Genomic DNA, 49,783 nt, shown 5'->3' with positions numbered 1-49,783 from the left:
CGCGCGGCGGCGGGGCCGGCGTCCGGATCGGCCTGGTGGATGGCGGGGTGGCGGCGCACCCCAGCCTGGGCCCCGTGGAGCAGCGGGGCTTTGCGCCCGGCGGCCTGAAGGTCAGCGCCCACGGCACCGCGGTGGCCTCCCTGATGGTTGGCCGTGGACGGGCGTTCAGGGGCGCCGCGCCCGGCGCGCGGCTGCTGGTGGCCGACGTCTACGGCGGATCGCCCACTGGAGGCTCGGCGGCGATCATCGCCCAGGCCCTGGCCTGGATGGCCCGGAGCAAGGTCGCCGTGATCAATGTCAGCCTGGTGGGGCCGCCCAACCGCACCCTGCAGGCGGCCGTAGCCGCCCTGGTGGCGCGCGGGCACCTGGTGGTGGCCGCCGTCGGCAATGACGGGCCCGCCGCCCCGCCGCTCTATCCCGCGGCCTATCCCGGCGTGGTGTCGGTCACCGGAGTGGACGCGCGGCGCAGGGTGCTGCCCGAAGCCGGGCGCGGGGGTCACGTGGACTTCGCGGCCCCCGGCGCCGACATGGCCGCCGCTTCGAGCCAGGGAGGCTATGTGGCCCTGCGCGGCACCTCCTTCGCCGCGCCCCTCGTGGCCGGCCGCCTGGCCCTGGAGCTCGCCAGCCCTGACAGGGCGGCCGCGGCGCGCGCGATGGCCGGCCTGGCCCGGCAGGCGACCGACCTTGGGGCCCGCGGCCCCGATCCGACCTACGGCAAGGGCCTCGTGGCGTTCGACCTGCGGACCTCTCCCACCGCCGTCGGCGCCGGCCGGGCCCTGCTCGCGGGCGAGTGATCGGAAAAATCAAAAGACCTGGGATGAAAAGTACGGGTCGCAGCGTTGGACCTCTCATGAGACGCAACTGCGGCTCGAAGACATTGGGAGAACGACATGCGTAGAACCACGATGATCGCGGCCGCGGCCGCAAGTGCTCTTCTCGCCCTTGGCACGGGCGCCCACGCTCAGCTGGTCGGCGGCGCCCTTGGCGGCGGCGGCGGTCTGGGAGGCATGGTCGGCGGGATCGGCGGCGGCGTGACCGGCTCGGGTTCGCTCGGCGGCTCCGTGGACGCCAGCGGGGCCGGTTCAATGGTTCGCGGCGCTTCAGGATACGTCCGCGATACGGCCAGCGCTTCGGCCGACTATGCCCGCGACACCGCCGCCCAGACCGCTCGAGAAGCGCGCGCTCAGGCCCGCGCCGCCAAGCGCGCCGCGGCCCAAGCGGCCCGGTCCACCAGCGCCTCGGCTGACGCCGACGCCTCCGCCAACGCCAACGCCTCCCGCGACGGGGCGGACGCCTCGGTCGGCGTCAACGCATCTGCTCAGGGTTCCGTCTCGCGCCCCCGCTGAGGCTTCCCTTGGAGCGGACGCTGCAGACCTGGGCGTGCCTGGAGAGGCCTGCGTGAGCCGCGCCGGGTCTGACAGTGGAAAGGCCGCCGGGCGCCCCCGGCGGCCTTTCGCATGTCCGCGCAGAGGTTCCCCGATTACCTGCCAGGTCATGGAGCCTGAGCGAACTGAGCGCTATCGTGGGGTCATGACCAGAACAGCTTCGGCCGTGGGCGACCACCTTCGCGACTGGCGCCAACGCCGCCGGATGAGCCAGCTCGACCTTGCCTTGGAGGCGGAGATCTCGACCCGCCATCTCAGCTTCGTGGAGACCGGCCGCGCCCAGCCCAGCCGCGACATGCTGCTGCGCCTGGCCGATCAGCTGGAGATACCGCTGCGGGAGCGCAATGTGATCCTGGTGGCCGCGGGGTTCGCGCCGGTCTTCCCGCAGCGGTCCCTGGACGATCCCGAACTGGCCGCAGCGCGCCGCGCCGTGGAGCTGATCCTCACTGCGCATGAGCCGTTTCCAGCCCTGGCCGTGGACCGTCAGTGGAACCTGGTCAGCGCCAACCGCATGGTTGGGCCGCTGCTTCAGGGGATCGACGCTGACCTTCTGACGCCGCCGCTGAATGTCATCAGGCTGAGCCTGCATCCGCGCGGCCTGGCGCGACGCACGGCCAATCTGCACGAGTGGCGGGCCCATATCCTGGAGCGGCTTCGGCGTGAGGTGGAACTGACCGCCGACGCGGGGCTGGCGGCGCTGCTGACCGAGGTCAGGGCCTATCCGATCCCGGGCGGCCGGGCGCCGCGCAAGCCGTCGGACGAATTCGCCGGCGTGGCGATCCCGTTCCAGCTGAACACGGAGGATAGGGGGGTTCTGTCGTTCCTGTCGGCGACCACGGTGTTTGGCACCCCGGTGGACGTGACCCTGTCGGAACTGACCTTGGAGACCTTCTTCCCGGCCGACGCCGCGACGGCCCGGGCTCTTCGAGCCATGGCCGCCGGGCTGGACGGGTCGGGCTAGTTGCGCGGGGTGGTGGCCGCCCCGGCGATGCCGCCGATGGCCGCGCCGGCGAGCGCGCCCTTGGCGTCGCCGCTGACGACGGCGCCGACGGCCGCGCCGCCCAGGGCGCCGGTGGCCGCTCGTTCCGTAGTGGTGGTGCCGCAGGCCGACAGGGTCATGGCGATGACGGCGGCCGGGGCGAGCATGAGAATCTTACGCATGGGTTCTTCTCCTTCAGTTCGGGAAAGAGAACCCGCAGGTCGCGAGTCTTGTTCCGGACCTAGAAGGACACGCAGGCGCGCTGGGTGACCATCATCACGCTGTCCTGGTGGAACCGCTCAACATAGGCTTGCCGAACCTCCCCCAGTTTGCGGCGGTTCTCGCCATTGGCGGCGGGCAGAACCAGGACGACCACCTTGGCCGCCTCGCGGATCAGCTTGTTCTCCGGGCCGGTCCATTGTCCGCCCCCGTCCAGGACGGTGAGGCCCTCCGGAAAGCGCGGGGTCAGGATCTCGTCGGTGAACTTGCGGAATTCAACGTCGGAGACGCCGGGCTTGTCGCCGATGTTCTGGCCAAAGAACAGCTGGGCGGTGCGCATGGGCTCCTCCCCTGCTGCGCAGCTGAGCCGCGGTTCCAGGCTGGCGCACCCAGACAGGGCGATCAGAGACATCAGGACAAGGGCGGTACGCATCAATTTCACCTCCGCCCCCCGGCGTGGTCGGTCCATCTAAGGTGAATCGGAGGTGTACAAAGCGTTGATACGCCGCCTCATGCCCCAATCAGTTCGCGTCCGATCAGATAGCGGCGGATTTCGTTGGTGCCGGCGCCGATGTCGTAGAGCTTGGCGTCCCGCAGGAGGCGCTCTGCCGGATAGTCGCGGGTGTAGCCCGCGCCGCCCAGGGCCTGGATCGCCTCCAGGCTGACCTTCACGGCGTTCTCCGAGGCCATCAGGATCGCGCCCGCCGCGTCAAACCGCGTGGTCTGGCCCGCGTCGCAGGCCCGCGCCACCGCATAGACATAGGCCCGCGCCGAGTTCAGGGCGACGTACATGTCGGCCACCTTGCCCTGCATGAGCTGGAACGAGCCGATGGGCTTGCCGAACTGCTTGCGCTCCCGGACGTAGGGCAGAACCACGTCCAGGCAGGCTTGCATGATCCCCAGCGGCCCACCCGACAGCACCGTGCGCTCATAGTCCAGGCCGCTCATCAGGACGCCCACGCCGCCGTTCACCGGGCCCATGACGTTCTCTTCCGGGACCTCGCAGTCCTCGAACACCAGCTCGCCGGTGTCGGAGCCGCGCATGCCCATCTTGTCGAGCTTCTGGCCGACCGAGAAACCCTTGAAGTCCTTCTCGATCAGGAAGGCGGTGATGCCCTTGCTGCTCTCACCCGGCGTTGTCTTGGCATAGACCACCAGGACGTCGGCGTGCGGCGCGTTGGTGATCCAAAACTTGGTTCCGTTCAGGACGTAGCGATCCCCGCGATGCTCGGCCTTCAGGCTCATGGAGACGACGTCGGAGCCCGACCCGCTCTCGCTCATGGCCAGCGAGCCCACATGCTCGCCGGAGATCAGGCGCGGCAGGTAGCGGCGCTTCTGCTCGTCGGAGCCCCAGCGGCGGATCTGGTTGACGCAGAGATTGGAGTGGGCGCCGTAGGAGAGGCCGACTGACGCCGAGGCGCGGCTCACCTCCTCCATGGCCACCACGTGTTCGAGGTAGCCGAGACCAAGGCCCCCGAACTCTTCCTCGACGGTGACGCCGTGCAGGCCAAGTTCGCCCATCTGGGGCCAAAGCTGGCGCGGGAAGGTGTTGGTCGCGTCGATCTGCGCCGCGAGGGGCGCGATGCGGTCGGCCGCGAAGCGCGCGGTGGTGTCGCGGATGGCCTCGGCGGTCTCGCCAAGTCCGAAATCCAGCGATGGTCCAGGGTTGGGGATCATGCAGCGGTGTTAGCACGACTAGGCCCAAAACGAGAAAGGGGCCCGGCGATACGCACCAGGCCCCTTCCCCACTATCCCCCCCCGGGAACAGATTTACTCGGCGTCCAGGTCGTCCTCTTCGTCGAGGTCGCCCCGACCCAGACGGTCGAGCATGAGGTAGACCGCAACCCCGAAGAAGCCGATGCCGGCGAGCGCCGCCATCCAGCCCACGGTCATGGGGTTCAGAAGGCCGCCGTCGCTGTCGGGGCTGACGCTGGCCGCCCAGAACAGACCGCCGGCGAAGAAGGCCAGGCCCACCACGGTCAGGCCCACCAGCAGCGGCAGGCTCAGCTTGGGCTGCTCCGGCTCCAGCAGGTCGAAGGCGGGGTCGTAGTCCAGGGTGTCGTCAATCAGGATACGACGCTCTTCGCGCGGCGGCGACGGCAGGCTGAGCTGGTCGTTGGCCGCCGAGGTCTGGCGGTCGAACAGGGTCGGGTGCGATTCGTTAGCGGCGACCGGCAGCTCCAGGCGGGGCCGCTCCATCGGCGCGGGCTCGTAGGTTTCTTCCGGCGGCGTCAGGACGAAGGCGCGATCGCCCCCGGCCATGGCGATGGGCGCGGCGGGCGGCGGCGCGGTGGGCTGGACAAAGACCGGTTGTGGCGTGGCCTCCACCAGCGCGGGCGCAGGGGCCTCGGGCTCAGGCTCAGGGGTCGGCTCAACGCGGGGCGCGGGCTCGAAGGGCGCCTGGGACGCCGGCTCCTCGGCGGTGGTGTCGCGGAAGATCGTCGAGAGGCGCGAGGTGACGCTGGCCGCCGCCGTCTGGGTGGGGCTCAATTCCTCTTCCGGCACGACCGGCACCAGGAGCGGCGCGGGTTGCGCCGTCGCCACGGTGACGGGGCCGACCGCCTCCACCGGCAGAACCGGGGCCGCGTGGGGAGCGACGAAATCGGTCTCGCGCTCGACGATGGCGCGGGGACCGTCCATCGGGGCCTTGAGCGCCGTGGGCGTTTCGCGCGGCACGACGCCGGCGGCGTCCATGTCCACATTGGGACGCAGGATCGGCGACGGGGCCGGGACCCAGCCGTGGGTCGGGGTGAGGAACAGGGTCTTCTCGGCCGAGCGGCGGCGGACCAGGGCGTCGATGACGATGCGTTCGCCCTCGAAGTCGGCCTTGCGCCACAGCTCCATGGCGCAGGCCGCCTGCAGAAGCTGGCCTTCATTGACCCGGCGCAGGACCGAGGAACGGCGGAAGTTGTCGACGCCGATGTTGAAGGCGAAGGCGCACAGCGAATCGAACTGATTCTGGGTCAGCGGGGTGTAGGTCCACTCGTTGACCGAGTGGGCGACCGCGATCAGGTCGTAGAGCAGCAGGGCCTCGGCGTCCTGTTCCGAGACTTCCGCCCCGTCTCGCGCCGTGAGCGTGTGGCCATAGCCGATCGTCCAGCGGCCATCGGCGAGCTGGGCGGACTTCCGGCGGTAACCCTCAAACCGCTTGATCAGGTCGATCGCAGTTCGGGAAACGTGATGACGCGGTTTCATGGCCAGTTGACCCACTTTGAGACAGACGCCGAAGCGCTTGGGTCTCAACGGGCAAGATAGAGGCCGGTTACAGAAGGATCACAGCCGCCAGGCCCAGGAAGGACAGGAAACCCATGAAGTCGGTCACGAATGTGACGAAGACCGACGACGAAACCGCCGGATCGCGTCCCAGGCGATCAAGGGTCAGGGGCACCAGGGTTCCCACCACCGCGGCGATGGACACATTCACGATCAGGGCCAACGCCACGGTGATGGACAGGCGCAGGTCGTGGAACCAGAGGAAGACCGCCACGGACATGATGGCGGCCAGGGTCGCGCCGTTCAGGACGCCGACGCTGACCTCGCGCAGGAAGATGCGCATGGCGTTCGACGCGTTCAGTTCACGGTTGGCCAGGGCGCGGACGGCGACCGCCAGGGTCTGGGTGCCGGCGTTGCCCCCCAGGGAGGCCACGATGGGCATGATGATCGCCAGGGTGACCAGCTTGGTGATCTCGTCCTGGAAGGCGGCGATGACGCTGACGGCCACGGTGGCGGTCAGCAGATTGAGGATCAGCCACGGCAGGCGCGAGCGGACGATGCCCAGCACGCCAGCGTCGCGGCCGGCGTCAGTCACCCCGGCGAGGGCCAGGATGTCCTCCTCGGTCTCATCCTGGATGACGCCGACGATGTCATCGACCGTGATCTGGCCCACCAGCCGCCCGCCCGGCTCCACGACGGGCGCCGAGATCAGGTGGTACTTGTCGAAGATATAGGCCACCTCCTCCTGGTCCATCTGGACGGGGATTTCCGTGATGGCCTCCATGACCTGGGCCAGGGGCGCGTCGCGCCGCGTGCGCAGCAGGTGGCTTACCGGAACCGCGCCCACAGGCCTGTGGGAGGGATCGACGACATAGACGTCGAAGAACAGCTCGGGGAGCTCATCGCCTTCCTTCAGGAAGTGCTCGATGGTCTGACCGACCGTCCAGAACTGAGGGGCCCAGACCACCTCGCGCTGCATCAGGCGGCCGGCGGTCTCGTCCTCATAGGCCAGGCTGCTCTCGATGGCCGAGCGTTCCATCTCCGGCATCGCGGCCAGCACCTGGGCGCGCTTGTCGTCCTCCAGGTCGTCGACGACATCCACCGCGTCGTCGGAGTCCATCTCGCCCAGGGCCTTGGCCAGGGTCGCGTAGGGGACGTGCTCCAGCACGTCCTCGCGGATCTCGGTGTCCAGTTCGGAGAGAATTTCGGCCAGGGCCTCGGGATCGAGGTGGGCCACCACTTCGGAGCGGTAGTCCGAGGATAGGAAGCCCATCAGGTCGGCCACGTCGGCCGGGTGGAGGGCCGCCAGCAACTCGCGCAGGCGTTCGGCGTCGCCACGGTCGATCGCATCGACGACCATGGCCACGAAGTCAGGGTTTAGGGCGTAGTCCTCGCCAAGGGCGAGATCCTCGAGGTCCTCGACCTCGGCGGACGTCAGGCTCTCTCGCGAGGTCCGCAGGTCCAGAACGTCGTCCTTAGGATGTTCGGTGTCGCGGCTCATGCGGACCTCCCCTCCTAACGTATGACGATGTTCTAGCTCTGCAGCTGCGAAAGACCCTGATTCACTGGTGCGGTCGAGAAGACTCGAACTTCCACGGGTTGCCCCACAGCGACCTCAACGCTGCGCGTCTACCAATTCCGCCACGACCGCTCGTGGTGAGGCGCGGCAGGTAGCAAACCCCCGCGCGTTTGTGAAGCGTTGTGGCTAGCCGCCGGCCATATAGTCGTAAACATCGGCCGCGCGGGTGACTGCGATGGAGATGCGATCCTCGTTGATCTGGATCTCTCCACGGGCCACGGGGTGGTTATTGGCCAGGATCCACACCTCTTCGTTGACACCGGCGTCCAGCGGGATCACCGCACCCCGGCCCATTCGCAGCAGCTGCTGCATGGGCAGGGTGGAGCGACCCAGCACCACCGAAATCTCGACGTTGACGGCGTTAACCTGACCCAAAACCCCACCCATCAAAAAACGCTAAGAAATCAAAGGGGGCTTTGCGCCCCCCGATCCTCGAGCCCACATTGGCGCTGACATGCTTGACCGGTCGTTAAATGCTGACGCTCCCGCGCCCTATTTCGGAAGGGCCGACGGCGCCCCTGTGGGATGGGCCGTTTCGACCGGATATGTCGGATACGAGGCCGCCGTCGCCGCCATGGAGGCCCGCGCCGCCGCCATCGCCGAGGGCAAGGCGGGGGAGCTGGTCTGGCTTTTGGAGCACCCGCCGCTCTACACGGCAGGAATTTCAGCGAAAACGGCCGATCTGCTGGAGCCGGACCGATTCCCGGTCTTCGCGACGGCCCGCGGCGGGCAGTTCACCTATCACGGCCCAGGCCAGCGCGTGGCCTATGTGATGCTGGATTTGGGCGCCCGCCAACGCGACGTGCGCGCATTCGTCGCTGGCCTTGAGGCCTGGGTTATCGGCGCCCTGGCGCGGTTCAACGTGACCGGAGAGATTCGCGATGGCCGGGTGGGCGTCTGGGTCGAGCGCCGGGTGTCCGGCGCGCGCACGCGTGAGGACAAGATCGCCGCCATCGGGGTGAAGCTGCGCCGCTGGGTGTCGTTCCACGGCGTCTCGCTGAACGTGGAGCCTGATCTCGACCACTTCTCCGGCATCGTCCCCTGCGGCCAGACCGAGCACGGGGTCACCAGCCTGGTGGACCTGGGCCTGCCGGTCACCATGGATGAGGCCGACGCCGCGCTGATGGAAAGCTTCGGCCAGGTGTTCGGGCCCGTGGAGCGAGTGGAGGCGCCGATCTGACGCTTTCTTTCCTCCCCAATTTATGGGGGAGGGGGACCGCCGATAGGCGGTGGAGGGGGCGCGACCGGACACCGTGGATGGGGCTCGCCCCCTTCACCACGCTACGCGCGGTCCCCCTCCCCCGTTCGCTTCGCGACAGGGGAGGAAAAGATCTTCAGGCCACCGCAGCCCTCAGCGGGTTGGCGCCATAGCGGTTGGTCCCCTGCTCGCTCCCCATGACCCCCAGCTCCACCACCGCCCAGACCAGCAGCAGCGACAGCAGGACATCGGCGGGGTTCATCGGCGGCTGCCAGACGGCCACCAGGGCGAAGAGAATCGGCGCGGCCCACCAGCCGGACTTGCCCCGATCGTGCAGGCGTTTGGACAGCACACAGGCGCCGCCATAGATCAGGGCCGGATAGACGAACCAGCCGGTCAGCCAGTGCAGGGTGACGCCGGCCACCGCCTCATAGACCGCCGCCAAGGCGATCAGCAGCGCCGCCCCGATGAGGAACGGCGTCCGGCCCAGGCGGCCCCCTGCGGTGAAGAACAGGGCCGCCCAGTCGGTCTGCATCAGGCGAACTCCACCAGCACCTCGTCGGCGGCGACCGAATCGCCAGCCTGGGCGCCGACGGTCTTCACGGTGCCGTCCCGTTCGGCGCGGATGATGTTCTGCATCTTCATGGCCTCCACGACGCAAACCGCCTCGCCGGCCCGCACCAGCTGGCCGGGAATGACGTCCAGGGTCACCACCAGACCCGGCATGGGGGAGAGGATCATCTTGGAGGTGTCAGCCGCCTTCTTGGGCGGTAGCTTCTCATGCAGCTCGGCGGAGCGTGGGGTCAGGACCAGGACATTGAGGGTGGTGGCCCGGTGGCGGATCACGAAGCCCTCGGCGGCGGGCTTGACCGCCACGGTGAAGGCCCTGCCGTCCAGCACGCCGCGGAACACGTGCTTGCCCGGCCGCCAGTCGACGTCGGTAAGGGTGAGCGCCCGGTTCTCGTTCACGTACTCCACCTGATAGGCCGCCCCGCCGTTGGAGAGGCGCACCAGGCGCTTGTCGTGGCCGGCGATGACGATCCACTCGTCCCGCAGCAGCTGGGGCGCGGAGCGGGCGGTTACGATGCGGTGCATGGCGCAGGCCACGGCCGAGACCAGGTCGCGCTGCCAGTCGGTGGGCGGGGTCCCGAGGAAGCCTTCGGGGAACTCGTCCTTGATGTAGTTGGTGGAGAGCTGCCCGCTTCGGAACCGCTCCTGGTCCATGACGGCGGCCAGGAAGGGGATGTTCTGGCCCAGCCCCTCGATGTGGAAGTCCTCCAGCGCCCGGCCCATGGCGTCGATGGCCGCCAGCCGCGTCGGCGCCCAGGTCGAGAGCTTGGAGATCATCGGGTCGTAGAACATCGAGATCTCGTCGCCCTCGCGGACGCCGGCGTCGTTGCGCACGATGACGTCGCCGACCTGGCCCTCTTCCGGCGGGTAGTAGCGCACCAGGCGGCCGATGGAGGGCAGGAAGCCGCGATAGGGGTCCTCCGCATAGATGCGGCTCTCGATGGACCAGCCGTTGATGGCCAGGTCCTTCTGCGCGAAGGTCAGCTTCTCGCCATAGGCCGAGCGGATCATCTGCTCCACCAGGTCGACCCCGGTGATCAGCTCGGTGACCGGGTGCTCCACCTGCAGGCGGGTGTTCATCTCCAGGAAGAAGAAACTCTTGTCCTGGCCGGCGACGAACTCGACCGTGCCGGCCGAGTCGTAGTTGACGGCCTTGGCGAGCGCCACGGCCTGGGCGCCCATGGCGGCGCGGGTCTCCTCGTCCAGCAGAGGCGACGGCGCCTCCTCGATGACCTTCTGGTTGCGGCGCTGGATGGAGCACTCGCGCTCGAACAGGTGGACGACGTTACCGTGCTTGTCGCCGAGCACCTGGATCTCGATGTGGCGCGGGCTCTCGATGAACTTCTCGATGAAGATGCGGTCGTCACCGAAGCTCGACTTGGCCTCGGCCTTCACCGCCGGGAAGCCCTCCTCGACGTCCTTCTGGTTCCAGGCGACCCGGATGCCCTTGCCGCCGCCGCCGGCCGAGGCCTTGATCATCACCGGATAGCCGATGTCCTCGCTGATCTTGATGGCGTGCGCCGTGTCGTCGATCTCCCCGACGTGGCCGGGGACCACCGAGACCCCGGCTCTGGTGGCGAACTTCTTGGATTCGATCTTGTCGCCCATCGCCTCGATGGCGTGGGGGTTGGGACCGATGAAGACGATCCCCTCCTCCTCCAGCCGCCGCGCGAAGGACGCGTTTTCCGAGAGGAAACCGAAGCCGGGGTGGATGGCCTCCGCGCCGGTTTCCCGGGCCGCGGCCACGATCTTGTCGGCGACCAGGTAGCTTTCGGAGGCCGGCGCGCCACCGATGAAGACGGTTTCGTCGGCCATCTCGACGGCCATGCTGTCGGCGTCGGCCTCGGAATAGACCACCACGGTGGCGATCCCCATGCGGCGGCAGGTCTTGATGATGCGGACCGCGATTTCGCCGCGGTTGGCGATCAGAATCTTTGAGAACATGCTGATGTCTTAGCGCAAAATCGCGCGGGCGAGACAGTCCGTGGTCCTGGGCATGACGTAACCTCCCTTACAGCGTGACAGCCTGAAGTGGGCGCCGGTTCAGGCGCCCGTCACGCTCAACATCAAAAGCCCGAGCCTTTCTGTTTCAGAAGAGATTTCTGAAACAGAAAGGCTCGGGCAGCGCTTCCGTACTTGGGGGAGAGACCCTAGATTGGACCGCATGAGCACGCCAGAAGCCACCCTCTCCCCGTCCGGTTTTGACCTGACACCTCCCGACGCAGCGGAACGCAAGCGCCTCGAGGACGATCTCACCCGCGAAGAGGCCGAGGTGCTGCTGCATCACGGCACCGAGGCGGCCTTCTGCGGCGGCCTGCTGGATAATAAGGAGGACGGCGCCTATTGCTGCCGGCTCTGCGGCCTGCCGCTGTTCCAGGCCAAGACCAAGTTCGAGAGCGGCACCGGCTGGCCCAGCTTCTTCGCCCCCATCGACGAGGCTCATGTCCTGGCGGTGAAGGACACCAGCTACGGCATGATCCGCATCGAGACCCGCTGCGCCCGCTGCGACAGCCACCAGGGCCATGTCTTCCCCGACGGTCCCGCGCCGACCCGGCTGCGGTATTGCATCAATTCGATCTCGCTGGAGTTCGTGCAGAACGGTCAGGCGCTGCGCGATCCGCTGGAGCGCGGCGACAACCAGCACCTGGCGATCGCCTAGAGGCCCAGCTCCGCCGCCGCGATCTGCGCGATCTGCAGGGCGCCGGCGGGGTTGTTCCCATCTGCCAGGGTCCACGAGGCCGAGAGGCCGGCATAGGCCAGCAGCCACTGCATCGTCCGCACAGGCTCGAGCACGGCCGCCTGGCTCACCACTCTCACCTGGCTGGCGATACGTCCGGGGATGACGGCTGTGGCCAGGTCCGGATTGCACAACAGGTTGGCGTAGTCATAGCCACGCTCGCCGATCAGCCCCTTGGGGTCGATGGCCAGCCATCCCAGGTCGCCGAAATCCAGGAAGTTGCCGTGGTGGGCGTCGCCGTGCAGGACGCGGACCTCGCGCGGATCGGCCAGCAGCGCCCGCGACATCTCGTAGGACTTGGCCAGGACGCCGCCGTGGCGGTTGGCGGCGGGCGCCAGTTGCCCGAACCAGTCCGGCAGCGGCCTGAGGGTGTAGGGCAGCTTCCCAGCGCGCGGCGCGTGGAGGCCATCCAGCGCCGAGCAGATGATGCGGCTGGCGTCGCCGTCCTGGCCGTTCCTGGCCATGTCGGCGAGCGATCCGGCGCCGGTGGCGCGGACCATCAGCAGAGCCTCGCCCTCGTGCGCCAGGACCGGCGCGGCCCCCTCCCCGTTCCACCAGGCCATCAGGACGCCCCCGGCGATCTCCTCGGGCGCATGGCTTACCTTGAGCATGGCGGCGATCCCGTCCTTGCGAACAGGCAGAAGCCGTCCCCCAAGGCTGGTGAACGGCTCCCCGTCGGGCGTCAGGCGCCAACGGTTGATCCAGGTCCTGAACGTCTCCTCCGACACGCCGCCACCCTAGGGCCGGCGGCGAGCAGTGTCAGCAGGGTCAGCTTTCGCCTTCGGCCTGGTCCCGCAGGACGGTGTTCTCACCCATCGGAGCAGGCGGACGGCGCGTGGCGCCTGCATCGAAGCGAAGGTTGTTCTGCACGTGTTTCACGCCGCCGATATGCTCGATGATCGCCTCGGCGTGGTGCTTGGCGCGGCGATCGCCGATCGTGCCCGTCAGGGTGACCTCGCCATCCTGCACCGCCACGGTTATTCCCGAGGCGTCGATGTGGTCATCGTCGGTCAGGCGGTCGTGGACATCCTCGCTGATGCGCTCGTCGCTGCGGATGTAGCCCTGAGGGCCGAGGCCCCGATGGCCGGTCACGCGGTAGGTGCGATACTCGCCCGGGTGGTCCTGGCGCGGGCTGGATTCATAGCGGCCACCGCCTTGCCGCCCATTGTCGCCATAGGAACGCCCGCCCCGGCTGTCTTCCTGAGCCTGGCGTCCGCCATCGCCGCGATAGACGCGGTCGCCGTAGGGCGAGACCCGTTCGCCAGGATCGGAGCCGTTCTGACCATAGCCTCCGGTAAATCCTGCGTAGCTGCCGACCCCATAGCGGGGGCCGACATAGCCCCTCTCAAAGCTTTGGCCCTGCCCGGGACGGTCGTCCTCACCAGCCTGGTAGTCGGCCGCCGCCTCATCCCAATCTTGGCTGTGGCGGGGGTTCCGGCGATACTCGGGAGGCCGCCCGCCGCGCTCGTTGCTTCCATCGCCCATCTGCGTTTTCCCAGGTTGTAAGGACTTGCTGGTCCAACAACCCCGGGCGGGTGGGCTTGTTCCGGCCTAGCGGGTCACTTCAGGCGTGTTCGACGCGGCTTGGAGGCCTTGACGATCGCGCCCTTGGGAAGCGGGTGATTGTCGCTGTCATCCCACATCAGGTGGTGCAGGATCTGGAACAGGAAGGCGGTGGACCAGCCGATGAGCAGCATGCCGTTGATCGCCTCCAGAACCCCCACGATGCGCCAACGGTCGGGCAGGATCGCGCCGGTTTCGCCGACCGTCGAATAGGAACTGGTGGAAAAATAGAGCGCCTGCTCCAAGGTCGGGAGCATCTGCATCTTCCAGTAGACCAGCGCGTAGAGCCAGATCTCGAGGCCGTGCAGGACGAAGAGCCCCAGGACCACGCCCAGCGGGACCAGGACGCGGTCCAGGTTTATCCAGCGGGTGAAGCGCTCCAGATGCCACTTTAGCAGCGCCTGCAGAACGTCCAGGCCCAACAGGTGGACAAGCACGGTCGCCGTGACGATGGCCGTGGAGATCAGAAGCTGGTGTGCAAGCACGTTCATGGCGTTCGGCGACCCTGCGCCCCCTACAGCGGAATGTTATCGTGCTTTTTCCAGGGGTTGGTCAGTTGCTTGCCCCGCAGGTTCTTCAGGGAGCGGGCGATGCGCTTGCGGGTGTTGTGGGGCTTGATGACGTCGTCGATGTAGCCGCGGCTGGCGGCGATGAAGGGGTTGGCGAAGCGGGACTTGTACTCGGCCTCACGGGCGGCGATGGCGTCGGGGTCGCCGATCTCGGCGCGGAAGATGATCTCCACGGCGCCCTTGGAGCCCATGACGGCGATCTCGGCGGTGGGCCAGGCATAGTTCACGTCGCCGCGGATGTGCTTCGAGCTCATCACGTCATAGGCGCCGCCATAGGCCTTGCGGGTGATCAGGGTCACCTTGGGCACGGTGGCCTCGGCATAGGCGAACAAGAGCTTGGCGCCGTGGCGGATCAGACCGCCCTGCTCCTGCTTGGTGCCCGGCATGAAGCCCGGCACATCCACCAGGGTCACCAGGGGGATCTCGAAGGCGTCGCAGAAGCGCACGAAGCGGGCGCCCTTACGGCTGGAGTCGATGTCCAGCACGCCGGCCAGCACCTGGGGCTGGTTGGCGACGATGCCGATGGTGCGGCCGTCCATGCGGGCGAAGCCGCAGATGATGTTCTTGGCGAAGTCCGGGGCGATCTCGAAGAAGTCAGCCTCGTCCACGATCTTGAGGATCAGCTCCTTCATGTCGTAGGGCTTGTTGGGGTTGGACGGCACCAGGGTGTCGAGGCTCATCTCGTCGCGCTCGACATTGTCGAAGCTCTCCCGGACCGGGGGCTTCTCGCGGTTCGAAAGCGGCAGGAAATCCACCAGGCGGCGCACCTGGGTGAGCGCCTCCAGGTCGTTCTCGAAGGCGCCGTCGGCGACGCCGGACTTCATGGCGTGGACGCGGTAGCCCCCCAGCTCCTCGTGGGTGACCTCCTCGTGGGTCACGGTGCGGACCACGTCGGGGCCGGTGACGTACATGTAGCTCGTATCCTTCACCATGAAGATGAAGTCGGTGATGGCGGGGGAATAGACGTCACCCCCGGCGCAGGGGCCCATGATGACGCTGATCTGCGGGATGACACCGCTGGCCAGCGTGTTCTGCAGGAAGATGTCGGCATAGCCTGCCAAGCCGTCGACCCCCTCCTGGATGCGCGCGCCGCCGGCGTCGAACAGGCCGATGATCGGGGCGCCGACCTTGAGCGCCTGCTGCTGCACCTTGACGATCTTCTGCGCATGCGCGTTGGAAAGAGATCCGCCGAAGACCGTGAAATCCTTGGAGAACACAAAGACCAGGCGGCCGTTGATATTGCCCCAGCCGGTGACCACGCCATCGCCCGGCACCCGGTTGTCGGCCATGCCGAAGTCGGTGGCCCGGTGCTCGACGAACATGTCGAACTCCTCGAAGGAGCCTTCGTCCAGCAACAGGTCCAGGCGCTCGCGTGCGGTGAGTTTGCCCTTGGCGTGCTGGCTCTGGATGCGGCGCTCGCCGCCGCCCATGCGGGCTTCCGCGCGACGCTTCTCAAGCTCCTCGATGATATGCTTCAAGGCCGGCCCCTCTTAACGCTCTGTGCTGGGATCAAGCCCTAGTCGCGCCCGGAAGCCGGCGCAAGTTCACCGGGCGTCAGCTAGAGGGCCTTGAACCAGCGCTCGAGCATGTGCGCCTCCACCATGTGACGGGCGGTGCGTTCGGCGGCCTCGTCGTCGACGCCCCATTTCTCTTCCTGGAAGGTCTCATCCAGCCGCGATAGTTCCAGGGCCTGAAGGCCGGTCATCCAGCCGCGCGCCAGGCCAAAGGCCAGGACCGCCGAGCCGAAGAGGGCTGTGCCGAAAGCGACGCCGGCCAGGCCAAAGTCGTCGAGATCCAGCGCCATGGCCTTCACCTTGGCCAGGGTCTCGTCGGGTTGGGTGCGGTGAACGATGCCCGCAGCCCTTACGAAAGCGACCTCGAACTCCCGCTCAGCACGCTCCAGGACCGGGCCCCAATGCTGCTGCTGGCGGTCCACGAGCCCCACCGGATCCTCGGCGAAATAGCAGAGCAGGTCAGAGCCGGCATAGTCGGCGATCTGAGCCGCCGTGCCGTCACGCGCCTGGGGGATGGCGTCGAGCGCCGTGTTGGCCAGGCGGGTCGCGTGCATCAGGGCCATCTCGATATGCTCACCCTGGGCGGCCCACTCCGCGGCGACGAGGTCGGCCAGGGCCTGGGTCGGCAGAACCATCAGGGCCGACCGGGGACTGCGCAGGCTGCGGCTGTCCAGCTTCACCGCGAAGCCGCCCTCGACGGCCTCAACCGCGACGCTCTTGTAGAAGCGGCGGGGCTTCTCGCCAGCTTCCTTGAATCCCTTGGCCACGTAGTCCTCCAGACGCCAGCGACGGAAACGGTCGCCGTGCGCGTGCAAATGAGCGTTGGATGAGATTTGCGCAAGGAGGCTCGCCTTGGCTGACCGCGACCTGGACGCCGCCATCGCCGTGACCCGCTTCGGACTGGGCGCGCGGTCCGGTGAGATCCGCGGGGCGCGCCAGGACCCGCGCGGCTTCCTGAAGGCCCAGATCCACCGCGAAGGCGCGCAGCAGCCGCAGGCGGGCGCCGAGACGGCGCAGCAGCGCCTGGGCGAGTTCCGTGACTACCAGCAGGACCGCAAGGCGATGAAGGCGGCCCAGGGGCCGAATGATCCCAGGCCTGGCCACCGCGACCCCGTGAAGATGGCCCAGAGGATGCTCCGCGAGGATACCGGCGCTGACTTCACGGCCCGCGCCCGTCTCGGCGCCCTGACGCCCGAGGGCTTCCGCGAACGCTGGGCCCTGTTCTGGGCCAACCACTTCACGGTGTCCGCCACCAAGCTGATCACCGCCACGGTCGTGGGGCCCTATGAGCAGGAAGCGATCCGACCGCACGTGTTCGGCGCTTTCGCCCAACTGCTGGGCGCCGCCGAGACCCACCCCGCCATGCTGCTCTATCTGGACCAGGCCCAGTCCATCGGCCCCGGCAGTCCCGCGGCGAAATACGCGAGGCGCGCGGGCAGGACGCCAGGCCTGAACGAGAATCTGGCCCGGGAGATCCTGGAACTGCACACCGTCGGCGTGGACGGCGGCTATGCCCAGGCCGACGTCACCGAGTTCGCCCGCGCCCTGACCGGGCTCTCCATCGGCGGCCTGCGCGAGGACCCCAGCCGAGCCGGCGCGCCAATATTCCGCCCCATGGCCCACGAGCCGGGCGCGCGGACGGTTATGGGGGTGCGCTATCCGGCCGGCGGCAGGGAACAGGCGGGCGTGATCCTGGCCGACCTCGCCCAAAAGCCCGCCACCGCCCGCTTCATCTGCGGCAAGATCGCCCGGCACTTCGTGGCCGACACTCCGCCGCCGGTCCTGGTGGACCGCCTGGAGCGCCGCTGGCTAGACACCGGCGGCCAGCTCGGCGAGGTGGCAAAGGCTCTGATCGACGCACCGGAAGCCTGGGCCCCGACCCAGGCCAAGTTCAAGACGCCCTACGAGTTCCTGATCTCCAGCTGGCGGGCGGCGGGCGGAGTCCCGCGAGACATCAGCGTCCTGGCGCCCACCTTGAACGCCATGGGCCAGCGGGCCTTCAGTGCTCCCTCCCCCAAGGGCTGGCCCGAGGACACCGCATCCTGGGCGGGGCCGGACGCGATCATCAAACGGATGGCCTGGGCGCAGAGCTTCGCCGCCGCCGCCATCGTCGACCGCGATCCCGGACGGTTGGCGAGCGAGGCGCTCGGCGCGCGTTTGTCCGCCCCGACCGCGACCGCCATCGCCCGCGCCGAGACCCGCGCCGAGGGCTTGGCCCTGTTGCTGATGAGCCCGGAGTTCCAACGCCGATGACCGCCAAACCCACCCGCCGCGCCGCCCTGGCCACCGCCTCGGGCTTCGGCCTCTCCCTGCAGTTCGTCGCCCGCCAGGCCTTCGCGGCCTCGGAGGGGGCGCAAGGTCGCCGCAAGCTGATCGTGATGATCTGCCGGGGCGGGATGGACGGCTTGTCCGTCGCCCCGCCGGTGGGCGACCCCGACTACCAGGGCCTGCGCCGGGCCATCGCCCTGGACGACAACGCCCTGAAGCTGGACGGGACCTTCAGCCTGCACCCGTCGCTGCCCTCGGTCCACGCCATGGCGCGGGTCGGTGAGGCGCGAATCGTCCCCGCTGTCGCCACGCCCGATCGCGCGCGGTCGCACTTCGAGGCTCAGGACGTGCTGGAGAGCGGCGCCGCAGGGGTCTACGGCGCCAGCAGCGGCTGGTTGAACCGAGCGGTGAGCAGCCTCTCGGCCCAGCGCAAGGTCGAGGCCCTCTCGGTGGGACCCACCGCGCCGTTGATCCTGCGCGGGCCGGCGCCGGTGTCCTCCTGGTCGCCGGGCAAGGGCGTCGACGCCTCGGCCCGCCTGCCGACTCTGCTGCAGGACCTCTACAGGGACGATCCGGTGCTCGGCCCCGCCCTGGCCCGGGGCCTCGCCACCGAGACCATGGCCCAGGCGGCGATGACCAGCCTCGGGGGCGGCGCCTCGATGACCGCCATGACGCCCGCCAACGCCCAAGGGCTGGCGCGTCAGGGGGCGGAGGCGGCGCGGAAGCTGGGGTCGACCGTCGCGGGCTTCATGCGCGAGCCCGGCGGCCCGCAGATCGCGGTGGTCAGCCTCGACGGCTTCGACACCCACGCCAACCAATTGGGCCAGCTGGCGCCACGCCTGACCTATCTGGACGCCGCGCTGGACGGGCTGCGCGCGGGCCTCGGCGGGGCGTGGAAGGACAGCGTGGTGCTGGTGACCACCGAGTTCGGGCGCACGGCGCGGGTGAATGGCACAGGCGGCACCGACCATGGCACGGCCTCGACAGCCCTGGTGCTGGGCGGAGCGTTGAAACCCGGCGGCATCGTCGGCGACTGGCCGACCCTGAAGAGCTCGGCCCTGTTCGAGGCCCGTGACCTGGCCCCGACCCTGGACATGCGTGGCCTGTTCAAGGGGGTGCTGGCCGACCATATGGGGTTGGATCGACGGGCGCTGGAGACCACGGTCTTTCCCGATAGTGCGGCCGCCCGGCCCGTGACGGGACTGGTCTAGCCGTCCGGTCTCGGCGATCCTGGGCCGATGGGCGACGACATCCTGACCGACCGCGACTTGAACCGCGCCCTGCTGGCTCGGCAGATGTTGCTGGAACGCCACCCGCTGACCCCCGTCGACGCCTTGTCCCGGCTGCTGGCGATCCAGGCCCAACTGCCCCGCACGCCTTTCATCGGGCTGTGGTCCCGGCTGGCGACGTTCGAGCCGATAGCGTTGCGACAGGCCATCGACGCCCGCGAGGTGGTCCGCGCGACGGCCATGCGCGGCACGCTCCACCTGATGACCGCCGCCAACTTCCTGGCCTTCCGGGGCAGCCTGAGGACCGGAGAGGCCATCACCCTGCCGGGCGGGACCAAGACGACGGTCACCGAGCTGGAGCCGGTTCTGGCCCTGGCGCGCAGCCATTTCGCCGAGCCGCAGGTCTTCGAGAGTTTCCGGGACGTCCTGGAAAAGGCCGGCTATTCTGACATCCGCATCATGGCCTATGCGGCGCGCCAACTCCTGCCCCTGGTCCAGGCGGCGTCGGATACACCGTACGGCTTTTCGCCCGGTGGCGAGTTCGTCCTGGCCAAGGCCTATCTGGGCGAGGACATCGCGGCGGCGGCGGAGCCTGCTGAGTTGCTGCGCCGCTACCTGGCCGCCTGGGGCCCGGCGACGCCCGCCGACTTCAGCGGCTGGTCCGGATTGAAGGGTGTCGCGCCGCTGTTTGAAGCGCTCGGCGACGACCTGGTCACCTTCCGAGATGACCGAAAGAGGGTGCTCTACGATCTGAAGGACGCGCCCCGGCCGGGTGGCCACATCCCTGCCCCGCCGCGCTTCGTGCCGGACTTCGACGCCGTCACCCAGGGCCACCAGGACCGCGCCCGCATCCTGCCGCCCGAACACGCGCCCAGGGTCGCCAGCAAGAACCTGCAGGTTCCGCCGATGCTGCTGGTGGACGGTTTCGTCGCCGGGACGTGGAAGCTGGAGGCCAAGAAGAAGACCGCGACGGTGTCCGTCACCGCGTTCGAGAAGTTCACAGCCAAGGACCGCGAAGCCATTGAGGCCGAAGCCATCGCGCTGGCGAAAACCTTTGAACCGACAGCGGAAGCCGCCGTCCTGTTCGCCTAGAGCATGATCGCTTGAGACGGAACCGCGCAGCGGTCCCGGCTCAGGCGTGAATCATGCTCTCGCTTATATCTGGAGCCTGATCCACCGCATCGGCGGAATCGCGAAGCGATTCCACCTCAACGGATCAGGCTCTAGGTGTTCGCGGCCTTGGCGAAATAAATCTCCGCCGGCCCGGGGAAGTTCCGCTGGCGCACGTCGTCGGCATAGCCCGCAATGGCCTTGGTGATCTCGCCGCGCAGGTCGGCGTAGCGGCGCACGAACTTGGGCGTCCAGTCGAACAGGCCCAGCATGTCGTCGGTGACCAGGATCTGGCCGTCACAGCCGGCCGAGGCGCCGATGCCGATGGTGGGCACGGCGATGGCCTCGGTGATCTCGCGGGCCAGGCCCTCGGCGACACCCTCGACGACCACGGCGAAGGCGCCGGCCGCGGCGGTGGCCTTGGCCTCCTCCAGGATCCGGGCGCGTTCCTCGCCGGCGCGGCCCTTGGCCTTGAAGCCGCCATCCACCAGCACCGCCTGGGGCCGCAGGCCCACATGGCCCATGACCGGCACGCCACGCTTCACGAGATATTCGATGGTCTCCACCACCGTGGAGCCGCTCTCGACCTTCACCGCCGAGGCGCCGGTCTCCTTCATGATGCGCACGGCGTTCTGATAGGCGTTCTCGGGCGCGCCCTCGTAGGAGCCGAAGGGCATGTCCACCACCACCATGGCCTTCTTGGAGGTCCGCATCACCGCCTGGCCGTGCAGGATCATCATCTCCAGGGTGACGCCGACCGTGTTGGGCAGGCCATGCACCACCATGCCGACGCTGTCGCCCACCAGCAGCAGGTCGCAGTGGTCGTCCAGCAGTTCGGCCATGGGCGCGGTGTAGGCCGTCAGGCAGACAATGGGGACGCCGCCCTTGCGCGCGGTGATATCCGGCGCGGCGAGGCGCCGAACCGTTTCCTGACGTTGAGCCGACATCGTCAGATCTCCTCGATCACGCGGGTGAGCACGAAGCCCATGGCCAGGACAGCCAGGCCGCTGGCGATCCATACGACAGTCCAGTCCGACTGCACCATGGCGAACAGGTCCATGCCCGGGCGCGCCTGGGCGATCCCGGCCTGCAGGAGGCGCGAAGAGCCCGCCGAGGCGTCCTCCACCCGCTGGACGAAGTTGGACATGATGAGCTGGCTGGCGCCGACGACGCCACCGGCCACGCCGGCGGCCCCGATGAACCAGCGGCGCATGTTCCAGCCGCGGTTGAGCCGGTGCTCCACACGCGCCGCGAAGGCGCTCTCATCGGAGAACGCCGGCGCATCGGAGAAGAGCCGCTCCAGGCGACGCTCGAACTCGATCTCAGCCATTGCCACGCCTCCCTTCCAGCTCCGCACCCTCAGGCGCCAGTCGCGTTCTGAGTTTCTCCAGACCACGTTTGACATGGGATTTGACCGTTCCAAGCGGCAGATTCAAGGCATCGGCGGCCTCGGCGTGGGAGAGGCCCGCGCCGTAGCACATGGTCACGCAGAGCCGTTCGGCCGCGCCTAAACACTTCATGGCTTCGTCCAGATCGATGCGGCCGGCGGCGTCGGGATGGTGAGCGGTTTGGGCGCCCTCTTCAGCCTCGAGCGCCAGGCTCGCCAGACGCCGCTCACGTTGCAGACGCTTCAGGTACTGACGGGCGGCGATACGCTTGACCCAGGCGGCGAAGGTCCCCTCGCCGCGAAACTCGGTGATGCTTTCGAAGGCGGCCAGGAAGGCGTCCTGGGCCGTGTCGTCGGCCTCGGCCGAGGCTGCGCCCATCCGGCGCAGGAGGCCCCGCACCGCCGAGCCATGGCGGCGGACCAACTCGCCGAAGGCGCGCCGTTCTCCCGTGGCCGACAGGGTCGCGAGTTCCACGTCGTGGAGGCTGGCGTACCGCAGTTGCTGTGAGCCCGACATTGGGCTTGCTCCCCCTGGAACCGGCCTACTTGCCGCGCCCGAAGAATGAGATGGCGATAAAGGCCACGCCGATGAAGCCCGGGAAGGCGGCCATGCCGATCAGCGGATAGAGGGCGTCGGGCTCCTCGAAGCTGATGGCGAAGCCGAAGGCGGCCAGGCCCACCGCCACGCCCAGCCAGATGATGCCGGTGCGCAGGTCCCGCATGGGAGAGGCCGGCGCCTTGACCTTCACGTCGCTGGTGATGGCCTCGATGACTTCGGCGGGGATCGGCTGGCCATGCTCGATGGAGGCCTTGAGGGTGTCGTGCAGGCGCGAGCGTTCGCGGCTCTTCAGATAGGCGGGCACCAGGAACAGCGAGGCGATCGATCCGAAGACGATGAAGACGATGAGGACGGCTTCCATGACGTGGTCTCTCCAGTTTTGGGGCGTATCAGCCCGCTTCTGTGAGGAAAGAGGCCCGTGCCGCGCCCTATAGATGCAAGCGGGGCCATGAAATCTTTGTCATCATCTCAGTCTCAAGTCAGCACCCGGCCGCCAGGAGGCCAGGACCACCACCAGGGCGGCCGCCCCGATGGCCAGGCCGGCGGGGGCCAGGCCCTGCGCAAGGGCGTGCAGGGCCGGCTGTAGCGCGGGCCAGAGGATGGCCAGCACCGCGGCGGCGACAAGGCTGGCCGCGGCGATGAACACCATTTCCCGCTGGAAGCGGCGGCGCGCCATCGCCTCAAGGACCGAGGCCTGGAAGACGGGATCGCGGGCCGGTGGCAGGTCGTTCGCGAACAGGGCGGCGAGGTGATCGTCAGGCCGGGTCATCGGCTATTCCCAAGGCTTGCAGCAGACGCGAACGGCCTCGCGCCACGTGCGATTTCACTGTGCCCAGCGGCAGGGCCAGGATCTCGGCGGCCTCCGCGTGGCTGAAGTCCCCGGCGAGGCAGAGGGCGACCGCGGCCCTCTGCTCCACCGGCAGGCCGGCCATGGCCCGGTCCAGGGCCATCTTGTCGGCCGGATGCGGCGCGCCGGTCACCGGCGCCGCATCCTGGTAGTCCGCCTCCCGCCGCCGGGCCCGGCGGGCCGAGCGCAGGGCGGTCAGGGTCTTGTTATAGCCGATCCCGCAGAGCCAGGCCCGGACATTGGCATCGGGACCCAGCTCGCCGATCTTCTCCCAGGCGGTCAGAAAGGTCTCCTGGGCCAGGTCGTCGGCCAGGGCCCAGTCGCCGCAAGCCCGCCGCAGGAAGGCCCGCAGCGCCTGTTGATGGCGCTCGACCAGCCGGGCGATGTCCTGGGCAGGAGCATGGCCGCCATCGAGCGCCATCGGTGTCACTTGCCTCGGAAGGCCGAGGCCAGCAGCGCCAGGGCCAGGTTGGCCGCGGCGATACAGGTCAGGATGATCGCCACCACCCGGAACGGTCCCACCGTCCCCGGCACGAAGGCGTAGTAGGAGGCCACCCAGAAGGCCCCGGCTATGGCGCCGGTATAGATCGCCGACCGGAACTGCCAGTAGGGACCGTGGCGGGCGTAGCGGCGGGCGATACGCCGACCTCGGCGGCCCCGATAGTCGTCACGGTCGTCCTCGTCCCAGGTGTCGTCCTGCACCTGGCGCAGCAACTCCGGCGGCACGTCCTTGCCCTGGGCGGAATAGGTTTTGATCAGGTCCAGGGTGTCGCGGCTGCGCTGGTAGCTCAGCCACCGCTCCCAGGCGGCGAAGATGAACCCGCCGATGGGGAAGATGATCCACCAGTAGCCGCGGAAAAGGTCTTCCATGGTTGTCGCGTCCATGAGCGTGAGCCCCCGATTGATTTTCCGGGGCGGTGTCTGCCCGCCCGTTTCATCCCTAGTCGCCGCCGCGACGCCTGTTGGATGCAGGGCGCTTGAAAAATTCGCTCAGGTCGCGGGATGGGCCTCGGCCATGTAGGCGAGGCAGCCGGCGATAACCTCCGCCAGCGCGCCCTGGTCGACATCGGACAGCTTGTTCAGATAGAGACAGGCCTTGCCGGTCTTATACTTGCCCAGGCGCGCCATCAGCGCCGCGTCCTGGTGGCCGGACATGATGTAGAGGGTGAGCGCGGCCTTGCGCGGTGAGAACCCGACCCGGGGCGCGTCGCCCTCTCGGCCACTGTCGTAGTGATAGTGGTAGCTGCCGAAGCCGACGATGGCCGGCCCCCACATCTTCGCCGGAAAGCCGCTGACCCTGGCCATCAATGCGCAGATGGCGCGGGCGTCTGCCTGGCGGGTCTCGGGCTCTACGGCGGCGAGGAACGCCTCGACGCTGGCGTCGGTCTGCAGGGTCTTGTTCGGTGTCGGCGCCATGTCCGCCTCCCCAGCCTTGGCGCTGCGAGACTAACGCAATTTCGCTGCGTAGGCGTCTGGCTTGAACCCCACCAGTAATTCACCGCCCACCTCCAGCACCGGGCGCTTGATCATGGAGGGCTGGGCCAGCATCAGGGCGATGGCCTTGGCCTCGTCGACGCCCACCTTGTCGGCCTCAGGCAGTTTGCGGAAGGTGGTCCCGGCGCGGTTGAGCAAGACCTCCCAGCCGACCTTCCGGGCCCAGGTCTGCAGGGTGGCGCGGTCGATCCCGACGGTCTTGTAGTCGTGGAAGTCGTAGTCGACGCCGTGGCCGTCCAGCCAGTCCCGGGCCTTCTTCATCGTGTCGCAGGCCTTGATGCCGTAGATCGCGGTCTTTCCCATCGTGGCGCTCCCCGTCCGAATCAGCGGCCAGCTTACCGGGCCACGCCCGGGTTGGAGACGTTGGGCCGGACCCCGGCCTGCTTCCAGTAGATGGCCGTGCCGCTGAGCCCGCCATGCGGCTTGTAGGCATAGCCCGGGATGACCCCGGCGAGCTTGAACCCCATGGCCTCATAGAGCGGGGCCGCGCCACCGTCCGTGGCCGTGTCCAGCACCAGCAGAGTCCGGGACCTGGTCACGGCCAGACGCTCGGCTTCCCGCAGCAGGGCGGTGGCGATCCCCCTGCCCCGGTGGCTGAGCCGCGTCATCATCTTGGCGATCTCGGCGCGGTGCGGCTGGTTGTCGGGGCAGTCCAGCAGCAGGGTCACCGTACCCACCAGGGCCTCGCCGTCGAAGGCGCCCAGGATGACGCGCTCGTCCCGGGCGGCGGCCGCGAGAGCGTGGTCCCAGAAGGCGTCGGCCGTCTCCCGGCTGATGGGGTGCATGAAGCTGACAGACGCGCCGCTGGTGACCGCCTCGATGAGCAGGTCGCTGAGGGCGTCGCGGTGGGTGGTGTCGAGCATCTGGATCATGGTCAGCTCCGGGCCAGGACGACGACATAGGTGCAAGGCTGGGCGGTCTCGTTGGCGATGGTCACCTCGCCGGGCGGGCCAAAGCCCAGGCAGTCGCCGGCGGCGAGCTCGTGACGGTCGCCGCCCTCGTGGATGACCAGGTCGCCGGCCCGCACCCAGACCACCTGTCGGATGTGGGCGTAGGACGAGGCCGGCAGGATCACGCGCTGGCCGGTAGGCAGTTCGACTTCGACAGTCTCAACAGGGTGGTCAGGGCGGCTGAACACCTGGCGGCGGCGGTAGCCGGTCTCGGGGTCGCGCCAGACCGGCTGGTCGGCCGCGCGCGTCAGGCGCTCCCCGCCGCCCTCGGCGCGGAGCAGAAGGCCGGCCAGGGTGAGGTCGAAGGCGCCGGCCAGGCGGACCAGGATGACGGCGGTGGGGCTGACCTCCTGACGCTCGATCTTGCTGATGGTGGCCTTGGAGACGCCAGCGCGCTCGGCGAGGTCAGCGAGCGACCAGCCGCGCATGTCACGCTCCAGCCTCAGGCGGCTGGCCAGCAGCGCTCCGGAATCGTCTACTAGAGTATCCATTCGTCTTGAATATGAGACGACAAAGGTGAGATCAACCCGATAGCGCGGCGCGGGGCCCACAGGCCGGCAAAAGCTCACCTCGAAGCATGGACATGGCGGGATGATCACGCCATGTGCAGGCCTTCGCTCCAGAGCCCTTGAGACCGTCATGCCCGCTTACCGTTCCCGCACCTCCACCCATGGCCGCAACATGGCCGGCGCCCGCGGGCTATGGCGCGCCACCGGGATGAAGGACGCCGACTTCGGCAAGCCGATCATCGCGGTGGTGAACTCCTTCACCCAGTTCGTGCCGGGCCACGTGCACCTCAAGGACCTGGGCCAGCTGGTGGCGCGCGAGATCGAGCGGGCCGGCGGAGTGGCCAAGGAATTCAACACCATCGCCGTGGACGACGGTATCGCCATGGGCCACGACGGCATGCTCTATAGCCTGCCGTCCCGCGAACTGATCGCCGACAGCGTCGAGTACATGGCCAACGCCCACTGCGTGGACGCCATGGTCTGCATCTCCAACTGCGACAAGATCACGCCAGGCATGCTGATGGCGTCCCTGCGGCTGAACATCCCCACGGTCTTCGTCTCCGGCGGGCCCATGGAGGCCGGCAAGGTGATCCTCAACGGCAAGGAAGTCGCCCTGGACCTGGTGGACGCCATGGTCGCCGCCGCTGACGAGTCCGTCTCCGACGAGGACGTGGCGACCATCGAGCGGTCGGCCTGCCCCACCTGCGGCTCCTGCTCGGGGATGTTCACCGCCAATTCGATGAACTGCCTGACCGAGGCGCTCGGCCTCTCCCTGCCCGGCAACGGTTCGGTCCTGGCCACCCACGCCGACCGCGAGCGCCTGTTCCTGGAGGCCGGCCACACGGTGGTGGACATCACCCGGCGCTTCTACGAGCAGGACGACGCCAGCGTGCTGCCGCGCTCGGTGGCCAACTTCCGGGCCTTCGAGAACGCCATGAGCCTGGACATCGCCATGGGCGGCTCCACCAACACCGTCCTGCACCTGCTGGCCGCCGCCCACGAGGCGGAGGTGGACTTCACCATGGACGACATCGACCGGCTGTCGCGCCGAGTGCCCTGCCTGTCCAAGGTCGCGCCGGCCAAGTCCGACGTGCACATGGAGGATGTCCACCGGGCCGGGGGCGTCATGGCCCTGCTGGGGGAACTGGACCGCGGCGGCCTGCTGCACACCGACACCCCGACCGTCCACAGCGCCACCCTGGGGGAGGCCCTGGACCGTTGGGACATCGCCCGCACCACCAGCGAGAGCGTCCATACCTTCTTCAAGGCCGCGCCGGGCGGCGTGCCGACCCAGACCGCGTTCAGCCAGAGCCGCCGCTGGGACGCGCTGGACCTGGACCGGGCGGGCGGCGTGATCCGCAATGTCGAGAACGCGTTTTCCAAGGACGGCGGCCTGGCGGTGCTGAAGGGCAACCTGGCCCTGGACGGCTGCATTGTGAAGACGGCGGGCGTGGACGACAGCATCCTGGTCTTCACCGGCACGGCCCGGGTGTTCGAGAGCCAGGACGCCTCGGTGAGCGCCATCCTGACCGGCAAGATCAAGGCCGGCGACGTGGTGGTGATCCGCTACGAGGGGCCGCGCGGCGGGCCGGGCATGCAGGAGATGCTCTATCCCACCAGCTATCTGAAATCGAAGGGCCTGGGGAAGGCCTGCGCCCTGATCACCGACGGCCGGTTCTCCGGCGGCACCTCGGGCCTCTCCATCGGCCACGTCTCGCCCGAAGCCGCCGAGGGCGGGCTGATCGGCCTGGTGCAGGACGGCGACCAGATCGAGATCAACATCCCGCAGCGGAGCATCCATCTGGCCGTGAGCGACGCGGTGATCGCCGAGCGCCGGGCCGCGCAGTTGGCCCGGGGATCCGAGGCCTGGACCCCGGCCGCCAAGCGCGAACGCAAGGTCTCCATGGCCCTGCGCGCCTACGCCGCCTTCACCACCAGCGCCGCCCGCGGCGCGGTGCGGGACGTGGATCAGTTCAGAGGCTGACGGCCCGGGGGCCAGTCTGGCGCGGCCGACGCCGCGCTGATCGAACATGGCTCCGCCAGATCAGGCTTGCCGGGCCCTGATTATGACAGTCCTATTCCCGCCATTCAGGCCTGGAGGGATTGGGATGTCGAACCTGGGAACCATCGCCACGGATCGTCGCACGCTGCTGGCCGGAGGCGCGGCCGCCGCCCTGTTCACGCCCGGCCTGGCCCTCGCCGCCAGCGGCGACCTGCCCGCCATCCGCAAGGCCGCCGAGGCGGGCTACGCGGCCTCGGTGAAGCGCATCCAGGACTGGATCGCCCTGCCCTCCATCGCCGCCGAAAACCTCGATATGGAAAAGGGCGCCGACTACATGGCGGCCCTGGCCAAGGACGCCGGCTTCCAGCACGTCGAGAAGGTGGCCACCGAGGGCGCGCCCGGCGTGTTCGCCACCCTGGATGTCGGCGCCAAGCGCTGGATGGGCATCTACTTCATGTACGACGTGAAGCAGTACGACCCCGCCGAGTGGAGCTCCCCGCCCCTGGAGGCGCGCATCGTCGACAAGCCCGGCTTCGGCAAGGTGATCGTTGGGCGCGGCGCGGTGAACCAGAAGGGGCCGCAGGCCGCCTTCCTGGCCGGGCTGCACGCCATCCACGCCGCCGGCAAGACATCGCCGGTGAACCTGGTGCTGATCTGCGAGGGCGAGGAGGAGATCGGCAGCCCCCACTTCCGCCAGATCGTCACCAAGCCCCACATCCTGGCCGCCCTGAAGAAGTGCGAGGGCGTGATCATCCCCGCCGGCTGGCAGAGCCCCAGCGACGGGGGCGTGACGGTCAACCTTGGCGCCAAGGGCATCGTCGAGCTGGAGCTGGTGGCGAGCGGCGCCAAGTGGGGTCGAGGCCCCAAGACCGACATCCACTCCAGCGAGAAGGCCCGGGTCGACAGCCCGGCCTGGCGGCTGGTGCAGGCGCTCACCACCCTGGTCACTCCGGACGGCAACAATCCGGCCATCGACAACTATTTCGAGAAGGTCCGTCCCCTGACACCCCGGGAGAAGGAGCTGATCGCCCTGGCCGGCAAGCAGCTCAGCGAGGCCGACGCCAAGAAGGCGCTGGGGGTCGAGCACTTCATCGACGACCTGCCCTGGGAGAAGACCCTGGAGCGGCTGGCCTCACAGCCGACCGTCAATATCGAGGGGCTGGTCTCGGGCTATACCGGTCCCGGCGGCAAGACCGTGTTGCCGGGCCGGGCGGTGGCCAAGATGGACCTGCGCCTGGTGCCCAACATGACCGCCGAGGACTCGGTGGCCAAGCTGCGCGCCCACCTGGACAAGCGCGGCTTTGCGGACATCGAGGTCAATGTCAGCGGCGGCTACGACCCCACCGAGACCGACGAGAACAGCCGGCTGATCAAGGCCGAGCTGGCCACCTACAAGCGCAACAAGGTTCCGACCACCATCTATCCCCGCCTGGCCGGTTCGTGGCCGGGGGCGGTGTTCACCTCGGCCCCAGTCAGCCTGCCGGCCGGCCAGTTCGGCCTGGGCCATGGCAGCGGGGCGCATGCGCCCAACGAGTACTACGTGATCGAGTCCAGCAACCCGAAGGTCCAGGGCCTGGTGGGGTCGACCATGAGCTATGTGGACTTCCTCTACGAGATCGCCGCGGCGAAGTAGGCGCTACTTGGAGGCCTGCCGGGCCATGTACCAGGCGCCAAATTCGTGGCCGTCGAGCAGGCCGTCGGCGTTCTTGTCGGCCTTGGCGAACTCGGCGGCCGGCAGCTTGTAGGCGGCCCACTCGGCCTTGCTGAGCCGGTCATCCTTGTTGGTGTCGGCGGGATGGATGAACCGGCCCTCCGCCGCCATGGCGGTGGAGGCGGCGGCCAGGGCGGCGGCGAGGATCAGGAAGCTCGGGCGCATGGGAAACTCCGCGTCGGTGGAGCGGTGCAGAGATCACGCCGGTGTGGCCGAATTTCGCCAACCGATGGGGTTCAGCCAAAGGCGAGGCTTGGATCAGCGGCCAAGGACACCATCTAGCCATCAACCGGGCTTGGCCTCGGGCGGCCGGGCTCCTAGGGTCGCCGGAAATGAAGGAGAAGATCGATGAGTCAGGAACGTGCGGTGCTGGCCGGCGGCTGCTTCTGGGGCATGCAGGATCTGATCCGCCGCTATGACGGCGTGATCTCCACACGGGTCGGTTATTCCGGCGGCGACGTGAAGAACGCCACCTATCGCAATCACGGGACCCACGCCGAGGCCATCGAGATCGTCTTTGATCCGGCTCTTATCAGCTACCGCGCCCTGCTTGAGTTCTTCTTCCAGATCCACGATCCCACCACCAAGGACCGCCAGGGTAATGACATCGGCCTGAGCTATCGCTCGGCGATCTACTACACCGACGAGGCCCAGAAGCAGGTGGCCCTGGACACCATCGCCGACGTCGAGGCCTCGGGCCTGTGGCCGGGCAAGGTGGTGACCGAAGTCGAGCCGGTGGGCGACTTCTGGGAAGCAGAGCCAGAGCACCAGGATTATCTGGAGCGCATCCCCAACGGCTACACCTGCCACTTCGTGCGGCCAGGCTGGAAGCTGCCGGTCCGCGCCTCGGCTTGAGGCTTGGCAGCGGCTAGACCGCCCCGACTTCCACTTGATCGTCGCCTGCGGCCCTGGACTGTTGAATTCCTTGGGTTCCCCCATTGGCGAACCAGGAATCCCCCAGGGATACGGTCAGACCAACATCGGCTCCATCCAGAGCGCAGCGCCAATTGTTGGGCAGGCTCATCAAAATGTTTCGGTCCCTCACTGAGGGAGGGAATTGGAAAGTGGCCGGTCAAGACCCGACCGCGGTGTCGCTCTCGATCCGCCCATCCTCGAGCAGGATGCGTCGGGAACACTCCGCAGCGACATGCTCGTCATGGGTGCAGATCAGGAAGGTGACCCCATTCTGGCGATTCATCTCTCGCATCAGCCCCAGGACCTGCTGCGCCGACTGGCGGTCGAGGTTGCCGGTAGGCTCATCGGCAAGCACCAGGACCGGTTCGTTGATGAGGGCGCGGGCGATGGCGACCCGCTGTTTCTGTCCGCCGGAGAGCCGCGTGGAGCGGAAGTCGCTGCGGTCCGCGAGGCCAACCCGGGTTAAGAGGTCGCTGGCCCGCGCGCGGATCGCGCTCGATATGCCGCCGGCGGGCGCGGCAGCCGGGAAAGCGACGTTCTCCAGCGCGCTGAAATCCGGCAGCAGGTGGTGGGCCTGGAAGACGAAACCCAGGCGCCGGCTCCGGAAAGCCGCGCGCGCCTTGTCCGGCAGCGCGTCCACACGCTCCCCGGCGATCTCGATGGTCCCGTGAGTCGGAGTCAGCAAGAGACCTAGAATCGAGAGCAGCGTCGACTTGCCGGACCCAGACGCCCCGAGCAGGGCCACCAGTTCACCCGCTTCCAAGTCAAGGTCAACGCCGGTGAGCACCTCCGTCAGAGTCTCACCGTTGCGGAAGCTCTTGGTGACGCCGCGGGCGCGGAGGACCAGCGTCACTGCTGGATCGCCTCAAGCGGATCGATGCGCGAGGCGGCGCGCGCGGGTAGCAGCGAGGCCAGCACTGCGCCGAGAGTGGTCAGCACGAGGGCGGCGACATACCCGCCCTGCTCCGGCGCGATGGGAAGCGCAGGACTGCCGTCCGCGCGGGTCAGGGTGGCCAGCCAACGACAGAGGCCATAGCCGATGGCGCAGCCGAGCAACGCGCCAAGAAGCCCGATCATCAGGCCCTGTAGCAGGAAGACGCGGGCGATGAACCCGCCCGACACCCCCGTCGCGCGCATGATCCCGATTTCGGGGCGCCGCCGGTAGGCGGACAGTACGAGGGCGCTCGACACGCCGATGAGGATCGACACCAGAGAGAAGATCTGGATCAGCCGCCCCGTCTGTCCCTGAGCGGCAAGCGCGTCGTCCAGCGACTCGTTCTTCTCCTGCCACGGCGTGCTGCGCAGCCCCGTCGCCTCCTCGAGAAAACGGGCGACCTCTCGCGCCTCCTCGGGCCGAACCAGCTTGATCTCGATGTTCGTGACGCCCTCAGGCAGGCGGAAGATAGGACGCGCAGTTTGTAGAGAGAGAAACACCACGCGCGCATCCAAGCTCTGCAAACCGGTCCTGTAGACTCCGTGCACGGTCAGCAGCCGCTCGGCGCCCCTATCGGTCCGCAGCAAAACCGGCTGACCGACGGAAAGCCCGAGTTCCTCGGCAAGACGCGCCCCAACCAGGAGGCCATCGGAGCCGAATTGCGAGCGCCCACTGATGATATGGGTGCTTATGGAAGAGACGACATCGAGGCTCTCCGGCTCAATCCCAGTTACGGACACCGGCTGCACGGCCTCGCCACGCACCAGGAACGCGCTGCCGCTGACCTGCGGGCTGATCGCCGAAACGCCCTTTTTGGGTACGCACCAGCGCGACCACAGAGCGCCATTCGCGGATCTGTCGTCGCTGGAAGGTGGACACCTGCGCTATGCCCTCACTCCGCACCTGCGGCACAGCAAGAATTCGCGCGACGCGCGTCGGAGGCTCCAGGGTGACGTGGGCGCTGTTCGCCGTGACCTCGTCTGTGAGCCGGATGGCCAGCCCCTGGATCAACGCGGTGATGAACACAAATACCGTCACTCCCAGGGCGACGCCGGCGAGCAGCAGTCCGGTCTGGCCAGGACTGGAGGTGAGATAGCGGCGCGCGACCGTGAAAGCGTACATGGCTAGCGTTCGGGCTGCAGGGGGCGGGCCCGCGACCCCGTCGCCACCTCTGCTGGCGTCAATACGATGCGCTCGCCGGCCTTGAGGCCGCTTTCCACGATCGCATTGGTCGACGGCCAATCGGCGATTCGAATCGGGCGGGAGCGCGCGATGTTATCGAGGCCAACGACAAGAACCCTTGGCGCCACGGTCGCGTCCACCACGGCCTGCCGAGGAACGATGATCAGGCTCTCGGCAGGGCCGACAACGATGGTGACGTCCACAGACCGTCCCGGGGCGAGCCTGGGAATCGGCTCCGGCGACACCCTCACGCGTCGGCCGCCCGTCGAGGCATCGACCTTCGGAGAGACCTCACTGACCACGGCGCGATAGACCGTCCTCGAACCCGAAGGCGAGACTCGCGCCGCCATGCCGGGCCGCAGCGTATCGGCATAGGCCTCGTCCACCTCGGCCTCCACCTCGAAGCCGGTGACCGCCCCGAGCTCGAAGATCGTGGTCGTTGTCGTGACGACTTGGCCGTTGTCGATGGGACGGGCGAGCACGATGCTGGCCATTGGGGCCGTGACGACGAACTCGCGGGTACGCGCCGTGGTGGCGCGATGGCTCGCCGCAGCGGCGGTCACTTCCGCCTCCGCGGCCCTCGAAGCCGCGCGGGCCTGGTCCAGAGCCGCCCGGGCGGCGAAGCCGCGCTCGAACAGGGTCGTGGTCCGCGACAGACTCTGCCGTACCTCGGCGGCCCGGGCGCGGGCGGCGGCCAGGCGTGCAAGCTCGGCCTCGGCCTGCGCCTGCTCGACCGTCGACTTGATCACCGCGAGCGGGGCGCCGGAGGCGACCCGGTCCCCCTCGTCGTGCAGCAGACGTATCACTTGGCCAGGATTGACGGGTCTGACCTGGACAAGGTCGTTGGGCCGCACCCGGCCTACGACGGCGAGAACGCGCTCCGTCTTCTCGGCGGTGACCCGGAAGGTTGCCACCGGTTTGGGCCCGTTGGCCATAATCGCGACCGCCAGCATGGCGGAGACAATCGCCACGGCCAGCGCGATCATGATCGACGTTCGCTTGGTCATCGACTCCCTTAAGAATGAAACCTTGGCCGATTTATCCCGAGGCTTTGATGCGCGCCGGCGTGGGACCTAGCTTCAGGCCTGACATAGCGGCTCCGTAGATGATGAACCGCGCAGCCGCGCTCCGCCAATGCTGCACTGTTCTGGCGACCTCGTCATCAGCCGGAAGTGTTCGCCGACCGACTGAAGTGAAGCTGGCGGAAGAGCCCCGATCCCAAGGCGAGGACCATCATGCGTCCCCAAAGACCGACCATTCACAGTCAACCGCCTGCGAATGACGCGCGACACATCATCAACTAGAAAATTTTCCGGATTACTTTCATCGCGATTCAACGGCCCCGCTTACTCCCACTCGATCGTCCCAGGGGGCTTGCTCGTCACGTCGTAGACCACGCGGTTGACGCCCCGGACCTCGTTGATGATCCGGGTGGCGCAGCGGCCCAGGACCTCCCAGGGGAACTCGAAGAAGTCGGCGGTCATGCCGTCGGTGGAGGTGACGGCCCGCAGGGCCAGCACGTCCTCATAGGTGCGGGCGTCGCCCATGACACCGACGGTCTTCACGGGAAGCAGCACGGCGAAGGCCTGCCAGATCTTGTCGTAGAGGCCGGCCTTGCGGATCTCGTCCAGATAGATGGCGTCGGCCTGCTGCAGGACGGCGACCTTCTCGCGGGTGATCTCCCCGGGGATGCGGATGGCCAGGCCGGGGCCCGGGAACGGGTGGCGGCCAACGAAGGCCGGGGCCAGGCCAAGCTCCACGCCGAGCGCGCGGACCTCGTCCTTGAAGAGCTCGCGCAGGGGCTCCACCAGCTTCAGCTTCATGTAGTCGGGCAGGCCGCCGACATTGTGGTGGCTCTTGATCACCGCCGAGGGGCCGCCGCTGGTGGAGACGCTCTCGATCACGTCGGGATAGAGGGTGCCCTGGGCGAGGAAGGCCGCGCCCTCGATCTTGGCGCTTTCCTTGTCGAAGACCTCGATGAACAGGCGCCCGATGGTCTTGCGCTTGGCCTCGGGATCGCTGACGCCCGCCAGCTCGCCGAGGAACAGGTCGCCGGCGTCCACGTGGATCAGCGGGATGTTGTAGTGGTCGCGGAACAAGGTGACGACCTGCTCGGCCTCGTTGTGGCGCAGCAGGCCGGTGTCGACGAAGACGCAGGTGAGCTGGGCGCCGATGGCCTCGTGGATCAGGACCGCCGCAACCGAGGAGTCGACGCCGCCCGACAGGCCGCAGATCACCTTGCCGTCTCCCACCTGGTCACGGATCTTCGCCACCATCTCCTGGCGGAACGAGGCCATGGTCCAGTCGCCGGTCAGGCCCGCGATGCCGTGGGTGAAGTTCTTCAGCATCTGGGCGCCGCGCGGGGTGTGGGCCACTTCCGGGTGGAACTGGATGCCGTAGAAGCGGCGCGCCTCGTCGGCGATGACCGCGTAGGGGGAGCCCGGCGAGGAGGCGACCACCTCGAAGCCTTCCGGGATGGCGGTGATCTTGTCGCCGTGGCTCATCCAGACGGTTTCCAGATCGCCGACATCGCCGAGGCCGGCCAGCAGGGGCGAGGCCTTCTCGATCCTGATCTCGGCGCGGCCGAACTCGCGGTGATGGCCGCCCTCGACCTTGCCGCCGAGCTCGGCGCACATGGTCATCTCGCCGTAGCAGATGCCCAGCACGGGGACCCCCAGTTCGAAGACCCGCCTGGTGACGGCGGGGCTCTCGGCTTCGTGGACGCTGGCCGGGCCGCCGGACAGGATCACCGCCTTGGGGGCGAAGTCGGCCAGCATGGCCTCGACCTTGTCGTAGGGATGGATCTCGCAGAAGACGCCGCTCTCGCGCAGGCGCCGCGCGATCAGCTGGGTCACCTGGCTGCCGAAATCGACGATCAGGACGCGTTCGTGGGTGGGGGTCATGGGGCCTTGTCGGCGAGAGGTTGGGTTCGCTCCAGCACCGCGACGAAGAAGCCGTCGGTGGCGGCGGTGGCGGGGGTCAGGCGGAGATAGCCTTCCGGCGTCAGGCGGGGGCTAAGGTGTTCGTCGGCGGTGGCGGGCTTCACCACGAAGCCCTCGGTGCGGGCCAGGAAGGCCGCAACCCGGTCCTCGTCCTCCTCGGGCAGGACCGAGCAGGTGACATAGATCATCCGGCCGCCGGGCTTCACGAAGGTCGCGCCCAGGTCCAGCACCGCGTCCTGATCGGACTGACGGCGGGCGAAGGTCTCTTCGCTGAGCCGCCACTTGGTGTCGGGGTGGCGGCGCCAGGCGCCGGAGCCGGAACAGGGGGCGTCGATGAACACCACGTCCATCTTGCCCTCGAGGCCGACCAGCGGCCCCTCGGTCACCGGCGAACGGATCTGCAGGTTGCGGACGCCGGCGCGGTCGGCCCGGCGGATGGTGTCGGCCAGGCGCCGCGCCTCGCTGTCATAGGCGTAGATCTGACCGGTGTTGCCCATGGCGGCGGCAAGCGCGAGGGTCTTGCCCCCGCCTCCGGCGCAGAGGTCCAGGACCTGGGCGCCCTTGACCTGGCCGGCGCAGGCCGCGGCGATCTGAGAGCCGAGGTCCTGCACCTCGAACCAGCCCTTCGAGAAGGCCGGAATAGTCTCGACGGCGCCGGCCCGGTCGGTTGCGGCGGGCGCCGGGATGCGCAGGGCGTTGGGCAGTTCCGGCACGGCGGCGGCGTTCAGCGGCTGGGTAGCCTTGAGCGCGCGGGCGGGATCGGTCTTCAGCGTATTGACCCGAAGGTCGATGGGGGCCCGTTCAGAGAGCGCCTCGCCTTCCCGCGCGGCGGCGTCACCGAAGGCGCGGGCGAAGCTGGCCTCCAGCCATTGCGGATAGTCGCCGCGCACGGACGCGGGCGCGTCGGCCAGGTCGCGGGGCGTTTCGAGGGCGGCGGTCTCGGCCTCGGTGAGCGCGCCGTGGCCGTGGGGTTCCTCGGTGACGGCGGCGGCGATGCGGTCGACTGGCCAGTCCCACTCGTACTTCAGCACGCCCAGGATGGCGGCGCGGACGCTGTCGTCGCCCATCTTCCAGGCGATGGAGCGGCGACGGCGCAGGGCGTCGAGCACCAGGCCCGAGACCCAAGCGCGGTCCTTGGATCCGGCGTAGCGCGCATCGGTTCCCCAGGACTTCAGGGCCAGCCGGGCCGGCCGATGACGCGCCTCGATGTCGGTGAGAACCTCGATCGCCGCCGAGAGGCGCCCGCCGTCACGCAAGGAAGATCGCCGCCACGATCATGCCGACGCCGATCATACTGACAAACCAGACCAGGGTGCGCAGGCCAGTGATCCCGGCTGCGTAGAGCGGGACATAGAGGATGCGCGCGCCCACATAGAGCAGCCCGCCCCAAAGGGTGAGCTCGCCGGTCTTGGCCACCAGATAGGCCGCGAAGGTGGCGGCCACGAAGAAGGGGAAGGTCTCCTGGAAGTTCCGGTACGCCCGGTCCAGCCGCCCCGCCACACCGGTGAGAACCCGGTGCTCGTCGCGAGGGCCAGCCGCCCATTTGAGGTTCTGCTCGGGATGCATCCGCGCCGCCGCAGTCGCCCACAACAGCTGCAGGATCCCGACGATGATCGCCGCGCCGATCAGTTGAAGTTCAGGGGCTGCGTTCATGGCCTCAGACCGGGCTCGTATAGTTGGGGGCCTCACGGGTCATCATGACGTCGTGGACGTGGCTCTCGCGCAGGCCGGCCCCGGTGATCCGGATGAACCGGGCCTTGTCGCGGAAGGCCTGCAGGTCGGCGGCGCCGGTATAGCCCATGGCGGCCCGGAGACCGCCCACCATCTGGTGCAGGATGGCGGCGATGGGACCCTTGTAGGCGACCTGGCCCTCGATGCCCTCGGGCACCAGCTTGAGGGCTGATACCTCCTTCTGGAAGTAGCGGTCGGCCGAGCCGTTGGCGGTGGACATGGCGCCCAGGGACCCCATGCCGCGATAGGCCTTGTAGGAGCGACCCTGGTACAGGAAGACCTCGCCCGGCGCCTCGTCGGTGCCGGCGAAGGCCGAGCCCATCATGGCCACCTGGGCGCCCATGGCGAGCGCCTTGGCCAGGTCGCCGGAGTACTTGATGCCGCCGTCGGCGATGACAGGCACGTCAGTGCCGGCCGCGGCACGCACGGCGTCGGCGATGGCGGTCAGCTGGGGAACGCCCACGCCGGCCACGATGCGGGTGGTGCAGATGGAGCCCGGGCCGATGCCGACCTTCACCGCGTCGGCGCCGGCATCGATCAGGGCCCGCGCGCCTTCATAGGTGGCGACGTTGCCGGCGACGATCTGGACGCGGTTGGTCTCGCGCTTCAGGCGGGCGACGGCGGCGGCGACATCGGCGTTGTGGCCGTGGGCGGTGTCGATCACCACCACGTCGACGCCGGCGTCCACCAGGGCCATGGAGCGCTCATAGCCGCCGTCGCCCACGGTGGAGGCCGCGCCCACCAGCAGGCGGCCCTGGGCGTCCTTGGCGGCGATGGGGTGGGCCTGGGCCTTTTCCATATCCTTGACGGTGATCAGGCCGACCGCGCGGTAGGCCTCATCGACGACGATGATCCGCTCGATCTTGTGCTTGCGCAGGAGGGCGCGGGCCTCGTCCTGGGTGCAGCCTTCGCGCACCGTGATCAGGTTTTCCTTGGTCATCAAAGCCTTGGCCGGGACTTCGCTGGAGCCCTCGAACCGCATGTCGCGGTTGGTCAGGATGCCCACCAGCTTGCCGGTGCCGGGCTCGACCACCGGGAAGCCGGAGATCTTGCGCCGCGTCTTGATGGCCAGGACCTCGCTGAGCGGGGTGTCCGGGTTGATGGTCAGCGGGTTGATGACCATGCCGCTTTCGTAACGCTTCACCTCGCGGACCTGCTCGGCCTGTTCGTCCGGCGTCATGTTCCGGTGCAGCACGCCCAGACCGCCGGCCTGGGCCATGGCGATGGCCAGGCGGCTCTCGGTGACGGTGTCCATGGCCGAGGACACAAGCGGTATGTTCAGACGGATTTCGCGCGTGAACCGGGTGGCGGTGTCCACCTGGCCGGGCATCACATCGGATGCGCCGGGTTCGAGCAAAACGTCGTCGAAGGTGAGCCCTTCGCGAATCTCCATTGGAGTCTCCATTTTGCGAGCCGCGTATAAGGCGTCCGTATGGGGTCGGGCAAGGGCAGCGTCCAGCAGGGTCATGTCGAGGGCTCCTTGTTGAGGCCGAAGGTCATGGCGAACATGACCAGGCAGAGGGCGGCCCCGCCTGTCAGGGCGAGGGTCGGCGAGCGGTCGATGGCCAGGCCGTAGAGGGCCGGGCCGCCGATCTGGGCGATCTGGGCCGGGCGGCCGAGGACCGCCGAGCGGTAGGCGTATCCTTCAGGCCCCCAGATGCTGAGCGGCAGCACCCCCTTGGCCACGGTGAGCATGCCGTTGCCGGCGCCTTGGCCGAGGGCCATGGCGGGGGCGGCGACCTTGCCGAAGGTGAGCAGGGCCGCAGCGCCCAGGGGGTGCATGAGGGTGGCCGCGCGGGTGGCCAGCAGCGGCGGGAAGCGGCGCAGGACCGCGAACTCCAGGGCCCGGATGGCGACGGCGGCCAGGCCCACCAGGGCGGCGGTGGACATGGCGGCCGTCACGGAGAGACCAAACGCCACCAAGAGCCGCGGAAGATGGGTGCTCATGCAGGTGGAAATGAACCAGGCCCCCGCAAATAGAACCGATAGCTGGATCATCGCGCGGTTCCAGACCATCGGCGCGGGGGGGCCGACATTGGCCGACATGTGGCCGCCGAGGTCTCGTGGAATGACCAGGGCGCCCAGGGGCAGGCAGATGAGAATGTGGGCCGCCGCCCAGGCCAGACAGGCGCCCTGCCAGCCCAACTGCTGGCCCAGCCAGTGGGTGACCGGAAAGCCGAGGCTGGAGCCCAGGCCGCCGATCAGGGCCACCCCGGTGATGGCGCGCCGCGCCTGGTCGCCATAAAGGGTGACCAGGATGGCGAAGGGCGTGCCGTAGAGGCCGAGCGCCATGGCCAAGCCCAGGACGAGCATGCCGAGGGCCAGGAGGACGGGGCCTTTCGCCAGGCCGATAAGGCCGAGCGCCACGGCGAACACCAGGTTGGAGATCAGCAGCGGGGCCTTGCCGCCGTGGCGGTCGATCCAGCGGCCAGCGGACGGCGCGGCCACCGCGCTGGCGGCCAGGGCCACGGACATCAGGCCGAGGACGAAGGTGGGGGCCAGGGCCAGGTCGGCGGCGATGTCGTCCCCCAGGGCGCCCAGCAGGTAGAAGCTGGAGGCGAAGGCGATGGTCTGCCCCAGGCCCAGGGCCAAGATGATCACGTTGCGGGGCGGGAGGGGTTGCGCCATCCCGAGCTTCTGCTCCGATCAAGCCCTGACGGAAACCGACATATTTGCCGGACTATGTTCTAAAATCTCACATCAGTGGGACGGCGCCGGCGAGGACGGCGTCAGCAGATTGCGGCGGACCTTGCCGGTCTCGGTGCGGGGGAAGGCGACCTCCAAGCGCAGCTCGAAGCTGCGGGTGTAGGCGGCCATGACCTGGGCCGCAGCCTGTCGCAGCGGCTCGTCTTCGCCCGGCTCCGGACGCTCCAGCAGCACGCAAAGGCGGCCCACGCCGTTGTCATTCTCGATCCGCAGCACCACGGCGTCGGACACGCCTTCGATGGCGCGCAGGCGCTGCTCGATGGGATAGGGGGCGATCTTCTCACCGCCGATATTGAGCATGTCGTCGACCCGCCCCAGCACCTCCAGCTGACCGGGTTCGGGGACCCGGCCGAGGTCGTTCATGCGCAGCCAGCCATCCTGGAAGTGCTCGAGGTTGAGCGCCTCGTCCCAGAGATAGCTGGAGATCACCGCCGGACTGCGCACCAGGATGCGGCCCACCTGGCCCGGCGCCACGGGCGCGCCGGCGTCATCGACGATGCGGATCTCGACGTCGGGACACACCCGGCCCGGCCCCGCGGCGGACATGGCGGCGATGCACCCCGTCTCGTTGCTGGAGTAGACGTTGCGGACATCGCCGGTGAGATGGGCCTCGAACAAGGCGTACAGCGCCCTCGGAACGGCGGCCCCGGTGATGTCGATGTAGTGGAGATCGAGGTTCCGACCGAGGTCGCGGCAAGCGCCGGCCAAGGTTTCGGCGTCGCGCAGGAGCAGGAAGGCGTAGGCTGAGCGCAGGTCCTCGAGACCGAGAATGTCCGCCAGACCTGTGGCGAAGACGATCCTGTTGCCGAATCTCAACGCCCGGACCAGGTCGAAGAAGACGCCCCCAACCGAGGGGCTGTAGAAACAGAGATAGGTGTAGTCGCCGTCGACGGGCTTCAGACACCAGTCGTAGATCGGCAGGGTCTCGTCATAATAGCTTCGCGGCTTGACCATGAACTTGCCGGCCCCGGTGGTTCCGGAGGTCCTGGAGATACGCACCGCGGTCCCCGGCCCGAACCCCTGGGAGTCCGGCACCCCCTCCCCGGCCCGGAGGTCCAGGCTCAGGATGGCCACGAGGCTCTCCTGGGTGAGGCCGAGGATCGGCGGCAGACCTTCGCCCGCCGGGACGTGCTGGGCGCAGATCAGGTCGCAGCGGCGCGCCAACGGCGAGTCTGGAGCCAGGTCGCCCGCGCCCAGCGGCAGGTGCGCCGCGCCCAAGGATTCGCAGGCCAGCATCACCAGCAGGGCGAGGCGGCGGCTTTCGCACTCCACCCCGACGATCATCCCTTCCCGCACGCCGGACCGGCGCAGGAAGCTGGAGAACCGCCGCAACTGCAGCGCGACCGCGCCGTAGGTGTGGCTGACGCCGCCTTCGGCGATGGCGATCCGGTCGCCGGCCACCGCGGCCCAGTGAAGCACGTTATCGTAGGCTGAGGACGTCACAGAGCGCCTGCTTTCGAGGAGCGGCCGCAGCCGCAGGATCAGGCGGGGAGGCCACGTCCGCCGGGCTCGCCGCGACCAGGTCCCGGGCGATCGCGGCGATCACCGGGTCCCAGTCGAGATCAGGACCCTGCCGGTGCAGCTTCATGCTGGGATAGAGGGCGGTCTTGTGGCCGCTTCGCAGCCAGCGCCAGTCGGTGCGCAAGAACGGCAAGGCCACATGGACGGGCCGGCCCATGGCCCCGGCCAGATGGGCGACGGCGGTGTCCACCGTCACCACGGCGTCGAGCTGGTCGATGATCCTCGCCGTGGCCTCGAAGTCCCGGGCGCCGCTGTGCTGGGGCGCCAGGGCCACCGGTTGCAGGCCCAGGGCCAGCAGGGGCTGGAACACGGCCGGCCCGAAGGAGCGGTTGCGGTCGTTCGGATGCCGGGGGTTCCCCTGCCAGACGACCCCGATGCGGCCGGTCGGCCGCGCGGGCGTGTGTGCGGCCAGGTAGGGGACCGGCGCGGGACGCCCGGCCAACCGCCAGGGCAGAGAACCATGATAGACCCAGAAGTCGTGGGCCGGGACCCGGACCCCCGGGGTGACGGCGATGACCGCGGCGCCCAGCTGACCCAGCAGGCCGGCCAGCTCCGGCGGCGCCATCAGGGTGACGCGGGCGCCCATCGCCACCAGGGCCGGGATGTGGCGGGCGAATTGGATCTGGTCGCCGAAGCCCTGTTCGGGCCAGACGAGAATCCGCTTTCCCGCCAGCGGCTCGCCTTTCCAGCGCGGGTAGCCGAGCTCAGGATCGTGGGACAGGCCCTGGGCCGCCAGCAGGTCGATCCGCGCCTCATAGAGCGCCAGACCCTCCTCCCGCCGCCCCTGGGCGAGGACGACCTGGGCCAGCAGGTAGCGGCCGGACGGGCTCGCCGGGCGGCGAGTCAGCAGGTCTCTGCAGTCGGCCTCCGCCTGCCCCAATCGCCCGTGCGTGAAATGGGCCTGCGCCCGATCAAAGAGCGCTTCCAGGCTGAGGTCGGAGCCTGGCGCAAGGCGGATGGTGTTGGAGGTCATGGGTACGCAACTGTGCGACGGACCGGCCGCGATGAGGGTGATGCCGGGAAGCGACAAGGTCTGGCCAGGCACGCCATCCCGCCCGACCTCCCCGTCGCAAGCAGCGCGACCGTAGTCGATGGCGCCGCCGGCGGAGACCACCCCCAGGGTGTAAGTCACCCGTTTTGAGCCGCCGAAGATGAGACTTCAGGTTGATCTTTGTCGGAACCGCACGCATCAAACCTTGATGTTCGAAAAGCTCACACCGGGCCCCCTACCCTCGCTCAACGCCTTGCACGCCTTCGAGGCCATGGCGCGCACCGGGCGGGCGACCCTGGCGGCGGACGAGCTGCACGTCACGCATTCGGCGGTGAGCCGGCAGGTGAAGGCCCTGGAGCTGAGCCTGGGGGTGCGGCTGTTCACCGGGCCCAAGCACCGGCTGGAGCTGACCCCGGCGGGCGCGGCCCTGCTGCCGGCCCTGACCGCCGCCTTCGACCAGATCACCGGCGCCGTGCGCCAGGCGCGCGGCGGGAGCGAGGACCTGCACATCGCGGTCAACGCCAGCATCTCGGTGAAATGGCTGATCCCCCGCCTGTCGCGGTTCACGCAGGCCCATCCCGGCGTGCGCCTGCACCTGACGGAGCTGGCGCCTCAGGCCACGAGCCAGCGGGGCGCGGACGCCGTGGTGCGGCTGGTCCCGACGAGCCGCCTCTCCGATCCCCTGGCGACCGCCTTCATGCCCAGCCACCTGGGGGCCGTCGCCTCGCCGGGCCTGGCCGCGCGCTTTCCCGACGCCCTGCGCGCCCCGCGCCTGGTCGCCCAGACCCACCCGCAGGGCTGGGCCATCTGGGCGGCCCTGGCCGGGCTGGAACTGCCCCCAGCGCCGGAACAGCCCTTCGCCCACCTGCACTTCGCCCTGGACGCCGCCATCGCGGGGCTGGGGGTGGCGATCATGCCCTGGCCGCTGGTGGCCGACTATGTGCGCAGCGGGCGGCTGGTCTCGCCCTTCGGCTTTATCCCGGCCCAGAGCGGGTTCGCCCTGCTGGCCGCGCCGGGGGTCAGCGGGCGGGCCCTGGACCAGTTTCGGGCATGGCTGAAGGCCGAGGGCGCGAAGACCGAGCCGCCGGGCTAAGGCCGCTCAGACAGCAAGGACTCTAGAAAGCCGGCCGGCGCGACAAGGGTCTCGGACGTCCTATCCGATGTAGCGCCCCGAGGTGAGATCGTGTTCGCCACGCTCGTGGATGATGTTTGCGCGGCCGACCAACAGGTCGTCCACGGCGCCGATCCGGTCGATGCTCTTGCCCGTATAGGGCAGCGAGTGCAGCACGTAGCGCATGGCGTTCAGCCGGGCGCGCTTCTTGTCGTCTGACTTCACGACCGTCCACGGTGAGTCCGCCGTGTCTGTGTGGAAGAACATGGCCTCCTTCGCACGGGTGTAATCCTCCCACTTGTCGAGCGAAGCCATGTCGATGGGCGACAGTTTCCATTGTTTCAGCGGGTGGAATTGACGTTCCTTGAAGCGTCGCCGCTGCTCGTCACGGCTCACCGAGAACCAGAATTTGATCAGGTGTATTCCGGTGCGCACGAGGTTGCGCTCGAACTCGGGCGCCTGGCGAAGAAACTCCTCGTACTCGGCCGGCGTGCAGAAGCCCATCACCCGTTCGACGCCAGCGCGATTGTACCAGCTGCGGTCGAACAGCACGATTTCTCCCGCCGTCGGCAGATGCTGGACGTAGCGCTGGAAATACCACTGGCCGCGCTCGACCTCGCTGGGCTTCTCGAGCGCCACCACACGAGCGCCGCGCGGATTGAGATGCTCCGTGACCCGCTTGATGGCGCCGCCTTTCCCGGCTGCGTCGCGGCCCTCGAACAGGATGACAACGCGCTGGCGCGAGTCCTTCACCCAGGCCTGAAGCTTGAGCAACTCGGTCTGGAGGACGAACTTCTGCTCCTCGTAGTCGCGGCGCAGCATCTTGTATTTGTAAGGGTAGCCGCCGCGCCGCCAATCCTCGGCCAGATCGTCGCGGGTGCGGTCTGAAACCTTGTCCTTTATCGGCAGCAAAAGCGCCTTGCTCAGACGTGCGGCGTCATCGGGCGAGTCGCCCTCGAGGATGGTCGAAAGTCCATCGCTGGCCGCGCCCCCGATGGCCTGAACCGCTGCGAGCTCTGCGTCCTGGGCGGCGCTGACAGCTTCACCCACGGTGAAGCGCTCGATGTCGGCGACGGTGAGGATCGGGGCGGTGTCACCCGCCTTGACCAGCGGCGAGGCTTTGACCTTCGCCTGGGTGCGGCCCGTGGCGCGCGCGCCTGTCGAACCCTTCGTTGCAGTGGCCATTGCGATCCAGCATTTCCTGACGAAAATTCACCGTCAGCTTGCGCCCCGTTGCACCTCGTCGCGCCTTGATCTGGGTCAAACGGACCCTTGTGGCTTTCGTGACGAAGGTTTGATGAAAGCCAGGGAGCGCCTGGTCTTGGGGGACCATGCCGCGCGGAGTCTCGTGCGGTCGCCAGGCGCCTGTGCGCTATCGCGCGGGCTAGGAATCGGCCGGGTTCACCGCAGCCGCCAGTGCGCCGGCCAGCGTCCTCGACGGTCTCATCCCGCAGCGCCTGTCGCCGACTTGCGTCCGCCCGCTCCAGATCCTCTGGATGAACGAACTGGTTCACCTGGCGCCCATAAGGTCGGCCGGCTCGAATCCGTAGGCGCAGACGGCCCGCCAGACGACGCGTAGGTGACCTTGCCCGCGCGATCCACGCTGACGATCAAATCACCGGCGCCCTCGGCGACGAGGCGCACATCGTGGTCGCTCGCTGACATCCCTTGGCGTCTCCACCGGCACTTAACGCCTTCGACAGCCTATGCCGGATGCGATTACATTCGCATCGGCCCGTTCACCTTCAAGGTTCGGAGCGATGTTGCGGCGAATTGTCACTCAGGATTGAGCGCCCACCGCCGAAGAGACCCCGCGGCGGCCTCTCGAAGGTTGGCCGTCAGGGCGCAGTCGTGAAGCGAATGATGCGCGGCGCCACTGGCTTACCGGCGGTATTCTGGAAGTTCGTGTGGCTCGGACTATTGGCGCCCACCGCGTAGGAAAGGCCCGGTCTCAGGCGCATCCGGATGCGAAATGTGCGGCCGTCTTCCGAAAAGCTTGGAGAGCCTATGAACTCGGGCGCGGCCCCGGCAGGCCCGGTTGTCACCGACATCCGGTCTCGCGCCATGGGTTCGCTGAACTCGAAAACCAGGGTCTGTTCCCCGGCGGGCACCCCCTTTGCGCCATCGGCCGGCCATGACCCGACCAACTGAGGCTCGGACGATGCGACCACGGATGTGAGAGCCAGGGCGACAAGGCTCGCTAGCAATTGTTGCGTCGGAGGCTTGGCCGATCAGCATGCCTGTAAAGCGCCACCGTGAAGCTAGATCACCGAACGCAGCTCGTCGATTTCAGGTTGTCGGGTCCAAACGCTCGCGTGCGCCAGGTCGGCGGTTTCGATGCTCCTCTCCCACGCGCCCGGGAGAGGACCCAGAAACGCGCTAGCCTGCCCTAGGGCTTGGGCAGTTTCCTGTCGGCGCGGCAGGTCTTCAGGGGCTGCTGCTTGACGGTGTGGATGCGGGTGATGCGGCGTTCCTTGGGGTCGGTCTGGACCCGCAGACAGACGCAGCCATAGCCGTAGGAACTGCCGTTGGTGACCACCCAGTCGCGTTCGGTGAGATCTGGCACGTCGTCGAGGCCGCGCGCCTGGAAGCCGCCCTGCATGGCTATGGTCCATTCCCCGGCGCTGTCGAACAGCCACCAGTTGCCCGGCGACGGGTTCTGCAGCCAGCCGCAGCGCGTCTCGCCGGCGAGCTTCTTGGGGGCGGCCTGGGCAGGCGCGCCCGCAACGAGGGGCGCAAGAACGGCGGCGATCGCGACGGCGCGACCGAGACGGCTGATGAGACGCGCGGTCATGGGGTCGGCCCTTAGGACTGTTGGTCACCGACCAGGAGTAGCGTCACCAGACTGGGGATCGTGCCATGGTGTCAAGGAGTCGCGCCCTCCGGCGCGTCGGTGCGGAGGGGCGTGAATGGGCATCCTGGACTGGTTGACGGGCAGCAAGCCCGCGCCGAGCGGCGTGGCGCGCGAGAGCGTCGCCAAGTTGCGCCAACGGCTGCTGGCGGTGAACCGCCCGACCGCGCCCTTCAAGGTGCGCGAGGCGACCAAGAAGGAAGACTGCGACCTGGTGGCCGAATGGCGGATCGTCGACGCCAAGTGGTACGAAATCTTCGCCAAGGCCGGCATCAAGCGGGTCTTCAAGGTGCTGATGAAGTTCGACGAGGCCAAGGGCGAGGTCCGGGCCGTCGACGAGGAGTGGGAGGTGGAGTGGCGCGCGGGTGTCCCCACCCTGTCAGCCAGCGCCAGGGCCTCCCGCGGGCAGAGCTGGGAGAAGAGCTTCGAGACCGTCTACGCCTTCGACGAGGAGGACCTCTCGTTCGGCAAGATCTACTCGTACAAATTCGACACCAGCGAGATCAAGGATCCGCTGGTGGAGGCCGCGCACGCGGGCGGCTGGGGATGGCGAGGCGTCGCGTTCGGGAAGCTGTAAGCCCGAACGCGACGCCGCCTGCGGCCTAGAACAAGCCGGCGCGCTGCCCGATCACGAAGATCGCCACGACGATCAGCAGGACCTGAACGATCCAGTTGAGGGGTGAAGGGATCGGCAGCTTCTGGACGGCCCAGAGGGCGAGGGCCAGAAGGACGATGACGACGATGATGAAGATGAGAATGGACATGATGGGCTAACCTCCACCGTTGAAGAAGGTTCCAGCGGCGGTGCTGGTCCCGGCGGGCCTGGCTGGGCTCTCGACAGCGGTCGCGCGTGCGCCCATGTGGTCATGACCTGTCCGGAGCCCGCCATGACCGACGCCCCCTCCTCCGCCGCCGCCCCCTGGGACCAGGACTTCCTGCCGCCGGCGCCGCCCTGGCAGGGGGCGAGCCAGGCGCTGTTGCGGGACGTGACCGATCCGTGGGTGACGGCGTTCGAGGCCGATCCCGAGCATGACTTCAGCCCCGACTACGCCGACACCCGGACCTGGTTCGACCGGCTGGAGGCGGCCTCCCCCTGGATCCGCATCGAGGTGTTCGGGACCTCGCCGGAGGGGCGGCCGATCTATGCGGTGATCGCCAGCAAGGACGGCGCGACCTTTGATCCTGCCAAGCCGGTGCTGCTGGCCCAGGCCGGTATCCATCCGGGTGAGATCGACGGCAAGGACGCGGGCATGATGCTGCTGCGCGACATCTGCTTCTACGGCAAGGACGGCCTGCTGGACCGGGCCAACCTGATCCTGGCGCCGATCCTGAGCGTGGACGGACACGAGCGGGCCTCGCGCTATTCACGGCCCAACCAGCGAGGGCCACGTATCCAGGGCTGGCGCAACACCGCCACGAACCAGAATCTCAACCGCGACTACATGAAGCTGGACCAGCCGGAGATGCAGGCGGCGCGCGGGCTGCTGAACCGGTACCGGCCCGACCTCTATGTGGACATCCACGTCACCGACGGGCTCGATTACCAGTACGACCTGACCTACGGCTATAACGGCGAGGCGCGGTCGTGGTCGCGCTCGCCGGCCATCGCCGTCTGGCTGGACGATGTGCTCAAGCCGGCGATGAACGCGGCGCTGGAGGCCGAGGGCCACATCCCCGGCGAGCTGGTGTTCGGCCTGGACGACAATGATCCCAGGAAGGGCCTCTCGGACGGGGGGCTGGGAGAGCGGTTCTCCAACGGCTGGGGCGCGGCGGCCCACGTGCCGACCATCCTGATCGAGAACCATAGCCTCAAGCCCCACGCCCAGCGGGTGCTGGCCACCTATGTGTTCCTCGAGACCTCGCTGCGGCTGCTGGCCGGCCAGGGTGCGGGCCTGCGGGCGGCGATCACGGCCGACCGAGCGCTGCGGCCGGCGCAGATTCCGGCCAACTTCATGCCCGGCAAGGCCCCGGCGCGGATGCGCAGCTTCAAGGGCATCGCGTACGAGACCTATGAGAGCGTGGCCTCGGGGCGGCGCGAGATCCGCTGGCTGGGGGAGGCCGACCCGGAGCCGTGGTCCCTGCCCCACTTCCTGTCGGAGCCGACCCTCACCCTGGCGCGGCCCAAGGGGTACTGGGTTCCAGGCTATCGCAAGGACCTGATCGAGCGCCTTGGGCTGCACGGGGTTGAGATGGAGGCGGTCGCGGCCTCCACCACCGTGAGCGTCGAGATGCTGCGGCTGGGCAAACCTGAGATCGCCAGCCAGGCGGCCGAGGGCCACGTGGCCATCACCGTGAAGGCGGTGACGACCGAGCGCCGCGACTGGACCTTTTCGCCGGGTTCGGTGCGGATCTCGACCGATCAGCCCCTGGGGGACCTGGTGGTGCTGCTGCTGGAGCCGCAGTCCAGCGAGAGCTTCTTCGCCTGGGGCATGATCCCCGAGGTGCTGACCCGGGTGGAATATATCGAGGCCTACGCCATCGCCCCACTGGCCGATGCGATGCTGGCCGGGGACCCGCAGCTGAAGGCCGAGTTCGAGGCGAAGCTGGCGGCAGACCCGAAGTTCGCCGGCAGCCCTGGTGCGCGGCTGGCCTGGTTCTACAAAAGAACGCCGTTCTACGACGACCGCTATCTGCTCTATCCTATCGGGCGGGAGGTTTAGGGAGGCCCCTAGACCTGGATGAAGGGCTGGAAGCCGCCAAAGATCATCCGCTTGCCGTCGAAGGGGGTGTTGGTCTGATCGTACTGCTGCATGCGCGGATCGGACATGACCTTGGCGTTGATGGCGTCGCGCGCCTCGCGGCTCTCGTAGACGATCCAGGAGAAGACCACGACCTCGTCGTCGGTGGCCTGGACGGCGCGGGGGAACGAGGTCAGTTCGCCGCAGGGCACGTCGTCGCCGATACATTCCACATAGGCCAGCGCGCCCAGGTCCTTCCAGACCTCTGCGCCCAGCCGGGCCATGGCCTTGTAGTCCTCGATCTTGTCCTTGGGGACAGCGAGGATGAAGCCGTCGACATAGGACATGGGAACCTCCTGGGTTGTGTGCTGCTCCTAGGACGAACAGACAACGCCCGATCCGACAAGTCCGCCTGTTCCGTCGCGCCCATCGGGCCCGACGGCCGCAAACCCTTGCGCAGCCTTATGTCGGAGCCCTGACAGAGCAGGTTTTTCCGCTCGGCGCCGTCACCAATCGTGCGGTCCCGCGTTGGGCTAGCAACCCTCGATAGGACCCTAGAGCGGGACTCGATTAGACGGAACCGTATCCGGAGTTGTGCAGGTAGTTGGCGCACTCGTGGGGTTGGAAGA

55 protein-coding genes and 1 tRNA gene are annotated in these 49,783 nt (G+C 68.4%); 14 read left to right on the top strand and 42 right to left on the bottom strand.

Features of this window, described 5'->3' with window-relative positions:
• The 3 genes from OCL97_RS17500 to OCL97_RS17490 form a co-directional block, all read left to right on the top strand.
• The coding region (locus OCL97_RS17500; RefSeq protein WP_377371122.1) for a S8 family serine peptidase at positions 1–794 on the top strand (794 nt) is incomplete at its 5' end.
• A 96-nt stretch (positions 795–890) separates the two neighbouring features.
• Entirely contained in the window at positions 891–1,346 is a 456-nt protein-coding gene (locus tag OCL97_RS17495; protein ID WP_377371121.1) for a hypothetical protein, read from the top strand.
• A 184-nt stretch (positions 1,347–1,530) separates the two neighbouring features.
• Positions 1,531–2,346, top strand: a complete 816-nt coding sequence (locus tag OCL97_RS17490) for a helix-turn-helix domain-containing protein (protein WP_377371120.1) — start codon at positions 1,531–1,533, stop codon at positions 2,344–2,346.
• Here OCL97_RS17490 and OCL97_RS17485 read toward each other — a convergent pair.
• From OCL97_RS17485 to OCL97_RS17455, 7 genes are all read right to left on the bottom strand, one after another.
• Positions 2,343–2,546 carry a hypothetical protein gene (locus OCL97_RS17485; protein WP_377371119.1) on the bottom strand — a complete coding sequence of 68 codons (204 nt, stop codon included), beginning with the start codon at positions 2,544–2,546 and terminating at the stop codon, positions 2,343–2,345. The two genes, OCL97_RS17490 and OCL97_RS17485, sit on opposite strands and share 4 nt — an antisense overlap.
• A gap of 59 nt (positions 2,547–2,605) precedes the next feature.
• Entirely contained in the window at positions 2,606–3,016 is a 411-nt protein-coding gene (locus OCL97_RS17480) for a DUF3574 domain-containing protein (RefSeq protein ID WP_377371118.1), read from the bottom strand.
• A gap of 77 nt (positions 3,017–3,093) precedes the next feature.
• A complete protein-coding gene (locus tag OCL97_RS17475; protein ID WP_377371117.1) occupies positions 3,094–4,260 on the bottom strand; it encodes an isovaleryl-CoA dehydrogenase in 1,167 nt (388 codons plus the stop codon).
• Positions 4,261–4,353: 93 nt separating this feature from the next.
• On the bottom strand, positions 4,354–5,778 hold the full coding sequence (locus OCL97_RS17470; protein WP_377371116.1) for a lysozyme: 1,425 nt from the start codon (positions 5,776–5,778) through the stop codon (positions 4,354–4,356).
• A gap of 67 nt (positions 5,779–5,845) precedes the next feature.
• Positions 5,846–7,297 carry a magnesium transporter gene (mgtE, locus tag OCL97_RS17465; protein ID WP_304778294.1) on the bottom strand — a complete coding sequence of 484 codons (1,452 nt, stop codon included), beginning with the start codon at positions 7,295–7,297 and terminating at the stop codon, positions 5,846–5,848.
• A 65-nt stretch (positions 7,298–7,362) separates the two neighbouring features.
• Positions 7,363–7,447: transfer RNA gene (locus tag OCL97_RS17460), tRNA-Leu, on the bottom strand.
• Between the two features lie 54 nt (positions 7,448–7,501).
• Positions 7,502–7,762: a FliM/FliN family flagellar motor switch protein gene (locus tag OCL97_RS17455; RefSeq protein ID WP_215339996.1), complete on the bottom strand. Its 261-nt coding sequence runs from the start codon at positions 7,760–7,762 to the stop codon at positions 7,502–7,504.
• A 67-nt stretch (positions 7,763–7,829) separates the two neighbouring features.
• On the opposite strand from OCL97_RS17455, the gene lipB reads away from it, so the two are divergent.
• Positions 7,830–8,555, top strand: a complete 726-nt coding sequence (gene lipB / locus OCL97_RS17450; protein WP_377371115.1) for a lipoyl(octanoyl) transferase LipB — start codon at positions 7,830–7,832, stop codon at positions 8,553–8,555.
• A 154-nt stretch (positions 8,556–8,709) separates the two neighbouring features.
• Here lipB and OCL97_RS17445 read toward each other — a convergent pair whose 3' ends face one another.
• On the bottom strand, positions 8,710–9,108 hold the full coding sequence (locus OCL97_RS17445; RefSeq protein ID WP_377371114.1) for a DUF805 domain-containing protein: 399 nt from the start codon (positions 9,106–9,108) through the stop codon (positions 8,710–8,712).
• Complete coding sequence (locus OCL97_RS17440) at positions 9,108–11,087, bottom strand: acetyl-CoA carboxylase biotin carboxylase subunit (RefSeq protein ID WP_377371113.1); 1,980 nt, start codon at positions 11,085–11,087, stop codon at positions 9,108–9,110. The genes OCL97_RS17445 and OCL97_RS17440 overlap by 1 nt, the downstream gene beginning before the upstream one ends.
• 220 nt (positions 11,088–11,307) lie before the next feature.
• On the opposite strand from OCL97_RS17440, the gene msrB reads away from it, so the two are divergent.
• The gene (msrB, locus tag OCL97_RS17435; protein WP_377371112.1) at positions 11,308–11,802 is read left to right on the top strand and encodes a peptide-methionine (R)-S-oxide reductase MsrB; all 495 of its coding nucleotides are present in this window, start codon (positions 11,308–11,310) and stop codon (positions 11,800–11,802) included.
• Here the strand turns inward: msrB and OCL97_RS17430 are convergent.
• The 5 genes from OCL97_RS17430 to OCL97_RS17410 all read right to left on the bottom strand — a co-directional run bounded on the left by OCL97_RS17430 (position 11,799) and on the right by OCL97_RS17410 (position 16,293).
• Entirely contained in the window at positions 11,799–12,608 is an 810-nt protein-coding gene (locus OCL97_RS17430; RefSeq protein WP_377371111.1) for an aminoglycoside phosphotransferase family protein, read from the bottom strand. The genes msrB and OCL97_RS17430 overlap by 4 nt on opposite strands.
• Before the next feature lie 40 nt (positions 12,609–12,648).
• Complete coding sequence (locus OCL97_RS17425; RefSeq protein WP_377371110.1) at positions 12,649–13,365, bottom strand: BON domain-containing protein; 717 nt, start codon at positions 13,363–13,365, stop codon at positions 12,649–12,651.
• A 74-nt stretch (positions 13,366–13,439) separates the two neighbouring features.
• Complete coding sequence (locus tag OCL97_RS17420) at positions 13,440–13,934, bottom strand: ion channel (protein WP_377371109.1); 495 nt, start codon at positions 13,932–13,934, stop codon at positions 13,440–13,442.
• A gap of 23 nt (positions 13,935–13,957) precedes the next feature.
• Positions 13,958–15,490, bottom strand: a complete 1,533-nt coding sequence (locus tag OCL97_RS17415; RefSeq protein WP_377371108.1) for an acyl-CoA carboxylase subunit beta — start codon at positions 15,488–15,490, stop codon at positions 13,958–13,960.
• A gap of 80 nt (positions 15,491–15,570) precedes the next feature.
• Entirely contained in the window at positions 15,571–16,293 is a 723-nt protein-coding gene (locus OCL97_RS17410) for an ATP12 family chaperone protein (protein ID WP_377371107.1), read from the bottom strand.
• 85 nt (positions 16,294–16,378) lie between these two features.
• Between OCL97_RS17410 and OCL97_RS17405 the strand changes: the two genes are divergently transcribed.
• From OCL97_RS17405 to OCL97_RS17395, 3 genes are read left to right on the top strand one after another with little or no spacing between them, the layout of a single operon-like run.
• On the top strand, positions 16,379–17,779 hold the full coding sequence (locus OCL97_RS17405; RefSeq protein ID WP_377371106.1) for a DUF1800 domain-containing protein: 1,401 nt from the start codon (positions 16,379–16,381) through the stop codon (positions 17,777–17,779).
• Entirely contained in the window at positions 17,776–19,005 is a 1,230-nt protein-coding gene (locus OCL97_RS17400; protein ID WP_377371105.1) for a DUF1501 domain-containing protein, read from the top strand. Before OCL97_RS17405 ends, OCL97_RS17400 begins: the two co-directional genes overlap by 4 nt.
• Positions 19,006–19,032: 27 nt before the next feature.
• Positions 19,033–20,115, top strand: coding sequence for a winged helix DNA-binding domain-containing protein (locus OCL97_RS17395; RefSeq protein ID WP_377371104.1), 1,083 nt, complete (start codon positions 19,033–19,035; stop codon positions 20,113–20,115).
• Between the two features lie 131 nt (positions 20,116–20,246).
• Here the strand turns inward: OCL97_RS17395 and panB are convergent, their stop codons facing one another.
• The 11 genes from panB to OCL97_RS17340 form a co-directional block, all read right to left on the bottom strand.
• A complete protein-coding gene (gene panB / locus OCL97_RS17390; protein WP_377371103.1) occupies positions 20,247–21,080 on the bottom strand; it encodes a 3-methyl-2-oxobutanoate hydroxymethyltransferase in 834 nt (277 codons plus the stop codon).
• A gap of 2 nt (positions 21,081–21,082) precedes the next feature.
• Complete coding sequence (locus OCL97_RS17385) at positions 21,083–21,463, bottom strand: hypothetical protein (protein ID WP_304778335.1); 381 nt, start codon at positions 21,461–21,463, stop codon at positions 21,083–21,085.
• Entirely contained in the window at positions 21,456–22,037 is a 582-nt protein-coding gene (locus OCL97_RS17380) for an RNA polymerase sigma factor (RefSeq protein WP_305338419.1), read from the bottom strand. Before OCL97_RS17380 ends, OCL97_RS17385 begins: the two co-directional genes overlap by 8 nt.
• A 25-nt stretch (positions 22,038–22,062) precedes the next feature.
• Complete coding sequence (locus OCL97_RS17375; protein WP_304778341.1) at positions 22,063–22,440, bottom strand: DUF6249 domain-containing protein; 378 nt, start codon at positions 22,438–22,440, stop codon at positions 22,063–22,065.
• Positions 22,441–22,542: 102 nt separating this feature from the next.
• Positions 22,543–22,848, bottom strand: coding sequence for a hypothetical protein (locus tag OCL97_RS17370; RefSeq protein WP_377371102.1), 306 nt, complete (start codon positions 22,846–22,848; stop codon positions 22,543–22,545).
• Entirely contained in the window at positions 22,835–23,347 is a 513-nt protein-coding gene (locus tag OCL97_RS17365) for an RNA polymerase sigma factor (protein ID WP_377371101.1), read from the bottom strand. The genes OCL97_RS17370 and OCL97_RS17365 overlap by 14 nt, the downstream gene beginning before the upstream one ends.
• A 5-nt stretch (positions 23,348–23,352) precedes the next feature.
• Positions 23,353–23,796: a hypothetical protein gene (locus OCL97_RS17360; RefSeq protein WP_377371100.1), complete on the bottom strand. Its 444-nt coding sequence runs from the start codon at positions 23,794–23,796 to the stop codon at positions 23,353–23,355.
• Positions 23,797–23,916: 120 nt separating this feature from the next.
• On the bottom strand, positions 23,917–24,342 hold the full coding sequence (locus OCL97_RS17355) for a DUF1801 domain-containing protein (protein WP_377371098.1): 426 nt from the start codon (positions 24,340–24,342) through the stop codon (positions 23,917–23,919).
• A 30-nt stretch (positions 24,343–24,372) separates the two neighbouring features.
• Positions 24,373–24,723, bottom strand: a complete 351-nt coding sequence (locus OCL97_RS17350; protein WP_377371096.1) for an ArsC family reductase — start codon at positions 24,721–24,723, stop codon at positions 24,373–24,375.
• A 32-nt stretch (positions 24,724–24,755) separates the two neighbouring features.
• Positions 24,756–25,292: a GNAT family N-acetyltransferase gene (locus tag OCL97_RS17345; protein ID WP_377371095.1), complete on the bottom strand. Its 537-nt coding sequence runs from the start codon at positions 25,290–25,292 to the stop codon at positions 24,756–24,758.
• A 2-nt stretch (positions 25,293–25,294) separates the two neighbouring features.
• On the bottom strand, positions 25,295–25,861 hold the full coding sequence (locus tag OCL97_RS17340) for a helix-turn-helix domain-containing protein (RefSeq protein WP_377371094.1): 567 nt from the start codon (positions 25,859–25,861) through the stop codon (positions 25,295–25,297).
• 148 nt (positions 25,862–26,009) lie between these two features.
• Here OCL97_RS17340 and ilvD point away from each other — a divergent pair, with 148 nt between their 5' ends.
• Both ilvD and OCL97_RS17330 read left to right on the top strand, forming a co-directional pair.
• Entirely contained in the window at positions 26,010–27,863 is a 1,854-nt protein-coding gene (gene ilvD, locus OCL97_RS17335; RefSeq protein WP_377371093.1) for a dihydroxy-acid dehydratase, read from the top strand.
• Positions 27,864–27,987: 124 nt separating this feature from the next.
• Positions 27,988–29,514 carry a M20/M25/M40 family metallo-hydrolase gene (locus OCL97_RS17330; protein ID WP_377371092.1) on the top strand — a complete coding sequence of 509 codons (1,527 nt, stop codon included), beginning with the start codon at positions 27,988–27,990 and terminating at the stop codon, positions 29,512–29,514.
• Between the two features lie 3 nt (positions 29,515–29,517).
• Here OCL97_RS17330 and OCL97_RS17325 read toward each other — a convergent pair whose 3' ends face one another.
• Positions 29,518–29,757, bottom strand: a complete 240-nt coding sequence (locus OCL97_RS17325; protein WP_304781490.1) for an EF-hand domain-containing protein — start codon at positions 29,755–29,757, stop codon at positions 29,518–29,520.
• Between the two features lie 183 nt (positions 29,758–29,940).
• On the opposite strand from OCL97_RS17325, the gene msrA reads away from it, so the two are divergent.
• Entirely contained in the window at positions 29,941–30,447 is a 507-nt protein-coding gene (gene msrA / locus OCL97_RS17320) for a peptide-methionine (S)-S-oxide reductase MsrA (protein ID WP_377371091.1), read from the top strand.
• A gap of 217 nt (positions 30,448–30,664) precedes the next feature.
• On the opposite strand, the gene OCL97_RS17315 is transcribed toward msrA, so the two are convergent.
• The 11 genes from OCL97_RS17315 to OCL97_RS17265 form a co-directional block, all read right to left on the bottom strand.
• Positions 30,665–31,360 carry an ABC transporter ATP-binding protein gene (locus tag OCL97_RS17315; protein ID WP_377371090.1) on the bottom strand — a complete coding sequence of 232 codons (696 nt, stop codon included), beginning with the start codon at positions 31,358–31,360 and terminating at the stop codon, positions 30,665–30,667.
• On the bottom strand, positions 31,357–32,205 hold the full coding sequence (locus tag OCL97_RS17310) for an ABC transporter permease (RefSeq protein WP_377371088.1): 849 nt from the start codon (positions 32,203–32,205) through the stop codon (positions 31,357–31,359). Before OCL97_RS17310 ends, OCL97_RS17315 begins: the two co-directional genes overlap by 4 nt.
• Positions 32,162–32,563 carry a hypothetical protein gene (locus OCL97_RS17305; RefSeq protein ID WP_377371087.1) on the bottom strand — a complete coding sequence of 134 codons (402 nt, stop codon included), beginning with the start codon at positions 32,561–32,563 and terminating at the stop codon, positions 32,162–32,164. Before OCL97_RS17305 ends, OCL97_RS17310 begins: the two co-directional genes overlap by 44 nt.
• Before the next feature lie 2 nt (positions 32,564–32,565).
• Complete coding sequence (locus OCL97_RS17300; RefSeq protein ID WP_377371086.1) at positions 32,566–33,630, bottom strand: efflux RND transporter periplasmic adaptor subunit; 1,065 nt, start codon at positions 33,628–33,630, stop codon at positions 32,566–32,568.
• 339 nt (positions 33,631–33,969) lie between these two features.
• The gene (guaA, locus tag OCL97_RS17295) at positions 33,970–35,526 is read right to left on the bottom strand and encodes a glutamine-hydrolyzing GMP synthase (protein ID WP_377371085.1); all 1,557 of its coding nucleotides are present in this window, start codon (positions 35,524–35,526) and stop codon (positions 33,970–33,972) included.
• Complete coding sequence (locus OCL97_RS17290) at positions 35,523–36,821, bottom strand: RsmB/NOP family class I SAM-dependent RNA methyltransferase (RefSeq protein WP_377371084.1); 1,299 nt, start codon at positions 36,819–36,821, stop codon at positions 35,523–35,525. Before OCL97_RS17290 ends, guaA begins: the two co-directional genes overlap by 4 nt.
• Positions 36,814–37,218, bottom strand: a complete 405-nt coding sequence (locus tag OCL97_RS17285; RefSeq protein ID WP_377371083.1) for an MAPEG family protein — start codon at positions 37,216–37,218, stop codon at positions 36,814–36,816. The genes OCL97_RS17290 and OCL97_RS17285 overlap by 8 nt, the downstream gene beginning before the upstream one ends.
• 4 nt (positions 37,219–37,222) lie before the next feature.
• On the bottom strand, positions 37,223–38,689 hold the full coding sequence (guaB, locus tag OCL97_RS17280) for an IMP dehydrogenase (protein ID WP_304781507.1): 1,467 nt from the start codon (positions 38,687–38,689) through the stop codon (positions 37,223–37,225).
• Positions 38,690–38,760: 71 nt separating this feature from the next.
• Complete coding sequence (locus OCL97_RS17275; RefSeq protein ID WP_377371081.1) at positions 38,761–39,924, bottom strand: MFS transporter; 1,164 nt, start codon at positions 39,922–39,924, stop codon at positions 38,761–38,763.
• Positions 39,925–39,996: 72 nt separating this feature from the next.
• Entirely contained in the window at positions 39,997–41,421 is a 1,425-nt protein-coding gene (locus OCL97_RS17270; RefSeq protein ID WP_377371080.1) for a class I adenylate-forming enzyme family protein, read from the bottom strand.
• Position 41,422: 1 nt separating this feature from the next.
• Positions 41,423–42,655 carry a tetratricopeptide repeat protein gene (locus tag OCL97_RS17265; protein WP_377371078.1) on the bottom strand — a complete coding sequence of 411 codons (1,233 nt, stop codon included), beginning with the start codon at positions 42,653–42,655 and terminating at the stop codon, positions 41,423–41,425.
• A 67-nt stretch (positions 42,656–42,722) separates the two neighbouring features.
• Between OCL97_RS17265 and OCL97_RS17260 the strand changes: the two genes are divergently transcribed.
• Positions 42,723–43,607 carry a LysR substrate-binding domain-containing protein gene (locus OCL97_RS17260; protein ID WP_377371077.1) on the top strand — a complete coding sequence of 295 codons (885 nt, stop codon included), beginning with the start codon at positions 42,723–42,725 and terminating at the stop codon, positions 43,605–43,607.
• Positions 43,608–43,667: 60 nt separating this feature from the next.
• Here OCL97_RS17260 and ppk2 read toward each other — a convergent pair whose 3' ends face one another.
• The 3 genes from ppk2 to OCL97_RS17245 all read right to left on the bottom strand — a co-directional run bounded on the left by ppk2 (position 43,668) and on the right by OCL97_RS17245 (position 46,419).
• The gene (gene ppk2, locus OCL97_RS17255) at positions 43,668–44,810 is read right to left on the bottom strand and encodes a polyphosphate kinase 2 (protein WP_377371076.1); all 1,143 of its coding nucleotides are present in this window, start codon (positions 44,808–44,810) and stop codon (positions 43,668–43,670) included.
• Positions 44,811–45,463: 653 nt separating this feature from the next.
• The gene (locus tag OCL97_RS17250) at positions 45,464–45,796 is read right to left on the bottom strand and encodes an Ig-like domain-containing protein (RefSeq protein WP_377371075.1); all 333 of its coding nucleotides are present in this window, start codon (positions 45,794–45,796) and stop codon (positions 45,464–45,466) included.
• A gap of 218 nt (positions 45,797–46,014) precedes the next feature.
• Positions 46,015–46,419: a DUF4087 domain-containing protein gene (locus OCL97_RS17245; RefSeq protein ID WP_377371074.1), complete on the bottom strand. Its 405-nt coding sequence runs from the start codon at positions 46,417–46,419 to the stop codon at positions 46,015–46,017.
• A gap of 115 nt (positions 46,420–46,534) precedes the next feature.
• Here OCL97_RS17245 and OCL97_RS17240 point away from each other — a divergent pair, with 115 nt between their 5' ends.
• Positions 46,535–47,053: a hypothetical protein gene (locus OCL97_RS17240; protein WP_377371073.1), complete on the top strand. Its 519-nt coding sequence runs from the start codon at positions 46,535–46,537 to the stop codon at positions 47,051–47,053.
• A 25-nt stretch (positions 47,054–47,078) separates the two neighbouring features.
• Here OCL97_RS17240 and OCL97_RS17235 read toward each other — a convergent pair whose 3' ends face one another.
• Positions 47,079–47,240, bottom strand: a complete 162-nt coding sequence (locus OCL97_RS17235) for a hypothetical protein (protein WP_304781533.1) — start codon at positions 47,238–47,240, stop codon at positions 47,079–47,081.
• Positions 47,241–47,363: 123 nt separating this feature from the next.
• On the opposite strand from OCL97_RS17235, the gene OCL97_RS17230 reads away from it, so the two are divergent.
• Entirely contained in the window at positions 47,364–49,136 is a 1,773-nt protein-coding gene (locus tag OCL97_RS17230; RefSeq protein ID WP_377371072.1) for a M14 family metallopeptidase, read from the top strand.
• A gap of 8 nt (positions 49,137–49,144) precedes the next feature.
• Here the strand turns inward: OCL97_RS17230 and OCL97_RS17225 are convergent, their stop codons facing one another.
• The gene (locus OCL97_RS17225) at positions 49,145–49,501 is read right to left on the bottom strand and encodes a DUF1428 domain-containing protein (RefSeq protein ID WP_377371071.1); all 357 of its coding nucleotides are present in this window, start codon (positions 49,499–49,501) and stop codon (positions 49,145–49,147) included.
• Between the last annotated feature and the right edge of the window lie 282 nt (positions 49,502–49,783).

The organism is Phenylobacterium ferrooxidans (genome assembly GCF_042714595.1).
Lineage (GTDB): Bacteria > Pseudomonadota > Alphaproteobacteria > Caulobacterales > Caulobacteraceae > Phenylobacterium > Phenylobacterium ferrooxidans.
This window is presented reverse-complemented; position numbering and strand designations above follow the sequence as displayed.

Coding starts and splice junctions, on each gene's coding strand:
- OCL97_RS17285 (WP_377371083.1), bottom strand. CDS start 37,218: ATGAACGCAGCCCCTGAACTTCAACTGATCGGCGCGGCGATCATCGTC.
- OCL97_RS17275 (WP_377371081.1), bottom strand. CDS start 39,924: ATGGCGCAACCCCTCCCGCCCCGCAACGTGATCATCTTGGCCCTGGGC.
- guaB (WP_304781507.1), bottom strand. CDS start 38,689: ATGGAGATTCGCGAAGGGCTCACCTTCGACGACGTTTTGCTCGAACCC.
- OCL97_RS17375 (WP_304778341.1), bottom strand. CDS start 22,440: ATGGAAGCCGTCCTCATCGTCTTCATCGTCTTCGGATCGATCGCCTCG.
- guaA (WP_377371085.1), bottom strand. CDS start 35,526: ATGACCCCCACCCACGAACGCGTCCTGATCGTCGATTTCGGCAGCCAG.
- ppk2 (WP_377371076.1), bottom strand. CDS start 44,810: ATGGCCACTGCAACGAAGGGTTCGACAGGCGCGCGCGCCACGGGCCGC.
- OCL97_RS17330 (WP_377371092.1), top strand. CDS start 27,988: ATGTCGAACCTGGGAACCATCGCCACGGATCGTCGCACGCTGCTGGCC.
- lipB (WP_377371115.1), top strand. CDS start 7,830: ATGCTTGACCGGTCGTTAAATGCTGACGCTCCCGCGCCCTATTTCGGA.
- OCL97_RS17235 (WP_304781533.1), bottom strand. CDS start 47,240: ATGTCCATTCTCATCTTCATCATCGTCGTCATCGTCCTTCTGGCCCTC.
- OCL97_RS17490 (WP_377371120.1), top strand. CDS start 1,531: ATGACCAGAACAGCTTCGGCCGTGGGCGACCACCTTCGCGACTGGCGC.
- OCL97_RS17440 (WP_377371113.1), bottom strand. CDS start 11,087: ATGTTCTCAAAGATTCTGATCGCCAACCGCGGCGAAATCGCGGTCCGC.
- OCL97_RS17475 (WP_377371117.1), bottom strand. CDS start 4,260: ATGATCCCCAACCCTGGACCATCGCTGGATTTCGGACTTGGCGAGACC.
- OCL97_RS17245 (WP_377371074.1), bottom strand. CDS start 46,419: ATGACCGCGCGTCTCATCAGCCGTCTCGGTCGCGCCGTCGCGATCGCC.
- OCL97_RS17300 (WP_377371086.1), bottom strand. CDS start 33,630: ATGACCAAGCGAACGTCGATCATGATCGCGCTGGCCGTGGCGATTGTC.
- OCL97_RS17455 (WP_215339996.1), bottom strand. CDS start 7,762: ATGGGTGGGGTTTTGGGTCAGGTTAACGCCGTCAACGTCGAGATTTCG.
- OCL97_RS17495 (WP_377371121.1), top strand. CDS start 891: ATGCGTAGAACCACGATGATCGCGGCCGCGGCCGCAAGTGCTCTTCTC.
- OCL97_RS17400 (WP_377371105.1), top strand. CDS start 17,776: ATGACCGCCAAACCCACCCGCCGCGCCGCCCTGGCCACCGCCTCGGGC.
- OCL97_RS17355 (WP_377371098.1), bottom strand. CDS start 24,342: ATGGCGCCGACACCGAACAAGACCCTGCAGACCGACGCCAGCGTCGAG.
- OCL97_RS17325 (WP_304781490.1), bottom strand. CDS start 29,757: ATGCGCCCGAGCTTCCTGATCCTCGCCGCCGCCCTGGCCGCCGCCTCC.
- msrB (WP_377371112.1), top strand. CDS start 11,308: ATGAGCACGCCAGAAGCCACCCTCTCCCCGTCCGGTTTTGACCTGACA.
- ilvD (WP_377371093.1), top strand. CDS start 26,010: ATGCCCGCTTACCGTTCCCGCACCTCCACCCATGGCCGCAACATGGCC.
- OCL97_RS17305 (WP_377371087.1), bottom strand. CDS start 32,563: ATGTACGCTTTCACGGTCGCGCGCCGCTATCTCACCTCCAGTCCTGGC.
- OCL97_RS17370 (WP_377371102.1), bottom strand. CDS start 22,848: ATGACCCGGCCTGACGATCACCTCGCCGCCCTGTTCGCGAACGACCTG.
- OCL97_RS17360 (WP_377371100.1), bottom strand. CDS start 23,796: ATGGAAGACCTTTTCCGCGGCTACTGGTGGATCATCTTCCCCATCGGC.
- OCL97_RS17225 (WP_377371071.1), bottom strand. CDS start 49,501: ATGTCCTATGTCGACGGCTTCATCCTCGCTGTCCCCAAGGACAAGATC.
- OCL97_RS17230 (WP_377371072.1), top strand. CDS start 47,364: ATGACCGACGCCCCCTCCTCCGCCGCCGCCCCCTGGGACCAGGACTTC.
- OCL97_RS17470 (WP_377371116.1), bottom strand. CDS start 5,778: ATGAAACCGCGTCATCACGTTTCCCGAACTGCGATCGACCTGATCAAG.
- OCL97_RS17425 (WP_377371110.1), bottom strand. CDS start 13,365: ATGGGCGATGGAAGCAACGAGCGCGGCGGGCGGCCTCCCGAGTATCGC.
- OCL97_RS17260 (WP_377371077.1), top strand. CDS start 42,723: ATGTTCGAAAAGCTCACACCGGGCCCCCTACCCTCGCTCAACGCCTTG.
- OCL97_RS17240 (WP_377371073.1), top strand. CDS start 46,535: ATGGGCATCCTGGACTGGTTGACGGGCAGCAAGCCCGCGCCGAGCGGC.
- OCL97_RS17340 (WP_377371094.1), bottom strand. CDS start 25,861: ATGGATACTCTAGTAGACGATTCCGGAGCGCTGCTGGCCAGCCGCCTG.
- OCL97_RS17420 (WP_377371109.1), bottom strand. CDS start 13,934: ATGAACGTGCTTGCACACCAGCTTCTGATCTCCACGGCCATCGTCACG.
- panB (WP_377371103.1), bottom strand. CDS start 21,080: ATGTCGGCTCAACGTCAGGAAACGGTTCGGCGCCTCGCCGCGCCGGAT.
- OCL97_RS17385 (WP_304778335.1), bottom strand. CDS start 21,463: ATGGCTGAGATCGAGTTCGAGCGTCGCCTGGAGCGGCTCTTCTCCGAT.
- OCL97_RS17485 (WP_377371119.1), bottom strand. CDS start 2,546: ATGCGTAAGATTCTCATGCTCGCCCCGGCCGCCGTCATCGCCATGACC.
- OCL97_RS17480 (WP_377371118.1), bottom strand. CDS start 3,016: ATGCGTACCGCCCTTGTCCTGATGTCTCTGATCGCCCTGTCTGGGTGC.
- msrA (WP_377371091.1), top strand. CDS start 29,941: ATGAGTCAGGAACGTGCGGTGCTGGCCGGCGGCTGCTTCTGGGGCATG.
- OCL97_RS17380 (WP_305338419.1), bottom strand. CDS start 22,037: ATGTCGGGCTCACAGCAACTGCGGTACGCCAGCCTCCACGACGTGGAA.
- OCL97_RS17395 (WP_377371104.1), top strand. CDS start 19,033: ATGGGCGACGACATCCTGACCGACCGCGACTTGAACCGCGCCCTGCTG.
- OCL97_RS17345 (WP_377371095.1), bottom strand. CDS start 25,292: ATGATCCAGATGCTCGACACCACCCACCGCGACGCCCTCAGCGACCTG.
- mgtE (WP_304778294.1), bottom strand. CDS start 7,297: ATGAGCCGCGACACCGAACATCCTAAGGACGACGTTCTGGACCTGCGG.
- OCL97_RS17350 (WP_377371096.1), bottom strand. CDS start 24,723: ATGGGAAAGACCGCGATCTACGGCATCAAGGCCTGCGACACGATGAAG.
- OCL97_RS17445 (WP_377371114.1), bottom strand. CDS start 9,108: ATGCAGACCGACTGGGCGGCCCTGTTCTTCACCGCAGGGGGCCGCCTG.
- OCL97_RS17365 (WP_377371101.1), bottom strand. CDS start 23,347: ATGGCGCTCGATGGCGGCCATGCTCCTGCCCAGGACATCGCCCGGCTG.